The organism is Rhizorhabdus sp. GW822-FHT03C02 (assembly GCF_058801765.1).
The window spans coordinates 1077322-1134126 of the sequence record NZ_JBXANN010000001.1 but is presented as its reverse complement, the minus strand read 5'-3'; the positions used below and the strand labels follow the sequence as shown (position 1 = coordinate 1134126).

General features: G+C 68.1%; 50 protein-coding genes and 1 riboswitch (2 of these 51 cut by a window edge). Of the genes, 32 read left to right on the top strand and 18 right to left on the bottom strand.

Annotated features, from left to right (window positions below; translation table 11 throughout):
* The 4 genes from AC1RM6_RS05230 to AC1RM6_RS05215 form a co-directional block, all read right to left on the bottom strand.
* Positions 1 to 520 carry the 5' portion of a phage tail protein gene (locus tag AC1RM6_RS05230; protein WP_493098758.1) on the bottom strand. Its footprint begins 65 nt before the window's first position, so the window shows 520 of its 585 coding nt (coding positions 1–520); it begins with the start codon at positions 518 to 520; its stop codon lies beyond the left edge, outside the window.
* Between the two features lie 22 nt (positions 521 to 542).
* Positions 543 to 1079, bottom strand: coding sequence for a phage tail protein (locus tag AC1RM6_RS05225; protein ID WP_493098756.1), 537 nt, complete (start codon positions 1077 to 1079; stop codon positions 543 to 545).
* A 17-nt stretch (positions 1080 to 1096) separates the two neighbouring features.
* Entirely contained in the window at positions 1097 to 1639 is a 543-nt protein-coding gene (locus AC1RM6_RS05220) for a phage tail protein (protein ID WP_493098754.1), read from the bottom strand.
* A gap of 545 nt (positions 1640 to 2184) precedes the next feature.
* A complete protein-coding gene (locus tag AC1RM6_RS05215; protein ID WP_493098752.1) occupies positions 2185 to 2463 on the bottom strand; it encodes a hypothetical protein in 279 nt (92 codons plus the stop codon).
* A gap of 30 nt (positions 2464 to 2493) precedes the next feature.
* On the opposite strand from AC1RM6_RS05215, the gene AC1RM6_RS05210 reads away from it, so the two are divergent.
* Positions 2494 to 4218, top strand: coding sequence for an asparagine synthase-related protein (locus tag AC1RM6_RS05210; RefSeq protein WP_493098750.1), 1725 nt, complete (start codon positions 2494 to 2496; stop codon positions 4216 to 4218).
* Positions 4219 to 4322: 104 nt separating this feature from the next.
* On the opposite strand, the gene AC1RM6_RS05205 is transcribed toward AC1RM6_RS05210, so the two are convergent.
* The 5 genes from AC1RM6_RS05205 to AC1RM6_RS05185 all read right to left on the bottom strand — a co-directional run bounded on the left by AC1RM6_RS05205 (position 4323) and on the right by AC1RM6_RS05185 (position 8201).
* A complete protein-coding gene (locus AC1RM6_RS05205) occupies positions 4323 to 4604 on the bottom strand; it encodes a PqqD family protein (protein ID WP_493098748.1) in 282 nt (93 codons plus the stop codon).
* 27 nt (positions 4605 to 4631) lie between these two features.
* Entirely contained in the window at positions 4632 to 5306 is a 675-nt protein-coding gene (locus AC1RM6_RS05200; RefSeq protein WP_493098747.1) for a hypothetical protein, read from the bottom strand.
* A 10-nt stretch (positions 5307 to 5316) separates the two neighbouring features.
* Entirely contained in the window at positions 5317 to 6096 is a 780-nt protein-coding gene (locus tag AC1RM6_RS05195; protein WP_493098745.1) for a 2OG-Fe(II) oxygenase family protein, read from the bottom strand.
* Positions 6097 to 6100: 4 nt separating this feature from the next.
* Complete coding sequence (locus AC1RM6_RS05190) at positions 6101 to 7411, bottom strand: sugar transferase (RefSeq protein ID WP_493098743.1); 1311 nt, start codon at positions 7409 to 7411, stop codon at positions 6101 to 6103.
* Between the two features lie 61 nt (positions 7412 to 7472).
* The gene (locus AC1RM6_RS05185; RefSeq protein WP_493098741.1) at positions 7473 to 8201 is read right to left on the bottom strand and encodes a metallophosphoesterase; all 729 of its coding nucleotides are present in this window, start codon (positions 8199 to 8201) and stop codon (positions 7473 to 7475) included.
* 182 nt (positions 8202 to 8383) lie between these two features.
* Here AC1RM6_RS05185 and AC1RM6_RS05180 point away from each other — a divergent pair, with 182 nt between their 5' ends.
* From AC1RM6_RS05180 to AC1RM6_RS05100, 17 genes are read left to right on the top strand one after another with little or no spacing between them, the layout of a single operon-like run.
* Entirely contained in the window at positions 8384 to 9880 is a 1497-nt protein-coding gene (locus AC1RM6_RS05180; protein WP_493098739.1) for a hypothetical protein, read from the top strand.
* A complete protein-coding gene (gene asnB / locus AC1RM6_RS05175) occupies positions 9880 to 11667 on the top strand; it encodes an asparagine synthase (glutamine-hydrolyzing) (RefSeq protein ID WP_493098737.1) in 1788 nt (595 codons plus the stop codon). Before AC1RM6_RS05180 ends, asnB (AC1RM6_RS05175) begins: the two co-directional genes overlap by 1 nt.
* A gap of 14 nt (positions 11668 to 11681) precedes the next feature.
* A complete protein-coding gene (locus AC1RM6_RS05170; RefSeq protein ID WP_493098735.1) occupies positions 11682 to 12911 on the top strand; it encodes a glycosyltransferase family 4 protein in 1230 nt (409 codons plus the stop codon).
* Positions 12911 to 14593, top strand: coding sequence for a heparinase II/III domain-containing protein (locus tag AC1RM6_RS05165; protein WP_493098733.1), 1683 nt, complete (start codon positions 12911 to 12913; stop codon positions 14591 to 14593). Before AC1RM6_RS05170 ends, AC1RM6_RS05165 begins: the two co-directional genes overlap by 1 nt.
* Positions 14590 to 16680: a bi-domain-containing oxidoreductase gene (locus tag AC1RM6_RS05160; protein WP_493098731.1), complete on the top strand. Its 2091-nt coding sequence runs from the start codon at positions 14590 to 14592 to the stop codon at positions 16678 to 16680. The genes AC1RM6_RS05165 and AC1RM6_RS05160 overlap by 4 nt, the downstream gene beginning before the upstream one ends.
* Positions 16677 to 17435 carry an FkbM family methyltransferase gene (locus tag AC1RM6_RS05155; protein WP_493098729.1) on the top strand — a complete coding sequence of 253 codons (759 nt, stop codon included), beginning with the start codon at positions 16677 to 16679 and terminating at the stop codon, positions 17433 to 17435. Before AC1RM6_RS05160 ends, AC1RM6_RS05155 begins: the two co-directional genes overlap by 4 nt.
* A gap of 4 nt (positions 17436 to 17439) precedes the next feature.
* Entirely contained in the window at positions 17440 to 18378 is a 939-nt protein-coding gene (locus tag AC1RM6_RS05150; protein ID WP_493098727.1) for a glycosyltransferase family 2 protein, read from the top strand.
* Positions 18375 to 19526, top strand: a complete 1152-nt coding sequence (locus AC1RM6_RS05145; RefSeq protein WP_493098725.1) for a glycosyltransferase family 4 protein — start codon at positions 18375 to 18377, stop codon at positions 19524 to 19526. Before AC1RM6_RS05150 ends, AC1RM6_RS05145 begins: the two co-directional genes overlap by 4 nt.
* Positions 19523 to 20299, top strand: a complete 777-nt coding sequence (locus AC1RM6_RS05140) for an FkbM family methyltransferase (RefSeq protein WP_493098723.1) — start codon at positions 19523 to 19525, stop codon at positions 20297 to 20299. Before AC1RM6_RS05145 ends, AC1RM6_RS05140 begins: the two co-directional genes overlap by 4 nt.
* Positions 20296 to 21483 (top strand): glycosyltransferase family 4 protein, encoded by a 1188-nt coding sequence (locus AC1RM6_RS05135; RefSeq protein WP_493098721.1) that lies wholly within the window; start codon positions 20296 to 20298, stop codon positions 21481 to 21483. The genes AC1RM6_RS05140 and AC1RM6_RS05135 overlap by 4 nt, the downstream gene beginning before the upstream one ends.
* A complete protein-coding gene (locus tag AC1RM6_RS05130; RefSeq protein WP_493098719.1) occupies positions 21480 to 22514 on the top strand; it encodes a CgeB family protein in 1035 nt (344 codons plus the stop codon). The genes AC1RM6_RS05135 and AC1RM6_RS05130 overlap by 4 nt, the downstream gene beginning before the upstream one ends.
* A 31-nt stretch (positions 22515 to 22545) precedes the next feature.
* Positions 22546 to 23910, top strand: a complete 1365-nt coding sequence (locus AC1RM6_RS05125; protein WP_493098718.1) for an oligosaccharide flippase family protein — start codon at positions 22546 to 22548, stop codon at positions 23908 to 23910.
* 1 nt (position 23911) lies between these two features.
* Complete coding sequence (gene asnB, locus AC1RM6_RS05120) at positions 23912 to 25831, top strand: asparagine synthase (glutamine-hydrolyzing) (RefSeq protein ID WP_493098717.1); 1920 nt, start codon at positions 23912 to 23914, stop codon at positions 25829 to 25831.
* Positions 25828 to 27012, top strand: a complete 1185-nt coding sequence (locus AC1RM6_RS05115) for a glycosyltransferase (RefSeq protein WP_493098716.1) — start codon at positions 25828 to 25830, stop codon at positions 27010 to 27012. Before asnB (AC1RM6_RS05120) ends, AC1RM6_RS05115 begins: the two co-directional genes overlap by 4 nt.
* The gene (locus AC1RM6_RS05110; RefSeq protein ID WP_493098715.1) at positions 27002 to 27742 is read left to right on the top strand and encodes a class I SAM-dependent methyltransferase; all 741 of its coding nucleotides are present in this window, start codon (positions 27002 to 27004) and stop codon (positions 27740 to 27742) included. The genes AC1RM6_RS05115 and AC1RM6_RS05110 overlap by 11 nt, the downstream gene beginning before the upstream one ends.
* Entirely contained in the window at positions 27739 to 28839 is a 1101-nt protein-coding gene (locus AC1RM6_RS05105) for an acyltransferase family protein (protein WP_493098713.1), read from the top strand. Before AC1RM6_RS05110 ends, AC1RM6_RS05105 begins: the two co-directional genes overlap by 4 nt.
* Positions 28840 to 28844: 5 nt before the next feature.
* Positions 28845 to 29651: a class I SAM-dependent methyltransferase gene (locus tag AC1RM6_RS05100; protein ID WP_493098711.1), complete on the top strand. Its 807-nt coding sequence runs from the start codon at positions 28845 to 28847 to the stop codon at positions 29649 to 29651.
* Between the two features lie 117 nt (positions 29652 to 29768).
* On the opposite strand, the gene AC1RM6_RS05095 is transcribed toward AC1RM6_RS05100, so the two are convergent.
* Both AC1RM6_RS05095 and AC1RM6_RS05090 read right to left on the bottom strand, forming a co-directional pair.
* Complete coding sequence (locus AC1RM6_RS05095) at positions 29769 to 30737, bottom strand: acyltransferase family protein (RefSeq protein WP_493098709.1); 969 nt, start codon at positions 30735 to 30737, stop codon at positions 29769 to 29771.
* Positions 30734 to 31846: a glycosyltransferase family 4 protein gene (locus tag AC1RM6_RS05090; RefSeq protein WP_493098707.1), complete on the bottom strand. Its 1113-nt coding sequence runs from the start codon at positions 31844 to 31846 to the stop codon at positions 30734 to 30736. The genes AC1RM6_RS05095 and AC1RM6_RS05090 overlap by 4 nt, the downstream gene beginning before the upstream one ends.
* Positions 31847 to 31999: 153 nt before the next feature.
* Between AC1RM6_RS05090 and AC1RM6_RS05085 the strand changes: the two genes are divergently transcribed.
* The 4 genes from AC1RM6_RS05085 to AC1RM6_RS05070 all read left to right on the top strand — a co-directional run bounded on the left by AC1RM6_RS05085 (position 32000) and on the right by AC1RM6_RS05070 (position 37586).
* On the top strand, positions 32000 to 33355 hold the full coding sequence (locus AC1RM6_RS05085) for an O-antigen ligase family protein (RefSeq protein ID WP_493098705.1): 1356 nt from the start codon (positions 32000 to 32002) through the stop codon (positions 33353 to 33355).
* Positions 33356 to 33431: 76 nt separating this feature from the next.
* The gene (locus AC1RM6_RS05080; protein WP_493098703.1) at positions 33432 to 34121 is read left to right on the top strand and encodes a polysaccharide biosynthesis/export family protein; all 690 of its coding nucleotides are present in this window, start codon (positions 33432 to 33434) and stop codon (positions 34119 to 34121) included.
* Positions 34118 to 36346 carry a GumC family protein gene (locus AC1RM6_RS05075; protein ID WP_493098702.1) on the top strand — a complete coding sequence of 743 codons (2229 nt, stop codon included), beginning with the start codon at positions 34118 to 34120 and terminating at the stop codon, positions 36344 to 36346. The genes AC1RM6_RS05080 and AC1RM6_RS05075 overlap by 4 nt, the downstream gene beginning before the upstream one ends.
* 43 nt (positions 36347 to 36389) lie before the next feature.
* Positions 36390 to 37586: a tetratricopeptide repeat protein gene (locus AC1RM6_RS05070; RefSeq protein WP_493098700.1), complete on the top strand. Its 1197-nt coding sequence runs from the start codon at positions 36390 to 36392 to the stop codon at positions 37584 to 37586.
* A 72-nt stretch (positions 37587 to 37658) separates the two neighbouring features.
* On the opposite strand, the gene AC1RM6_RS05065 is transcribed toward AC1RM6_RS05070, so the two are convergent.
* Entirely contained in the window at positions 37659 to 38009 is a 351-nt protein-coding gene (locus AC1RM6_RS05065) for a hypothetical protein (RefSeq protein WP_493098698.1), read from the bottom strand.
* A gap of 127 nt (positions 38010 to 38136) precedes the next feature.
* On the opposite strand from AC1RM6_RS05065, the gene AC1RM6_RS05060 reads away from it, so the two are divergent.
* The 4 genes from AC1RM6_RS05060 to AC1RM6_RS05045 all read left to right on the top strand — a co-directional run bounded on the left by AC1RM6_RS05060 (position 38137) and on the right by AC1RM6_RS05045 (position 43174).
* Complete coding sequence (locus tag AC1RM6_RS05060) at positions 38137 to 38850, top strand: class I SAM-dependent methyltransferase (protein ID WP_493098696.1); 714 nt, start codon at positions 38137 to 38139, stop codon at positions 38848 to 38850.
* Positions 38838 to 40589, top strand: coding sequence for an ATP-binding cassette domain-containing protein (locus AC1RM6_RS05055; RefSeq protein WP_493098694.1), 1752 nt, complete (start codon positions 38838 to 38840; stop codon positions 40587 to 40589). The genes AC1RM6_RS05060 and AC1RM6_RS05055 overlap by 13 nt, the downstream gene beginning before the upstream one ends.
* Positions 40586 to 41836 carry a nucleotidyltransferase domain-containing protein gene (locus AC1RM6_RS05050; RefSeq protein WP_493098692.1) on the top strand — a complete coding sequence of 417 codons (1251 nt, stop codon included), beginning with the start codon at positions 40586 to 40588 and terminating at the stop codon, positions 41834 to 41836. The genes AC1RM6_RS05055 and AC1RM6_RS05050 overlap by 4 nt, the downstream gene beginning before the upstream one ends.
* Before the next feature lie 189 nt (positions 41837 to 42025).
* Complete coding sequence (locus tag AC1RM6_RS05045) at positions 42026 to 43174, top strand: site-specific DNA-methyltransferase (protein WP_493098690.1); 1149 nt, start codon at positions 42026 to 42028, stop codon at positions 43172 to 43174.
* A 63-nt stretch (positions 43175 to 43237) separates the two neighbouring features.
* Here the strand turns inward: AC1RM6_RS05045 and AC1RM6_RS05040 are convergent, their stop codons facing one another.
* Positions 43238 to 43873, bottom strand: coding sequence for a DJ-1/PfpI family protein (locus AC1RM6_RS05040; protein WP_493098688.1), 636 nt, complete (start codon positions 43871 to 43873; stop codon positions 43238 to 43240).
* Positions 43874 to 43886: 13 nt separating this feature from the next.
* Positions 43887 to 43967, bottom strand: a riboswitch (ZMP/ZTP riboswitch).
* Positions 43968 to 44216: 249 nt separating this feature from the next.
* On the opposite strand from AC1RM6_RS05040, the gene AC1RM6_RS05035 reads away from it, so the two are divergent.
* From AC1RM6_RS05035 to AC1RM6_RS05025, 3 genes are all read left to right on the top strand, one after another.
* Positions 44217 to 45125, top strand: a complete 909-nt coding sequence (locus tag AC1RM6_RS05035; protein WP_493098686.1) for a fatty acid desaturase — start codon at positions 44217 to 44219, stop codon at positions 45123 to 45125.
* Entirely contained in the window at positions 45122 to 45934 is an 813-nt protein-coding gene (locus AC1RM6_RS05030) for a phosphate/phosphite/phosphonate ABC transporter substrate-binding protein (protein ID WP_493098684.1), read from the top strand. The genes AC1RM6_RS05035 and AC1RM6_RS05030 overlap by 4 nt, the downstream gene beginning before the upstream one ends.
* 130 nt (positions 45935 to 46064) lie before the next feature.
* The gene (locus AC1RM6_RS05025; protein WP_493098682.1) at positions 46065 to 47117 is read left to right on the top strand and encodes an NADP(H)-dependent aldo-keto reductase; all 1053 of its coding nucleotides are present in this window, start codon (positions 46065 to 46067) and stop codon (positions 47115 to 47117) included.
* A gap of 18 nt (positions 47118 to 47135) precedes the next feature.
* On the opposite strand, the gene AC1RM6_RS05020 is transcribed toward AC1RM6_RS05025, so the two are convergent.
* The 3 genes from AC1RM6_RS05020 to AC1RM6_RS05010 all read right to left on the bottom strand — a co-directional run bounded on the left by AC1RM6_RS05020 (position 47136) and on the right by AC1RM6_RS05010 (position 50703).
* Positions 47136 to 48137: an LLM class flavin-dependent oxidoreductase gene (locus AC1RM6_RS05020; protein WP_493099546.1), complete on the bottom strand. Its 1002-nt coding sequence runs from the start codon at positions 48135 to 48137 to the stop codon at positions 47136 to 47138.
* A gap of 62 nt (positions 48138 to 48199) precedes the next feature.
* The gene (locus AC1RM6_RS05015) at positions 48200 to 49798 is read right to left on the bottom strand and encodes a carboxylesterase/lipase family protein (protein WP_493098680.1); all 1599 of its coding nucleotides are present in this window, start codon (positions 49796 to 49798) and stop codon (positions 48200 to 48202) included.
* Entirely contained in the window at positions 49795 to 50703 is a 909-nt protein-coding gene (locus AC1RM6_RS05010) for an aldo/keto reductase (protein WP_493098678.1), read from the bottom strand. The genes AC1RM6_RS05015 and AC1RM6_RS05010 overlap by 4 nt, the downstream gene beginning before the upstream one ends.
* A 27-nt stretch (positions 50704 to 50730) precedes the next feature.
* On the opposite strand from AC1RM6_RS05010, the gene AC1RM6_RS05005 reads away from it, so the two are divergent.
* The 3 genes from AC1RM6_RS05005 (at position 50731) to AC1RM6_RS04995 (ending at position 55495) form a co-directional block, all read left to right on the top strand.
* Positions 50731 to 51819, top strand: coding sequence for a Gfo/Idh/MocA family protein (locus AC1RM6_RS05005; protein ID WP_493098676.1), 1089 nt, complete (start codon positions 50731 to 50733; stop codon positions 51817 to 51819).
* 98 nt (positions 51820 to 51917) lie between these two features.
* A complete protein-coding gene (locus AC1RM6_RS05000; RefSeq protein ID WP_493098675.1) occupies positions 51918 to 54221 on the top strand; it encodes a TonB-dependent receptor in 2304 nt (767 codons plus the stop codon).
* Positions 54222 to 54340: 119 nt separating this feature from the next.
* Positions 54341 to 55495: an MFS transporter gene (locus AC1RM6_RS04995; RefSeq protein WP_493098672.1), complete on the top strand. Its 1155-nt coding sequence runs from the start codon at positions 54341 to 54343 to the stop codon at positions 55493 to 55495.
* Here the strand turns inward: AC1RM6_RS04995 and AC1RM6_RS04990 are convergent.
* Together AC1RM6_RS04990 and AC1RM6_RS04985 are read right to left on the bottom strand one after the other, a co-directional pair.
* A complete protein-coding gene (locus AC1RM6_RS04990; RefSeq protein ID WP_493098670.1) occupies positions 55446 to 56507 on the bottom strand; it encodes a LacI family DNA-binding transcriptional regulator in 1062 nt (353 codons plus the stop codon). The two genes, AC1RM6_RS04995 and AC1RM6_RS04990, sit on opposite strands and share 50 nt — an antisense overlap.
* Positions 56508 to 56557: 50 nt before the next feature.
* Positions 56558 to 56805, bottom strand: partial view of an NAD(P)H-dependent flavin oxidoreductase gene (locus AC1RM6_RS04985; protein ID WP_493098668.1) — the end only. Its footprint extends 826 nt past the window's final position; only the last 248 of its 1074 coding nucleotides appear in the window; its start codon lies beyond the right edge, outside the window; the stop codon is at positions 56558 to 56560.

Here is a 56805-nt window from a genome sequence, read left to right as displayed (position 1 = left end):
GATTTTCATGCGCGCCGCCGCCACCGGCTCCCGCCCCGCCCATCGATGCCAGGGCAAGCTCGGTATCCGGCGCGGTGCCCGATACATAAGCGTTGAGGCTGAGCGCTGTCGTCGCCCCGGTGGGCTGCAGGTAGCGCGACAGATAGGAGGTCGGGGCCTGCGCATTCGGGCTGGCCCTGAACTGCGCCGGCCCCTTCGCATAAGAGAAGAAGTCGGTGTTGATTTCGTGGGTGTGGGACGGCATCTGCGACGGCTCCAGCGTCACCGCCGGCACGCCGCCCTGCGCGGCCAATGCGCGCGGTGTGAGCCCCGGCCCCGACCCGGTGCCGACCACGACCCGTCCCCTGAGATCGGGGACGGCGAACGTATTGGGCGAAGTCCCGCCATAGATGTTGCCGATCAGACTGTAGAGCGCCTGATAATTTTGCACCTGCACCAATCTGCCGTCGCACAATATCCAGTCGACCGGTGGATAGGTGAACGATAACAGCCGGACTTCACCGATATAAGGATCGCCCATCTCAATCTCCTCTCCCGGACGTTCAGTTGAACACCGGGTAAATGCCGTTGGTGCAGATGATGTAGTTCAGCGCCGTATAGGGCATGATGTTGGGATGTGCCTGATTGCCGCCTCCGTCCTCTGTGACGCTGCTGTACGCCAGCGCCGCAGGGGTCGGCGGAGTGGTCGCGGGCGGATCGAAATAGGCGAGCTTTCCCGTCGGCACCGCCGCGAGCGCAGCGTTGGTGGGAACGTTCGTCGTCGCGGTAGCCGTCGAGGCCAGTAAGGGGTGGGTATGCGGCGGCACCTGCCCTTCGGCCAGCGTCACCGCCTCGACGCCGCCGGACTGTCCGATGACCCGTGCCGTCAGGTTCGTCCCCTGCCCCGAGCTGATCGGAACGCGCCCGCGCAGGTCCGGAAGATTGAAACTGGAGCTCGTGCCGCCATAGACGGTGCCGATCAGCGAATAGAGCGCCGGATATTCGGATATGCTCAACAACGATCCATCGCAGAGGTGAAACCCCAACGGAATCTTCGGGCTGGCCCAGAAGACGATTTGTCCCGTGAAATAATCGCTCATGATGTCCCTCCCGACGATCAGTTGCGCGGTGGCCAGACTCCCACTGTCGCGATACAATAACGATTGACCAGAAACGGCTGCATATTCTCGTGCGTGGCAGCACCACCGACCGGCGTAACCGTAGCGGGATTGAGCGGGACGAGCGACGCGGGCGGCCCGTAAAGCGGCTGGGAGATCGTCGTCGGCGTCGCCAGCACGTTACCGCCCGGCGCCAATGTGCTTGCAACGGCCGTCGATGCGCCGACGCCGTGGGTATGCGCCGCGTTCGGGATCGTCGCGACCTGGAGCTGCACCGCCTCGGCGCCCAATGACTGTCCCTGGACATAATTGCCCGATGCGGTCTGGCCGAACGTCAGCACACCCCATCCGACCGGCGCCCGACCGCGCAGATCAGGCAACTGGAACGTCGTCTTGCCATCGCCGCCATAGGTCTGGCCCAGCAGCGAAGCGAGCCCCTGATATTGCTTTATGTTCAACACCTGCCCTTCGCAGGGCAGCCAGCCTTGCGGCGCCTTTGCGAAAGCGAACAGGCGCACCTCGCCCAGAAAGGGTTCCGACATCCTATCATCTCCCAAACCCGACCGCCCCGGCAACTTCGCAAGCAGGCCTTAAGTTCGATATAACCTGCAGCAACGCCGATAATAGTTAGAAAATCGTCACTAAGCACAATTCCTTACATGGATATCCGAACGCCCGGCAACGTATCCGCACAGATCCACATGAATGCTTCTTCGCGAGGCGGCAAAATCATATCGATATGCTTGCCTATGTCGAATTCCTACTGAGCGGGACAAGATTAAGACCTGCGCGCGATTTCCATCCGCCATCCCGCCCGACGGGATCAATGCCGATTGACGGGCAGCGCCGGCACGCGGCGACCGTGCAGCACGGAGCGCTTTCGAAGCATGCGCTGTCAGCGGCATCGCATTGCTCACGCGCCAATATCGCCAATGCTTTCCAAACATCGGGAAGTGCGCTAGATGCTTGTTCCAATCCATGCCTCGCAGCCTTGGAATCATTGTCGGGAGGGGGAACCAATATGAACGATGCACAGCCCACCACGGCGCATGACAAGTTGAACATGGCTGGCGAGCGCAAACCCTGGTCAAAGCCCGTAGCGGTGGTTCTCCCCGTCGAGCAGACCGAAACCTTCGCCAACACTGGTAATGACGGCGCCGGATCGACCACGGGATCCTGAAACACGCATATCGGGCCGCACGCGCGGCCGTGACGGATGAGTGACTTCGCGCTCCTGTGGCGCCTTGATCATCGCCCCATCGACCGCGCCGATCTCAACCGCCTTGCCGTCGGGCTCGCCGGTCGAGGCAATGGCCCTGCCCGAATCAGGGCCGACGGCGCGATCGGTTTCGTCCACCGCCAGCATCATTTCACCCCGCAGGACCGGCGCGAGGCCATGCCGCTGGCCGGCCCTTCGGGCCGCATCCTGCTCGCCGACTGCCGGCTGAACGATCGCGAAGCCTTGTGCGCAACGCTCGGACTGAGCGAAACCCTGTCCGACGGCGCGCTGATCCTGGCCGCGATCGAGCGCTGGGATGCCGATGCGCCGCACCGGCTCTATGGCGATTTCGCCTTCGCCTGCTGGGATCCATCGGCGCGACGCCTGCTGCTGGCCCGTGATCCGGCCGGCTGGCGCACGCTCTACATCTATCGCGACGATCGCATCGTGGCGGTATCGAACCGCATCCGCGCACTCCTGGCACTGCCCGAGGTGCCACAGGACATGGATGAGGCGCGCCTCGCCGACCTGCTGATCCTCAACCTGCCGCCGCCGACGCGCACCCCCTATCGCGCGATCGACCGCATTCCGATGGGCCATGTCGCGATCGTCGGGCCGGGCGGAGTCGATCTGCGCCGCTCCTGGTCGCTGCCCGAGCCCGGATCGCTGCGCCGCCGCGACGATCGCGAATATCTGGAGGAAGGCCGCGCGATCATCGACCGCGCCGTCGGCGACGCGTTGCGCACGGCGGAACCGCCGGCGCTGCTGCTGTCGGCCGGCATCGACAGCGCCGCGATCGCCGAGAGCGCGGTCCGGCAGCGCGCGCCCGATCCGCTGATGGCGATCACCCGCGTCCCCGACGGCGCGACCGCTCCGGCTTCGACCGACCGCCACCATGACGAGAGCCCGTCGGCGCGGATGCTGGCAGGCGGGATGACGGGGCTCGATCTCCATCTGGTCGGCGACGATGGCGGCGACTGGGGCGAGCATGATCCGCACCGCTTCTTCCTCGAGACCGCCCTGCCCTCACGCGCGCCGCAGAATATCGCCTGGTTCTTCCCCGCCTATCGGCTGCTCGCGGGGCGCGGCGGATCGGTGACGCTGGGTGGGGAGATGGGCAATCTCTTCTTCAGCGCGTCCGGGCTCGAACATCTGCCGTCGCTGCTCACCGCCGGCCAATGGGCCGGCCTGTGGCGCGAGCTGCGCATGCTGGCGCGCGCCGAGGCGGCATCCCCCTGGGCGATGTTCAGACAGCATGTGCTCAAGCCGTTCGAGCCGCTCGACCGGCGGCTGCGCCGGGTGGGCGCCGACGAGGCGCCCTGGGCAGGCCATGCCGCGCTGGCGCCGGCGGCCGCGGCCGGCCTCGACCTCGATCCCGATCGCTATCGCATGCGGATCGGCGGCGGCCATCGATCGGCCCTGGCGACGCGCGAATGGGTCTGGGCCGACGAAACCGCCCGCGACGCACGCACCGGCATCCGCGCGATGACGGGGATCGATCATCGCATGCCGCTGTCCGATCGCCGTGTCGTCGAATTTTTCGGCGCCTTGCCGATGGCGCAGCATCTGCGTGGCGGGACGACACGGTCGATCGCCCGCCGCCTGCTCGCCGACCGGATCCCGCCGATACTGGCCGATCGCCGCGGCCGCGGCATCCAGAATGGCGACTGGTTCGGGCGCGTTTCGGCCCAGCGGCCGGCGATGATCGCCGATCTCGCGCGCCTGCGGCAACGGCCGGAGGTGGCCCGCCTCGTCGACGTCGACCGTCTCGCGACGCTGCTCGACGACTGGCCGCGCGACGCCGAGACCGCCGAACCCCGGCGCCGGCTCTATCTGCAGATGCTGACGCGCGGGATTGAAATGGCGCGCTTCATCGGCTGGCGCGAAGGCGGCAATGGCTAGAGTATTTTCAAGTCAGGTGGAATCACCTGACGGCTCGGAAAATACGGAAAACAAAGATAATTTAGAGCATGTCCCGATCAATACGATCAGGACATGCTCTAAGCTTATTCGTTGACGGTCAGCGTCCCGGCGTCGGACAGGGTCGTCAGGAACGCCAGCACGTCAGCCTCGATCGTGGCACGCGGCGCGGCATAGCCGCCTTCGAGATCGGCGCACAGCGCATCGACGCGGCACGGGCTGGCGATGCGGGTCCAGATATCCTTGCCGATCGCATCGAGCGCGACATATTGGCCGCTCTCGACCGACATCAGCACCACCTCGTCCTGGACGTCGGCCGCCAGGCAATCGGGCGCCTGCGCGACCACGGAATGTAGCGATATCGGCATGCCCCTCCCCTTCATTATCCCGGATGGCTAGCACCGGCCGACTGACCCGACCAGCCCCGCTTCGCGGGCGCGATAATGCGCGAGCAGCCGCGGGCACAGCCCGTCCAGCAGCGTCTCGGCCTGTGGATCCCGTGGCTGGTCGCGCCATTTCGTGCCGATTTCCCGGCCCTGGGCATTGCCGAAGACGACCTCCATCTCGTCCTGCAGCGCTGGTTCGGCGGCCCAGAGCGAGCCCAGAAGTTCGTCATAGCCGCGGGTGAAAGCATGGCCGGAGTCGGGAAGCGGCCAGCCGAGATCGGCCAGGACGCGCGCCACCGCGGGATCGCGGGCGATGAAATCCTCATAATGGATCACGGCGTCGAACCGCCCGGCCTCGGCGAACAGCTGGTCGAGCAGGGCGAATTTCTCGGCAATCAGCCCCGAATAGTTGCGATAATTCTTGGTTCGCAGGCTCGCATGATTGTCGCGCGGGTCGCGCAGGAACAGGATCGTCCGGTCGGGCCGGAAACGATCGATATGGACCGCGATCGGATAAGCGGTGGTCACCACCACCTTGGCAACGAAATCGCGGGTCGTCGAAACGCGCGGCGCCGCGAAATTATTGGGAATGTCGACCAGCGCGATGCAGCCCGGCCGCTCGGCGAGCAGGCGGGTGAAGGCGGTGGCGCCGCTCGATTGCATGCCATGGACGAGCAGCCGCATCGCCTTCGCCTCAGCATACAGCCGGCGAGACCAGCCATGGCGCGGCCAGCTCGGCGGTGAGGAACACATAGCGCCGGTCGTGCGGGGTCGGATGGCGCAGACCGACCCCGTGCAGCGCATCGATCGACTGCGGAAAGATGACGAGCCGGTTGGCGGCATAGGGAATGACGGCCACCGGCTCGACCGCGTCTTCGGGCAGGTCATAGCTGCCGATCCGTGCGATCGGCCCGTCTTTCCAGCGGTACAGGATCAGTTCGCCGCCGGCCGAGTCGTCGTCGGGCGCGCGCATGTAGAACAGGCCCGAGAACAGCCGCTCGGGCGTGTCGAGATGGGGGCCGCGCGATATCGACGGCCGATCGCGCACCGGCGAATTGATCTCGATCCGCGCATCCTGGTGGATGCTGAACGGTCCGGGCGCCGAGAGCGAGAGCCGGCCGCAATCATGCCCGTCGAAGCTGCCACCGAGCGCGGTCAGCATCACTTCGGGCCAATATCCGTTGAACAGCGCCGCGACCTCGGCAAGGAAATCGGGTCCGCTGTGCCGCGCGGCGAACGCTTTCCAGCACGGCGGCAGATCGGGTGCCTCGATGATGATCTGGGCGGCCATCGCGAAACGGCGGTTGCTGGGCATATGCTCGGGCGCGCAGGCGAAGGCGATCCGCGCGAAGGCGGGAAAGCTTTCGGACAATGCCGCATAGAGATCGGGGTCGAGGACCTGGTCGGCGACGATGTGCGGAAAGGGGTCGGTGCGGATGTCCGATCGACCGAGCCCCGCGAGGATCGACCGCATCGCGCTATTTCGATCCGAAGCCGGTGATCACCGTCTGGATGGTGCGGATCAGGATCAGCACGTCGAGCCAGAAGGAGAAATAGCGGATATAGTAGAAGTCATATTTGAGCTTGCGGTGGACGTCGGGCAATTGCGCGACATGACCCTGGTTGACCTGCGCCCAGCCCGAAATGCCGGGACGCACGATATGGCGATAGCGATAGAAAGGCAGTTCGGCCTCGTACCAGCCGGCCAGCGCCTCGGCCTCGGGCCGGGGGCCGATCCAGCTCATCTCGCCGCGCACGATGTTGAAGATCTGCGGCAGTTCGTCGATCCTCGTGCGGCGCAGGAAGCGCCCCACCCGCGTTACCCGCCGGTCATGATCTTCGGTGATCGCCGCCTGCCGCAGGCCGCCGGCGAGGACCCCGTCGGCCGCATGCTGCATCGTCCGGAACTTGAAGACCCTGAAGACGGTGCCGCGATAACCGATCCGGGTCTGGCGGAAGAAGACCGGCCCGGGTGAGTCTAGCCTGATCGCGATCGCCGCCAGCACGAACAGCGGCAGCAGCACCGGCAGAACGATCAGCGCCGTCGCGACGTCGATGAACAGCTTGATCTTGAAATAACCGAGATTGGGGATCAGCGAACCGAAGTTATTCTCCGAAACATGCTCGATATCGACCTGTCCGGTCAGCGATTCCTGCAGCTGCTTGACATGATAGACCGGCGTTCCGGCCAGCGAGGCATCGGCGATCAGCCGGCCCCATTCGTCGCTGATCTCGGCATTGAGGTCGACGACGAGGCCCGATACCGCCAGGGTCGGCAGGACCGGCTCGTACAGTTTCACCCAGACGATATCGGGAATGTCGGCGAGTCGGTCGGTCTTTCCGAACGGCGCGACGAAATAGGCATGGCCGCGCCCCTTCGCCAGCCGCATCGCGATCGGCAGGAACAGGATGATCGCCGCGGCAAAGCTCAGCCCATATTGGAGGCGGCTGTAATTGATCCGGGCGAAGAAGAAGATCATCACCGTGAGCGCATAGGATGTGGTGAAGGCCGGGAAGACATATTCGATGTTCCTGGCGCCCGGGAAGATCGTCAACCGCCGGAACAGCATGAGCCCGAAGACCAGCGCGCATGCGGTGCCGATCACCGTCGGATTGGTCGGGATATCGCCGAGCGGGATACGTCCGACCGGGACCAGCGCCGGCATCAGCACCGCGAGCGCGAATCCGAGCAGCAACTGGTAGCGCAGCCGGCCGACCCCGAACGGCCGCGCCGCGACGGTCGCACGGCTTTCCGCGAGATTCGACCCGGCGCCCACGATCTTCAGCATCGCGCGCGCATCGCCAACGGGCGCCGGCCCGATCCGCACAGGCGACCCGGGCGGTCGATCGTCAGGTCGTCAGGAACCAGCGTTCCTCCCCTTCCAGCCCCAGCGCGGTGAGCCTGCCCGTAGCATAGGCCCCCGTGTCTATACCGATGCGGTTCGGCAGGACCTCCGGCGCGGCCACGATATGATGGCCGTGCACGACGATCCCGCCATGGTCGCCTTCATAGGCAAGAAACTCGCCGCGAATCCATCGCATATCGGATGATTTCTGACGATCGGACGCGACCCCCGGCCGGAAGCCGGCATGGACGAACCGATAATCGCCGATCGCGATCCGATCGGGCAACCGGTGGAGGAAGGCGAGATGGCCGCGCGGCACGCAGCCGGCCAGCGCCGCCGCGACCGCCTCATAGCCACCGTTGTCGATCAGATCCCCGGGCACGCCATAGCTGAGCAGCGTCTCGCGGCCGCCATGCGCGAGCCATTCGCGCAGCATCGCCCATTCCCCGCCCATCACCCGCAGGAACATTTCCTCATGGTTGCCGCACAGGCATATCAGCTGCGGCCGGTCGACCAGTCGATCGATCACCTGTCGCGATTCGGGACCGCGATCGATCATGTCGCCGAGCAGGATGATCGATATCTCGGCATCGCGCCGCGCCTCATGGTCGGCGACGATGCGATCGAGCATCTGGTCGAGCAGGTCGCGCCGGCCATGGACGTCGCCGATCGCATAGACGCGACGCCCCGCCGGCACCGACGGGCGCCGGGCGGCGCCTGCGCGTCCGAACATGCGAAAGAACGACCTCGCCATCATCCGCTGATAGGCGTCGCTCCCGAGCGCGACAATGCCGCCGCGCACGCGAAACTGCGGCCTGAAATCGGCGATGGCTCCGCCTGCGGCGATCCGCTACCAGTCGCCTTTCGTTTCCGGGGGCAGGCAGAACAGTTTCGGCGATGGCGACGGCTTCTTCCTTGCGCATAGTCCCGTCCGGCCATGCGGAGGCGGTCGACCGCCATGGGCCGGCGGCCATCGTCAGCCCCTATTGGCCCGAACCGCTGATCCTCGGCCTGACGTTGGTGCTCTACGTCATCGCGGCGGCCGATGGCGGTGCGCTGGTGGACTTCGCCAATCATGTCGGGCCGATATTGCTGAGCGGCGCTCTGACGATCGGCTGCGCGCGCATGGTGCGCGCCAACATCGCCTCGATCTGGACGACGCTGCTGTGGATGCGATTGGCGCTGATCATCTATTTCGGCGCAGGCACGCTGATCATCTTCTATATCAACACCGAGACGCGACAGCTGGTCGAGCGCTTCTTCCTGTTCTTCTCGGGCGACGTGCTCAAATATAACATGGTCTGCTGCCTGTTCGCGCTCGTGCTGGTGCTGACGCCGCTGCCGATCGTCGCGCTAGCGCGCAGGACCGGCGCCGGAGCGCGTGCCTTCTGGCGCCCGCAACCCTCGGCACTGCCGCTCAAGACGATGGCCTTCCTGTTCCTGGGGGTCGGCATCCTCGTCAACGACACGATCGCGCTGCCGTTCCGGCTCGGCCTGTTCCAGGGCACCTTCCCGGTCGCCATCTCGGAAATCGGCGCCGCGTCCGAAATCGGTTACTTCCTCGTGACCCTGTGGGCGCTGCGAACCGGATCGAACTGGCGCTATGTCGCGATCGCGCTCGCCGGGTTCGATTCGATTATCGGCGTGCTCAGCCTCGCCAAGGGCGAGGCGATCTTCCCGCTGCTGATCCTGACGATCGCCTATATCTACCACCGCCCGACGGTGCTGCGCATCGCGCTGCTCGGCGGTGCGCTGACCGCCTTCTTCGTGACGCTGGCGCCCGCGATCGCCTATGCCCGCGAAGTGTCGCTGAAGCAGAACGAGGATCTGTCGGTGACGACGCTCGGCAATCGCGTCACCGTGCTCGCCGATTATTTCACCGGCAACATCAGCTCGCTGCCGGACAGCGATATCCAGACCGGGTGGGCGCGGCTCAGCTACGTCAATGCGGGAACCTTCGCGATCAACCGCTACGACAATGGCCAGCCCGGCGATTCGCTCGCCAACATCTTCGTCGTCTGGATCCCGCGCGCCATCTACCGGGACAAGCCGATCATCACCAATGTCGGCATCGCCTTCAGCCTCGAGGCGACCGGCAGCGATACGACATCGTCGTCGCCGACGATCCCGGCCGAAGGCTATTGGGCACTCGGCTGGCCGGGGGTGCTTCTGCTCGCCACGCTGTCGGGCATCGTCGCCACCCTCTGGTCACTCTACTCGCTGCAGGTGATCATGCACGAGGCCTGGTATCTGTTCTCGGTGGTGCTGATCGGCATGCGCGTGGGCGGGCGGCTCGACGGCTTCTTCGTCGCCGATATCGTCGGCCCGATCGCGATGGCCGTCGCCGCACATGTCTTTCTGAGCTTCCTCAACCGCCTCGTCCTGCCGAAACGCCAGCCTGCGGCGCGCTGATGTGCGGAATCGCGGGCATATTCGGCTATCGCGAACGGCTGGTCTCACCGGAAACGCTGGTGGCGATGCGCGACCATATGATCCGCCGCGGACCCGATGGCGCAGGACTGTGGCATTCGCACGACGGGCGGATCGGTCTTGCCCACCGGCGGCTCGCGATCATCGACACCGACGACCGCGCGGCCCAGCCGATGGCCAGCGCCGACGGCAGGCTGCGGCTGATCTTCAACGGCGAGATCTATAATTACCGGGCATTGCGCGCCGAACTCGAAACCGCCGGCCATGTCTTCGCGACCCGGTCCGACACCGAGGTGCTGCTCCATCTCTATGCCGAACATGGCGAGGCGATGTTCGCGCATCTGCGCGGGATGTATGCGCTGGCGCTGTGGGACGATCGCCGGCAGGCGATGCTGCTGGCGCGCGACCCCTATGGCATCAAGCCGCTATATTATGCCGACGATGGTCGCTGCGCCCGTTTCGCCTCGCAGGTGAAGGCGCTGCTGGTCGATCCGGCGCTCGACCGGACGATAGACCCCGCCGGCCTCGCCGGCTTCCACCTGTTCGGGGCGGTACCCGAACCCTTCACATTGTACAGGGCGATCCGCGCCTGCCCGGCCGGATCATATCTGTGGATCGACGATCGCGGCGCCGGGTCGCCGCGCCTGCACACCGACCTCGCCGCCTGTCACCGCGCGACGCCGGCCGCCGATCCCCGCGAAGCGCTGCTCGACAGCGTCCGCCACCACCTCGTCGCCGATGTCGAGGTCGGCGCCTTCCTGTCTGGCGGGGTCGATTCGGGGGCGCTGGTCGGGCTGATGCGCGATGTGGGACAGCAGCGCATCCGCACGGTCACGCTGGGTTTCGACGAATTTCGCGGCCGGCAGCATGACGAGGTGCCGCTCGCCGCCGAGATCGCCCGGCTCTATGGCGTCGACCATCATGTCCGCCGGGTCGACGCGCGCGAGTTCGATGATGATCTGCCGGCGATCTTCGCGGCAATGGACCAGCCGAGCATCGATGGCATCAACAGCTGGTTCGTCAGCAAGGCGACGAACGAGCTGGGCCTCAAGGTCGCGCTGTCGGGAATCGGCGGCGACGAACTGCTCGGCGGCTATTCGACCTTCCGGACGGTGCCCCGCACCCACCGCTTCGGCCGGCCGTTCGCGGCGATGCGCTTCCCCGGCGCCGCCGCGCGACGGCTGATCCGTCGCTTCGCGCCGGCGCTCGTCCACCGCAACCCGAAGCTGGCCGGGCTATTCGAATATGCGGGCAGCTGGGCCGGCAGCTATTTGCTGCGGCGCGCGGTGCTGCTGCCGTTCGAACTCGACGAGGCGATGGACGAGGATCTGATCGCCGAGGGGCTCGAACGGCTCGATCCGATCGGGCTGATCGCCGCGGCCGGCAACGGTCCGGTCGACGATTTCGGCCGGACCGCGATGTTCGAAAGCGCGCTCTATCTGCGCAACCAATTGCTGCGCGACGCCGACTGGGCCGGCATGGCGCACTCGCTCGAAATCCGGGTTCCGCTCGTCGATCATGTCCTGCTCGGCCGGATCGCCCCGTTGATGGCCACACAGCCACGCGGTGCGGGCAAGCGGCTGCTGGCAAACGCCCCCGCCATCCCGCTGCCGTCGTCGGTCGTCGATCGGCCGAAGACCGGCTTCGCCATTCCGGTCGCTGCCTGGTCGCATGGCCGGACCGACCATGTGCCCGATCGCCGGGATTCGCGGAGCTGGGCACGCGATGTCGCGCGCCGGCTGATCGCCGATCCGATCGGCACGGCATGACGCGGCGGCCGCCGATGCGCATCCTGGTCCTCAGCCATTATTATCCGCCCGAGGTGAATGCCCCCGCCTCGCGCATCTCCGAACATGCCCGCGCCTGGGCGACCGCCGGCCACCGGGTGACGGTGGTGACCTGCGCCCCGAACCATCCGGTGGGGCGGGTCTATCCCGGCTACCGCAACCGGCTCTTCCAGCGCGAGACGATCGACGGTGTCGAGGTGATCCGGCTGTGGACCTGGCTCGCCGCCAATGAGGGTTTCCTGCCGCGGATCGCCAACTATGTCAGTTTCGCGCTGTCGGTGCTGGTCTGGATGGGACGGCTGCCGCGCGCCGATGTGGTGATATCGACCTCGCCGCAATTCTTCTGCGGGCTGGCAGGGCTGCTGCTGCGCCGCCGCCATCGCCCCTGGGTGCTCGAGATTCGCGATCTCTGGCCGGAGAGCATCGTCGCGGTCGGCGCGATGCGACGGGGCCTCGCGATCCGCATGCTCGAACGGCTCGAGGCTTTCGCTTATGCCCGCGCCGATCTCGTCGTCGCGGTCAGCGACGGCTTTGTCGGCCATATCCGCGCCCGACGCCCTGACCGCCCGATCGCGGTGATCAAGAATGGCGTCGATCTCGGCCTGTTCGATCCCGCCGACGACGGGGCCGCGCGCGCTTTCCGTATCGCGCACGGTCTCGAAGGCAAGTTCGTCGCCGCCTATGTCGGCACCCATGGCATGGCGCATGGCCTCGACACCATGCTCGATGCCGCCGAACGGCTCGCCGACCGCCATGACATCGCCCTGCTGCTGGTCGGCGGCGGTGCCGAACGCGCGCGGCTCCTGGCCGAACGCGACCGGCGCGGGCTCGCCAATGTCGTGATGCTCGATCAGCAGCCCAAGGCGACGATGCCGGCGATCTGGGGCGCGACCGACGCCAGCCTGGTGCTGCTCCGCCGGCTGGACACCTTCCGCGGGGTGCTGCCGTCGAAGATGTTCGAGGCGATGGCGATGCGCTGCCCGATCGTCCTGGGGGTCGAGGGCGAGGCGCAGGCGCTGCTCGAGGCCGCCGGAGCCGGCATCGCGATCACCCCCGAATCCGCCGCCGAGCTCGCCGCCGCGATAACCGCCCTGGCCGACAACCGGGCCGCCGCTGCCGCTTATGGGAAGAGCGGGCGGGCATATGTCGAGGCGCATTTCGATCGCACGAGGCTGGCTCGCGACTATGCGGCGCTCCTCGAAACCGCCGTCGGCGCGCGATCCTGATGCGCAATCTCGCTCGCCAGATCGCCTTTGCGCGGCATATGCCCGTCGCGAAACTGCTCGCCCGCGCCCGGCTGGCGCTAATCCGGCGGCTCAACCAGCGGCGGCAGCCCGGCATCGTCCGTCCGCCCTTTCCCGATCTGCAGATGGCGAGCGCCCCGCCCTTGCCACTGTTCGCCCCGCGATCGGGGATGATCGACCCGACCGCGGCGGGCTGGACGTTCCACTTCCTCCATCGGGCCCGGGCGATGGATGCCGCGATCGACTGGCACGGCCCGGACGACCAGCTCTGGCGGATGAACCTCCATTATATGGAATATCTGGAGGAACTCGGCCCCGCCGACGGGCTTGCGCTGATCGGGCAATGGATCGCCGCCAACCCGCCCTTCGCCCGCGGCTATTGGCACGACAGCTGGAATGGCTATGCGCTCTCGATCCGCGCCGTCGCCTGGATGCAATGGCTGGCCCGCCACGGCGCCGCGCTCGCACCGCGGCCGGCACGCGAGGCGATCGACAGCCTCGCCGGGCAGCTGCTGTTCCTCGAAACCAATCTCGAACGCGATCTCGGCGGCAATCACCTGATCAAGAACATCAAGGCGCTGCTGTGGGCTTCCGCCTTCTTCGCAGGGCCGACCGCCCGGCGCTGGGGTGCGAAAGCGGTGCGGCTGCTCGACCGCGAACTGCGCCGCCAGATCCTCGACGATGGCATGCATGCCGAACGATCGCCCTCCTATCATGCGCAGGTGCTCGCCGACCTGATCGAAATGCGTCACGCGCTGCGCACCGATCCGCTCGGCGGCCGGATCGATACGACGATCGAAGCGATGCTGCAGGTCGCGGTCGACCTCGCCCATCCCGACGCCGGCCCGGCCCTGTTCAACGATGCCGGTCTGACCATGGCCTATTCTCCGGCCGCCTGCGCTGCGGCCTGGGAAAGCGTTTCGGGCCGGGCACCGCCTGTGCCCTCGCCGCTTTTCGCCTATCGGACCGCGGGCTATTTCGGCCTGCGCGACGATGCCTGGACGCTGATCGCCGACATGGGCGCGATCGGTCCAGACGACCTGCCCGCGCATGCCCATGGCGATGTCGGCAGCTTCGAACTGTCGGTCGGCGGCCGGCGGATGATCGTCGACCAGGGCGTGTTCGAATATGTCGCCGGGCCGAAACGTACCGCATCGCGCGCGACCGCGAGTCACAACAGCCTCGCGGTCGAAGGCATCGACCAGGCCGATTTCTTCGGTGCGTTCCGCTGCGGCCGCCGCCCGCGCGTCGATGTGCTGCGCTGGATCGCGAACGACACCGGCTTCCTGCTCGAGGGACGCCATGACGGCTTCCGCCACCTGGCCGGCCGGCCGATTGCGATCCGCCGGTTCGAGGCCGAACCCGGCCGCCTCCATATCGTCGACCGGCTGGTCGGCGATCGCCCCTACGCGGCATCGATCGGCCTGCTGCTCCATCCCGGCTGCACCGTTCGATGCGATGGCGATGGCGTGATCATCGCCAATGGCGACGCGCGGCTGCACATCGCCGCGACCTGCCCGATCGCGATCGAGGAGGCGGTCTGGTGGCCCGACATGGGGGTCGAGATCGCCACCCGCCGGCTTCGGTTGACACTGCCGTCCGGGTTCAGGGACAATGTCGTCGTCATCCAGCCCTTTGCCTCCAACGACATGAGCACCGCGTGAAGCAGGTCGAGCAGAATTATCGCACCGGTGCGCTCCGGGTGGTGGAGGCGCCGGCGCCGCGCGCCGCACATGGCCATGTTCTGGTCGCCAGCCGGGTTTCGCTGATCAGCGCGGGAACCGAGAAGCAGATCGTCGACCTTGCCCGCGCGTCGCTCGCGGGCAAGGCGATGGCGCGCCCCGACCTCGTCCGCAAGACGATCGCCAAGGCCCGGACCGAAGGGCTGGTCGCCACCGCGCGCAAGGTCTTCGCCCGCCTCGATACGCCGATCCCGCTCGGTTACAGCCTGGCGGGGGCGGTGGTCGAGGCAGGCGCCGACGCCGGTGGCCATGTCGCGGGCGACCGCGTCGCCTGCGCCGGGGCCGGCATCGCCAACCATGCCGATTATAATGCGGTCCCGAAGAATCTGACGGTGCGCATTCCCGACGGGGTCAGCGACGAGCAGGCCAGTTTCGTGACGCTCGGCGCGATCGCCTTGCAGGGCGTCCGCATCGCCCAGCCGACGCTGGGCGAGCGGATCGCAGTGATCGGGCTCGGGCTTATCGGCCAGCTTACCGTGCAATTGCTGCGCGCCAATGGCTGCAAGGTGATCGGCTATGATCCCGATCCCGCCCGCGCCGCGCTCGCGATCGAGATGGGGGCGGACCGCGCCGTGGCCACCGGCATGGCGGAGGCCGCACAGGACTTTACCGCCGGCGTCGGCGTCGACGCGGTGATCGTCACCGCCTCGTCGAAATCGTCCGATCCGATCAACCTCGCCGCCGAACTCTGCCGGATGAAGGGCCGGGTCGTGGTGGTCGGCATGGTCGGCATGCAGATCGACCGCGACCCCTTCTACCGGCGCGAGCTCGACCTGCGGCTGTCGATGTCCTACGGGCCCGGTCGCTACGATCCGGCCTATGAGCAGGAGGGCCATGACTATCCGCTGGCCTATGTCCGCTGGACCGAACAGCGCAATATGCAGGCCTTCCTCGAACTGGTCGCCGACGGCCGGATCACCCCCGAGCGGCTGGTCACCCACCGTTTCCCGATCGCCGAGGCCGAGGCCGCCTATCGACTGATGGAGGGCAGCGAACCCTATCTGGCGATCCTGCTGACCTATGCCGAGCCATCCGAACCGATCGCACGCACCATCGCGGTCCGCCCTGCCCCCACCCCTGCCCGCGGTATCGGCTTCATCGGCTTCGGCAATTATGCGCGCGGGGTGCTGATGCCTGCGCTGAAGGCGGCGGGCGAAACCGGCTTCACCACCGTGGTGACGTCGACCGGCCTGTCGGCGCGGGGGGCCGCCGAACGCTTCGGCTTCGCGCAGGCGGGGACCGATCCGGCCGCGCTGTTCGCCGACCCCGGCACCGATTGCATCTTCGTCGCCACCCGCCACGACAGCCATGCCGCGCTCGCCATCGCCGCGCTCGCGGCCGGCAAACACGTCTTCGTCGAAAAGCCGCTCGCGCTGACCCATGCCGACCTCGCCGCCGTCGCCGACAGCGCCTGGGCGGCGGGGACCATCCTCACCGTCGGCTTCAACCGCCGCTTCGCACCGATGATGGTCGCCGCGCGCGCCGCGATCGCCGACCGCGGCGGGCCGGTCATGGCGCATTACCGGATCAACGCCGGCCATATCCCGCACGACAGCTGGCTGCACGGTGCGCAAGGCGGCGGCCGGATCGCGGGCGAGGTCTGCCATTTCGTCGATGCGCTGAGCTTCCTGATCGGCGCACCGCCGGTCTCGGCCGAGGTGGTGGGCCCACGCGGCATCGGCGACAGCGTCTCGGCGATCATCCGCTTCGCCGACGGATCGACCGGATCGATCCTCTACAGCTCGCAGGGCGATACGGCGGTGCCCAAGGAGCGGCTCGAGCTCTTTGCCCCGAACATGGTGATCCAGCTCGACGATTTCCGGCGGCTGACCATCACCCGAAACGGCAAGAGTCGCACAATCAAGGCGAGCGTGCAGGACAAGGGGCAGGCCGGCCTGGTCCGCGCCTTTCTCGCCGCCGCCCGCGATCGCCGGCCCGCGCCGATCGCACTCGACGATCTCATTGCGGTCAGCGCCGTCACCCTGACGATCGCCGGAATCGACGAATGAGCCTGCGGCGGATGGCCGAGCTGTTCGCGCGCGATCGGCGCCTGCGGCGACGGCTGCCTGCGCGGTTCGGCCGGCGGCCGATCATCGCCTCGCCCGATGCCGCGCTGCGCTGGCTGCGTCCCGGCGAAGAGGCTTTCGAGCCCGGACTGCTCGCGCTCGCCGACCATCTGCTGCAGCCCGGCAAACCGGTCTGGGACATCGGCGCCAATGTCGGCGCGTTCGCGCTGCCCGCCGCTCACCGCAGCGGCGCGACGGTGCTCGCGGTCGAAGCGGATCCGTTCCTGGCCGGGCTGCTCCGCGACACCGCGGCGCTGCCCGAGAATCGCGACCTCGACATCCATGTCCTGTGCGGTGCGATCAGCGACCGCAACGGCACCGCGCGGTTCCGCATTGCCGGCCGCGGCCGCGCCAGCAACGGGCTGGAAGCCGGCGATGTCAGCAGCCAGCATGGCACCAGCCGGCAGGTGATGACGGTCCCGACGCTGCGCCTCGACACGCTGCTCGACGATTTCGCGGCGCCGGCCTTCGTCAAGATCGACGTCGAGGGCGCCGAACTGATGGTGCTGCGCGGCGCCCCCCGCCTGCTCGCCGGGATTCGCCCGACCATCTATATCGAGGTCAACGACGCCACCCGCCCCGAAGCCATGGCGATCTTCGAACGCGCACGCTACCGCCTGCACGACGGCGACGGCGACCTTGCGGCGCCGCCACCCGCCGGCCACGACGTCACCAACCTGCTGGCGATCCCGGACTGATCCGATGCCGCCCGCCGCGCCCCTTTCGATCACCGCGATCATCCTGACCCGCAACGAAGCGCTCCACATCGCCCGCTGTATCGATCGGCTGCAAGGATGGGTCGCGCGGATCGTCGTAATCGACAGTTTCTCGACCGACGAAACCGTCGACCTCGCCCGGGCGCGCGGCGCCGAGGTCTACCAGCGCGCCTTCGTCACCCAAGCCGACCAGTATCAGTGGGCAATCGACACGATCGCGATCGACAGCGACTGGACGATGCGGGTCGATGCCGACGAATATTTCGAGCCCGCCGCCCTCGCCGAGATCGCCGAACGGATCGCCGGGATCGATGCCGACGTCGCCGGCATCGCCTTCCGCCGCAAGATGATCTTCCGCGGCCGCTGGATCCGCCACGGGGCCTATTATCCGGTCGTGCTGCTGCGGCTGTGGCGCACCGGCGCCGGCCGGATCGAACAGCGCTGGATGGACGAACATGTCCGCCTGACCCGCGGCCGCGAACTGCTGTTCGGCCGCGGCGATCTCGTCGACGAAAATCTCGCCGAAATCGGCGGCTGGATCGACAAGCATAGCCGCTATGCGACACGCCACATGATCGATTTCGTCGGCCGCCGCATCCGGCTGTTGCCGACCGAACCGAGCCCCGCCGGCACCCGACGGCGGCTCAAGCGCTGGCTGCGCGACCATATGTTCGGCAGCGCCCCGCTCTACCTGCGCAGCCTGCTCTATTTCCTCTATCGCTATGTCTTCCGGCTCGGCTTCCTCGACGGGCGACAGGGTTTTCTGTTCCATTTCATGCACGGCTTCTGGTTCTTCATGCTGATCGACGCGAAGATCGACGAAGCCGAGGCCTATCTTGCGAAGCACGGCGAAGCCGCCTTCGCGCGCTATCTCGCCGAACGTCACGGCATCGACCATATCCTGCCGGTCACCCCGCAGGGATGAGCGACGATCGCCCGACGATCCTGGCGCTGCTCGGCGCCTATTGGCCCGGCCATGACGCGGCGGGACCGAATGTCAGCTTCCGGCTGCTGTGCGAGAGCCTGGCCGACCATTTCGATTTCCGCGTCGTCGCACGCGACCGGCCGTTCGGCGCGACCGGGCCACTGGCCGAAAGCGGGCGCTGGCACGATCTCGGCCCACTGCGCGCCTGCTATCTGCCGGTCGGGATCGGCGGCGCGCACGGGCTCGGCAGGTTGCTGCGCGACACCCCGCATGCGATGCGGATGATGAACGGCTTCTTCGACAAGGAGTTCACCATCCCCGCACTCGTCCTCGCCCGCACCGGCGCGATCCCGCCGCGGCCGACCCTGCTCGCCCCACGCGGCGAGTTCGCGGGCGGCGCGCTGGCGTTGAAGGGCATGCGCAAGCAGATCTATCGCCGCGTCGCGCGCCTGGCGGGGCTGCTGCGCGGCGTCACTCTCCATGCGACCGGCGAGGCCGAGCGTGCCGATATCGCCGCCGCCCTGCCCGGCCGGCCGGTCGAGACGATCGCCAATATCCGCCCGCTGCCGCCGCTGCCGGCGGCGGTCGCCCGTCCCTATGGCGCTCCGCTGCGCCTCGCCTTTGTCGGCCGCATCTCGCCGGTGAAGGGGCTCGACGTCGCGCTCGCGGCGCTCGCGCTCGTGCGCCACCCGGTCCGCTACACCATCTATGGCCCGGTCAGCGACGCGGGCTATTGGCAGAGCTGCGAAGCGGCGATCCGGGCGCTGCCGCCGCACGTCGAGGTCGTCCATGCCGGCCCGATCGCCCATGCCGACATCGTCGACGCGCTCGCCGGACACGACCTGCTGTTCCTGCCGTCCCGCAGCGAGAATTTCGGCCATGCCATCTTCGAAAGCCTCGCCACCGGCACCCCGGTGCTGATCGGCGACCGGACGCCGTGGCGCGATCTGGCCGCGCACCACGCCGGCTATGATCTGCCGTCGGCGGATCCGGCCGGCTTCGCTCACGCCATCGACCATGTCGCCGCCCTGCCAGCCGACCGGATCGGCATGTTGCGGCAAGGCGCGCGATCGATGGCGGCGCGCCATGTCGCAGACAGCCCGGCGCGTGGCGACATGCTCCGGCTGCTTATGGCGATGACGCGATGACGCTGCCGGGCCTGCTCAAGCGGATCGCGGCGCCGATCCTCATCAGCGCGGCGGTCGGCCGGCTCGCCGCGCGCTTCACCGGCGACCGCATTCCGCATCGCGGACTCGTCATCGACACCAGCGACCCGCTGGTCCGCCCGGAGATCAAGGCCGCCCTGCTGATGCGCGCCTATGAATCGGCCGAATGGCGCTTCGTCCAGCGCCATCTGCCCATCGACGGCGATGTGCTCGAACTCGGTGGCAGCCTCGGCATCGTCAGCTGCGCGATCCGGCGGCGGCTCGCGGCGGGGCGAAGGCTGGTCACCGTCGAAGCCGATCCTCGGCTGGTGCCGGTATTGCGCCGCAACCTCGAGCTCAACCGGTGCACGGACGATGTCGTGATCGAGTCCGCCGCAGTCGCCTATGACGGTGCGCCGACCATCGCCTTCGCCCCGGGCGAAACCTCGGCCAGCGGGCGGATCGACGATGCCGGACCGACCGCGCTCGAGCGGATCGAGGTTCGCGCTTATACCATGTCCGACCTGGTCGAACGGCATGGCTTACGCGATTTCAGCCTGGTCTGCGACATCGAGGGGGTCGAATGGCAGATATGGCGGCAGGATCGCGATGCCCTGGCGCGCGCGCGGATCATCGTCATGGAGACACATGACGCGGTCGGCTTCGGGCCGTGGCGGGATCTCGTCGCCGAACTGACCGGCAGCGGACTGTTTCGGCTCGTCGACCGGCAGGGCCCGGTCGTCGTCCTGTCCCGCGCGGGGGCCGCCGGCCGATGACCACCGGCCAGAGTCCGCGGCTGGCGATCGTCGCCACCCATCCGATCCAGCATTTCGTCGCCTTCTATCGCGCCTTGGCGGCGACGCCGACGATCGATATCCGGGTGCTGTTCGGATCGCGGATGGGCGTCTCGCCCTATTTCGACGCCGAGATGCAGTCGCAGATCGCGTGGCGGATGGACATGCTGGGTGGCTATCCGCACCAATTCCTGTCGGAGGGGGCCGATCCGCACAGTTCGTTCTGGCGGCCCAACAGCCCGAAACTCGGCCAGGCACTGGCCGCCTTCCGGCCCGATGCGGTGCTGGTCTATGGCTATGCGCAGATCAACGCGCTGCGCGCGCTCGGCTGGTGCCTACGGCGCCGCGTGCCCGCGCTGATCGTCAGCGACAGCGAGCGGCTCAGCCATCGCAGCGGCTGGCGGAACGCCGTCAAAGGCGCGATCGTCCCGGCGGTGCTCGGGCGGTTCGCCGCCGCGCTCTCGGTCGGCGACCGCAACGATGCCTATTATCGCAGCTACGGCGTCGATCCCGCCCGCATCTTTCGCTGCCCCTTCACCATCGACGAAGACGCCTATCGCACGGCGCGCGCCGATCGTGCCGCGCTGCGCGCGACGACGCGGGCGGCGCACGGCATCGCCTCCGATGCGGTGGTCGCGCTGTTCGTCGGCAAGTTGTCGCCCCGCAAGCGTCCGCACGACCTGATCGAGGCGATCGCCCGGCTGCCCGGCCGGACGGTCCACGCGCTGTTCGCCGGCCATGGCGAACTGCTCGAACCGCTGCGACAGGCCGCACGCGACCGCGGGATCGCCGCCCATTTCCCCGGTTTCGTCAATGTCGACGCCCTGCCCGCCGTCTATGCCGCCGCCGACATGCTGGTCCATCCGTCCGAGGCCGACCCGCATCCTTTGGCCTGCTCGGAGGCGGCATGCATCGGCCTGCCGATGGTCCTGAGCGACCGGGTCGGCTGCATGGGACCGAGCGACGTCGCGCGCGAGGGCGATAATGCGATCGGCTATCGCTGCGGCGACATCGACGGCCTTGCCCGCGCGATCGACGCGCTGGCGGGGGCCACCGACCGGCGCGAGGAGATGGGCCGCCGCTCGCTGGCCATCTTCGACGAACAGGACGTGCGCAGCAGCATCGCCGGGCTCGAACGCGCCGTGCAGCGGGTGACCGGCCGATGAGCGATCCGCGCAGCATGCTCGCGGCCGGTGAATATTGGACCGGCTCGACCGGCTTCGGGCTCGCGGCCGGCTTTCGCGATCTCGGCTGGGACGTCGGCGAGGTCGAACTGGCCGATCATATATTGAAGCGCGGCACCGTCCCGATGCGGATCGCCGCGCGTCTGCTGGCGCCGACCGCGGCGCGGGCGTTCAACGCCGCGGTCCTCACGGCCGCCGACCGGCTCGATCCGGCCTGCCTGCTGACGGTGAAGGGCAATTATCTGGCCGCGGAGACGCTCCGCACACTCGGGCGCAAGGGCGTGTTCCGCGTCAATTTCTACCCCGACGTCCACTTCCGCCATCGCGGTTTCGACGAGGCGACGCTCGATGCCTATGACCTGATCGCCACGACCAAGAGTTTCCAGCTCGATCACCTGCGGCAGCGCCTCGGCACCGATCGGGTCGCCTTCATCCATCATGGCTATGTCCAGCAGGTCCACCGCCCGCGCGGGCTGATCCGCGGCGATGCCGACTATCGCTGGGACCTCTCGTTCATCGGCAATGCCTCGCCATCGAAGCTCGCCTGGCTGGTGGAGGTCGCGCGCGCCTTTCCCGACCGGTCGATGATCGTCGTCGGCAATGGCTGGCGCGACCTCGCGCGCGGCACTCCACTCGAACGCGCGATACTGGGCCATGAGCTGATCGGCGATCATTTCGCACGGGTGATCGAACGCAGCCGGATCAACATCGCGGTCCACCACGGCGCCGCCGATCATTCAGCCTGGCAGGACCGGGTCTCGACCCGGACCTTCGAGATACCGGCCTGCCGCGGCTTCATGCTCCATATCGACAATGACGAGGTGCGCGGCCTGTTCGACATGCCGGCCGAGATCGACGGTTTCTCGACTCCCGCCGAACTCGTCGACAAGATCGCTTTCTACCTGCCGCGCGCCGATCTGCGCGCGGCGATGATCGAACGCGCCTTCGCCCGCTGTGTGCCCGCCTATAGCCTCGCCAGCCGCGCCGCGGAGATCGCCGCGCGGCTGGCATGACCGGCGCTTGCACTCTGCCTCGATCTGGCGGATGTCGGCGCCTGGGCAGAGGGCAATGGGTGCGAGGCGGACCATAGCAAATCTTCGGCTATCCGCGTCGCGGCTGATCGGCGAGTTGCGTTCGCCCGGATCCGCGATCGCAACATGGATCCGCGGAGCCGGCTGGGTGCTGTCGGCCTCGCTGGTCGAGCGCGCCGCCGCCCTCGTTCAGACGATCGCGATCGCGCGCGCGATCGGCATCGACGATTATGGCCGCTATGCCCTGCTGTTCAGCACGATCGGCTTGCTGACCCCGATCGTCAGCCTGCAATTGCCTTATGCGATCATCGTCCACCTCTCCCGCCTGCGCGACCGGCGCGAAGCCGGCGCCGTGCTGCTGCTCGCCGAGATGCTGACGACCGCCACGCTTGCGCTGTTCGTGCTGGTCGCGCTCGCCGCACCCGGCCGGCTCTCCGCCTGGCTGTTCGCCGCCGATGGCTATCGCCTTGCCGCGCTGCTCGGCACCGGTCTGCTGCTGCTGACCGTCAAGGCCGGGGTCTATGATGCGATCCTCCAGGCCAGCGATCGTTTCCGGACATTGTCGCTCGCACGGTCGATCTCGGCGCTCGCAACCCTCGCGCTGGTCGGCGCCGCCGCGGCAATGCGCCAGGGCCTCGACGGCATGCTGGCCGCGCTCCTGCTTGGCAGCCTGATCCGCACCGCCGCGGTCGCGATTCCCGCTTGGCCGATCGGCCGTGCATTGAAACAAGGGCTCGGCCTTCGCCGGGCCTGGCACCAGCTGCCGATATTGCTGCGTTTCTCGCTGCCCAGCGGGCTGCTCTCGCTCGGGCTCGGCTATTCGGCGTGGATCGGCAATTATTATCTCGCGCGCCAACCCGCGGCGCTGCGCGATCTCGCCGTGCTCAACACCGCCGTACAGTGGCGCTCGCCGATCCTGATGGTCACCACCGCACTCGCCACCGCGCTGCTGCCCGCGCTCGGCCGGGCGCTCGCGCAGGACGACGCGACCGGCGCGGCACGGCTTATGAAATATAACCTGGTGGTGTCGCTGGCACTGGCGATCGGCCTGTGCCTCGCCGCCGGGCTGCTCGCTGGCCCGCTGCTGTCGCTCTACGGCCCGAGCTTCGCCGATCGCCGCGCCATCTTCCTGCTGTTCCTGCTGCCGTTGATCTTCACCGTCTATTGCACCGCCCATCAGCAATATCTGGTCGCCGACGGCCGGCTGTGGACCCAGCTCGCGGTCTATATCCCGCTGTTCGCGATCCAGATCGGCGGAACCTTCTGGTTCGGCGCCGATCTCGACGGCGGCACTCTGGCGCTCGTCCAGCTCGCCGGCTGGGCCGCAACCGCTCTGCTGATCGGTTTCGCGGTGCCGCGCCCGAAAGCGGTGCGCTGAAATGTGCGGGATCGCCGGCTTCGTCGGGCCACGCGCCGACCGCCCGGGCGTCAACCGCCGCGCGCTCGGCCTGATTGCGCATCGCGGGCCCGACGCCGAAGGCGGCTGGCTGTCGCCCGAACGCAATGTCTGGCTCGGCCATCGCCGGCTGTCGATCATCGACCTGTCCGACAAGGGCGCGCAGCCGATGGCGGATGCCGCCGGCGATCTGGTCCTCGTCTATAATGGCGAGATCTACAATTATGTCGAACTCCGCCACGAACTGCGCGCGGCGGGCGCCAGCTTCCGCTCGGACAGCGACAGCGAGGTGATCGTCGAGGGTTATCGGCTGTGGGGCGATCGCGTCCTCGACCGGCTCAACGGCATGTTCGCCTTCGCGCTGCTCGACCGCCGCCACGGCACGATGTTCTGCGCGCGCGACCGCTATGGCGAAAAACCGTTCCTGTTCGCCGAGGGACCGGACCATTTCGCGTTCGCGTCCGAATATAAGAGCCTGTTCGCCTTTCCCGAAATCGGCCTCGCGCATGATCCGGCACGCCTCGTCGCCGAGGCGCTGCAGCCCGGCACCGGCGCCGATTGCGACCGCGCCACCCTCTTCGACGATATCCGCCAGTTGCTGCCCGGCGAGGCGCTGCGGCTCGACCTGGCCAGCGGCCGGTCGACGATCTGGTCCTATTACCGGCCGACTTTCGGCGCCGAGCGCAGCTTCGCCGATCCGCGCGACGCAATGGCCGAGTTTCGCGACCTCTTCGTCGACTCGGTGCGGATCCGCATGCGCTCCGACGTGCCCGTCGGATCCTGCCTGTCGGGCGGCCTCGATTCGAGCGCGATCGTCGGCGCCGCGCGCCACCTGCTCGGCCCCGACATACCCTATCACAGCTTCACCGGCCGCTTCCCCGGCACCCCGGCCGACGAATGGGACTATGCGCGCGACGCGATCGCGATGAGCGACACGACCGCCCATGTCGTCGAGCCCACCGTCGACCGCTTCATCGCCGACCTGCCCGCGTTCATCTGGCACAACGAGCTGCCGGTCGGCTCGTCGAGCCAGTTCGCCCAATGGTGCGTGTTCGCGCTGGCGCGCGACCATGGCATCACGGTCCTGCTCGACGGCCAGGGCGCCGACGAACTGCTCGGCGGCTACGAGCAATATTTCGGCTTCTACGTCCAAAGCCTCGAGCGGCGCGGCGATCATGCCCGGCTCGCCGAGGAGTTGCCGGCGATCCGCGCCCGCTATCCGATGGCGCTGACCCGACCCGGGTCGCGCTGGAAGGAACGGCTGCCGGTGGCGATCCGGCATCGGCTCGCCCGCGCGACCCATCGCGGCGGCGACGCGCTGTTCGGCATCCGTGCCGGTCTCGCCACGCGCTTCGCCGCACGGCGCGAACGGCGCGATGGACCGAGTGGCGATCCGCTGCGCGACGCGCTGATCGAGGACAGCTTCAACCGCGGACTGACCACCCTGCTGCGCTATGGCGACCGCAATTCGATGGCGGCCTCGCGCGAGGTCCGGCTGCCCTTCTGCGATCACCGCCTCGCCGAATTCGCCTTCTCGCTGCCGCCCGAACTGCTGATGGGCGGGGTCCAGACCAAGCGGCTGATCCGCGAGGCGTTGGCCGATTTCCTGCCCATGAGCATCTCGACCCGCTGGAACAAACAGGGTTTCCGGCCGCCGCAGGAACTATGGTTCGAATCGAAGCCGTTCCTCGCGCTGGTCCGCGACACGCTGTCGTCGGAGGCCTTCCGCCACGATCCGATCTGGGATTCGCGCTGGTGGCTCAACGCGCTCGATCGGATCGAGGCGGGCGAGACCGGGCTTGCCTGGACCGTCTGGCAGCCCTTCATCTGCGAGATGTGGAAGGCGCATTTCGTCGCGCCGATCGCGGCGATGAAGGCGGCGGCCGGGGCGGACGCGCCATGAACCTGCTGCTGATCAACGGGTCGCATCCCGGCATCGCCCATGTCTCGGCGGTGCGCGCCTGGCAGTTCGCGCGGGGGCTGGCCGCACTGGGCCACCGCACCACCTATCTGTGCCCCGCCCGCGACGCGACCGACGAGATCGCCGATCCCGCTGCGGCACTGGCGCGTCACGACTGGAGCCGGCCGTTTCTGCTTCCCACCGGTGGCCTCGATGCACCGCCTGCATCGCGATCGTCGGCGATCGGCCGATTGCGGACGGCCGCGGCGATCCTGCGCGCGGGCGGCCATCGCGGGCCGTGGGCGCGGCGGGCGGCGGCGACGATCGGCGGGCTCGGCTTCCGCCCCGACGCAATCTGGGCGACCTTCGGCAATCTCGAAAATCTGCTGCTTGCGCAGCGCCTGGCCCGGCATTTCGACACCCCCTGGATCGCCGACATCAAGGATGATGCCCGTCTCTACCTGCCCACGCCGCTCCGCCGGATCGTCGGCTGGCGGCTTCAGGGCTTTGCCGGCCTCCACTGCAACGCCCAGGGCCGGGTCGACATCGTGCGGCGCTGGCTCGGCGCCGATCCCGAGGTGATCTACAGCGGGGTCGACGACGCCTTCTTCGGCGAAGCCGGGCCACCGCTCCCGCCGCCGCTGCGTCGTCTCGTCCTGGCCGGCAGCCTCTATGGACGCGATCGTCTTGCCGCCTTCCTGCAGGGCGTCGCCGATCATAATCGCCATAGCCCTGCAGCCGCGTTCGACCTGCTCTATCTCGGCCATGATGGTGAGGCGCTGCGTACCTCGGCGGCGGCGCAGGGCGATGCGATACGGATCGCGACGCCTGGCTATGTCGATGCGGCCGAAATGGCGCGTTGCTGCCGCGCCAGCAGCGCGACGGTGTCGCTGACGCTCGACGAAAATTTCCACCACAAGCTGCTCGAATATTTCGCCTGCAACCGGCCGGTGATCGCGTTCGGCGGCGAGCATCCCGAATCGATCGCACTTGCCCGGCGCTGTGGCGCGCGCTTGCATCTTCCGGAGACGGCCGCCGAACTCGCGGCGCTACTCGGCACGATCGCCGCCGCCCCGGCCGATCCCGACGGCGTGCCGTCCGTCGGGTCGCGCTTCTTCACATGGGCCGAGCAGAGCGCGCAGTTCGAACGCAGCATCAGGAGGATGACCGGGCATGACCGATGAACCGGCGACCGTCCACGATCGCGTCGTCCGCGATTATTTCGAAACGACCTCGGGCGCCACGGTGGCGATCGACCCGCGCGCCTTCGATCGCGGGGTCGACGGCGTCGAACGGCTGCTCGGCCCATGGGCGCCGCAGGCCGGCGAGCAGGTCGTCGACCTCGGCTCGGGCCTCGGCGAGACCTGCCGGCTTGCGCTTCGCCGCGGCGCCGCCGGCGCCACCGGAATCAACCTCAGCGCCGGCGAGAACGGCTTTGCCCGCCGGCAGGTGCCCGAGGCCCGGTTCGTCGATGCCGACCTGCTGACCGGCCTTGCCGCGATCGCGACCGCCAGCATCGATCGGGTGACCGCGCTCAACATCCTCGAACATCTCGATCGCGACATGCTCGGCCGCGTTCTCGAAGAGGTCGCGCGCATCCTGCGCCCCTCGGGCTGCCTGATCGCGATGACGCCCAACGCGACCTCGCCGTTCGGCGCGATGACGCGCTATTGGGACATCACCCATCAGCTCGCCTTCACCCCCTCCAGCATCCGCCAGATCGGTCGCCTGACCGGTTTCTCGACCTTCGCCTTCCGCGAATGCGGCCCGCGCCCGCATGGGCTGGTGAGCGCGATACGCTTCCTGCTCTGGCAGGCGATCCGGCTGACGATCAAGTTCCGGCTGCTGGTCGAACTCGCCTCGACCAAGGAGGGCATCTACACCGCGGACATGCTCGCGATGCTGCGCAAGTGACGCCGCCGCATGGCGAACGCGCCCGCCTCGACGGGCTGCAGCAATTGCGTGCAGTCGCGGCGATGCTCGTCGTGCTCTACCATGCCGCCGCCGCCTTCGCGCAGACCGGCTATGTCCGCGGCGTGGCGGCATGGGAACAGATCTTCGTCTTCGGCCATGCCGGGGTCGAGATTTTCTTCGTGCTGAGCGGCTTCATCATCTGCCATGTCCATCTCGCCGATCCGGCCGGGCTGCGTCCTGCGTGGCGCTATCTGCGCAAGCGACTCTTGCGCATCTATCCGCCTGTCGTGCTGGTCGTGCTGGTCACGATCGCCGCCAAGGCGATTGGCGGCCTGCCGCAGTCGGCCGACCAGGTCATCGTGTCGCTGACCCTGGTCCCCTATCGTTTCGCCTATTCGCCCCCGGCGCTGTGGACGCTATCGCACGAGATGCTGTTCTACCTCGTCTTCCTGGCCGTCTTCGTCTCGCGGCGCCTGGGCCTCGCTTTGATCGCCGGCTGGGCGCTGCTGGTGCTCGCGCTGTTTGCGGGCGGTTTCCTCGCGTCGCCGCCGCTCGCCGGGTTGGTGCTGTCGCCCTATAATCTGTTGTTCGCGCTGGGCATCGCCGCCTTTCTGGCCCGGAAGCATCGCTGGCCCGCGCCGGTGATCCTCGCCGGCGGAATCATGGCCTTCGCCGCCGTAGCAGCGCTGGATATCGCCTGGAATTTCGACGGCACGCCGGCGCCGGACCGCCCGATGCGGGTGCTGACCCTCGCTTATGGCGCCGCATCGACCGCCCTTGTGCTGGGGGCCGCCGGCTGTGCCGTCCGCAGCCGTGCGATCACCCTGCTCGGCGAGGCATCCTATTCGATCTATCTGTGGCACGAGCCGGCGCAGCGCGCGCTGGTGCGGCTGCTGGTCCGGTTCGGGCTGATGGATCCGGCGTGGCGGGTCATCGCCATGACGGCGATGACCCTGGCCGGCGTCGGCGCCGGCCTCGTCGCCTGGCGCTTCATCGAGCGGCCGCTGCTCGCGCGGTTGCGCCGCCGCTTCGCGCCGTCCGGCTTGCCGGGTTCGCCGACCACCGATACGGTCTCGACATCCACCCCATCCGGATGACGCGCTTGTTCGCTCGACTCGCCTATGAAGCCAAGGGATTGAACGGCGTCTTCGATCTGTCGACGCGATGCGCCTTCGCGGGCGCGATCCTGCGCAACCTTCCGTCGATCCTGCGGACCCGCAAGCTCACCGCGGCCGATTCGGGCGTCGAACACACGGTCTCGATCCGCTACCGCGGTACGCGCTTCACCTTCCCGCTCGCCGAGATCAATCGACAGACCCGCGCCCACGAACCGACGTCGGCCTTCGGCGCGCTGCGCGAAATGTACGGCCATGACGTCTATCTGCGCCACTTCATGCGCACGCCGGCCGCGCGCACGGTGCTCGATCTCGGCGCCAATCGCGGCTTCTTCGCGCCGATCGCGGCGAAGACGCTCGGCGCCGCCACGGTGATCGCGATCGATCCCGTCACCTATTATCCACCGGTGGCTCTCGGTCTTCTCACCGCCAACGGCATCGATCCGGCGACGGTCCATCGCCACGTCGCCTTTTGCGGCCCGGACGATGCCCCGGGAGTCATCTCGATCGGCGAGGCGATGCGGCAGGCCCGGATCGATCATATCGATTTCTGCAAGATGGATATCGAGGGCGGTGAATTCGCGCTGTTCGCCGCCGATGCGCTGCTGCCGCATATCGACGTGCTGGCCGCCGAACTCCATCCCGGTGAAGGCGATCTCGACATCATCGAGCAGGGCCTTGCCCATCATGGCTTCACCCGGCGATACAGCAACCAGTTCGGCGAACGGGTCGCCCATGTCCGCGCAGACTATGTCTGCGCCGCGCGCGATCCGAGCCTGATACGCGACGATTAGGGCTGCGACTCTCTTATACGCGATCTCGAAGATGCTGACGCATCTTCGATCGATTTGCTCGAGCGCCGCACGGGCTGATACCAGGTCTCGGTGAGTCAGGCGCACCGAGACCTGGTATTATCCGCCGACCAACATACCCAAACCGAGCCGTCGAAATGCGGCATTCAATAAGAGACCACCGCCAACTGCTCCGGCCACGGTCGCCACGCTGACGAGATGATGTTCCGGCACCGAACCGACGGCAATCTCGAGCCTTCCAAGCAGTTGAAGAAACAGCGGATTGCTCAGGAAAATCGGCATGCTGTTGCGTCCGACATAACGCATGCCGTCGGCGGCCCAGGATTTCCTGGGAGCACGCAGCGCCTGGCGAGGACCGGCCGATGCAAGCAACCACGCCGCTCCAAGCGTGACGCTCGCCAGCAGATAAGGCGATCCCGATCCATTCGCTTCGATCAGATGCGCCATTTCCCAGGGCGCGGCCAAAAGAGCGGGCGCGAGAAACAATAGCCAGGATTTGACGGCAAAGCCGCGCGCCAATGCGATGCCGATCGCCATATAGGGAAGCCAATAGATGAACGGCCGATCGCCCAGTCGGGCCATGATGGAATTTTCGAAAATCACATAATCGGCGAATATGTTGAACAAGAGCCCCAGGATGACGATCGGAACGAACGCCGATCCCGTTACCCAACGCCGCGCCACCGGCAAAACCCAGATCAATTGGAACAGGATGATGAAAAAATACTGCCCCGCCCAACCATAGCCGCCCAACCAGCCGCCCAAAAATGTATGAATGGGCGTCGACGCCCATCGATCGGCGGGCAGATTCAAACCTATATAGATGGCGGTCCAGAATAGATAAGGCGGCAAGAGGCGAAGAGAACGCATCCTTGCATAGCGCCAGCCATCGGTCCGCTGCCGCAGACCAAGTTCGTAGTGAAATGCCCAGATGCCTATGAACAGGGGCACGCCAAATCGAAAAATATCGGCATATGGCAATTCGGCATGAATGCAGACGACACCGATGATCGCGACGGCCTTGAGCTCATCCGATCGACCGTTGCGTTCCCGATGATCGGCACTCATCGCGACGCCAAGTGCGTCCAGCCTTCGGCCGTCGCCGCCCGAATCCGCGTCTTGAACCGGTCCACCGCGAAAAATTCGAGTCCATCCGGCACCGCCTTCGGCGTCGCCAGCGCGGTCTCGATCGCCGCCTGCAAGGCCATGGGATCGTCGGGATCGACGATCTGCCCCAGGGCGCCGTCGCGAACCGCCTCGCGCCCGCCGTCGAGGCTGCTTGCGATCACCGGCACGCCCGAGGCCATCGCCTCGAGCAGGACGATGCCGAAACCCTCGCCGCGGCTCGGCATCGCATAGACGTCGGCCAGCCGGTAGAGGTCGGCCTTCTCGCCCTCGGCGACCATCCCGGTGAACATGACCCGGTCGGCGACACCGAGCTGCTGCGCTTTGGCGCGCAGCCGGGCCATGTCGTCGCCGTCACCGGCGATCATATAGACCAGGTCGGGATGCCGCGCCGCGAGCGCGGGCATCGCCTGCAATATCTGGTCGAAGCCCTTGTAGCGCTCGGACGGCGCCAGCCGCCCCAGGGTCAGGATCACCCGCCGCCCCTCGACGCCGAAACGGCGCGCAAGCGCGGGGTTGCGTGGGCCGGGCGCGAAGGCGTTGAGATCGATCGCGTTCGGCACCACCCGGCATCGCGCGGGATCGACCCGCGCCCAGCCGAGGAAGCGGTCGATCGTCAGCCGGCTCACCGCCAGCACCCGGTCGGCCCGTCTCGCCGCGAAACCGACCGCCGCCCGGCCACCCGGCGTCCAGGCTTCGACCCCGTGCAACCCGAGCAGCCAGGGCCTGCGCGTCAGTCGCGCCACCAGCCATGCGAGCGGCGCGAGGTTGATGTGCGCGCAATAGATGAGATCGAACCGGCCGCCCGCGATCGCGTGGCGCAGGCAGGTGCGCACATAGGCCGCCGGTCCGGCGAGCCCGCGGACATCGAAATCGATCTTCGGCGGCAGGCCCTCGATCGGCAGCCGCGCGAGCCGCGGCACCGCCACGATCTCTTCGACGGTCGGGTCTTCGGCGAGCGCCGCCAGCATTTCCCGGTTATAGGCGGCGATGCCGCCATGGCCGCCATAAGCGTCGGTCAGCAGCACCAATATGCGACGCCTGCGCTGCACCTTCGCGCTCCCCGATGAGCCCGGCCCGATCGCCGGACCGCTTCTGGCGGCATAAGCGGACGCGAACGCGCCGTGCAACGGCCAAACCGCGCGACTTGGCACCACGACCCCCGATCGGTAGAGCGCATGCGCAATCCAGCGAGGTTCCGCAGCATGCGCCCAAGGCTCGCCATCCCGCCCGGCGGGGCGATATTCGCCGCCGCGGCGACGCTGACCGCGTCGGCGATGCTGTTCGGCGGCGCCTCGCGCGGCGACGTCGCAGCGCCGCTCGTGCCGGCCGCGATCGGGCTGATCGCGCTGGTCTGGCTGGTCTGGACCGCACCTGACGGAACGCTGCGCTACGATCGCATGGCGATGATCCTCTGGATCATCCTGTTCGCGCTGCCGATCGCCCAGCTGATCCCCCTGCCCTGGTCGATATGGACCGCGCTTCCGGCGCGCGAGCGCATCGTCGCGGTCGATCGGCTGCTCGGCCAGACGCCATGGCGCCCGATCAGCCTGGCGCCGGACCGCACGATGGCCGGGCTGCTCGCACTCGTCCCCGCCTTTTCCGCCTTCCTGCTCGCCGGCCGGCTCGACGGCGCCGGCCGGTCGCGCCTGCTCCGGCTGATCCTGGTCATCGCAATCGCGTCCGCGCTGCTCGGGCTCGCCCAGATGTCGGGCCGCTTCTATCTCTACGACGTCACCAACCGCGATGCCGGGGTCGGCCTGTTCGCCAACGCCAACCATCAGGGCCTGTTGCTCGCGATCGGCTGCGCGATCGCGCTCGGACAGTTCGGTGAGGCGCTGCGCCGACCGGGACGGCGGCGAGGAGCTTGGGCGCCATGGATAGCGGCAACGGCGCTTCTCGTCGCCGGCGGGATCGCCGCCGGATCGCGGGCCGGCTATGCGCTGATCGCGATCGCCCTGGCCGGCGGTGCCTTCCTCTGCCTGCCCGATCAACGCCGCCATCGCGGGCCATGGGTGCTCGCCGGCTGCGGGCTGGCGGCCGGCGCCGTCCTCGTCGGCTTGCGGCTGGCCGGGCGGCTGCCGATCGGCGCCGCGCAGGAGGAAAGGCTGTTGCTGCTGCCGCTCTATGGCCGGATGATCGCCGATCAATGGCCGTTCGGCTCGGGGGGCGGGACGTTCGACCCGCTGTTCCGATCCTATGAAACGCTCGACATGCTGCGCTTCGCCTATCTCAACCATGCGCACAACGACTATGCCGAGATCGCGATCGACGCCGGGCTTCCGGGCGTCGCCGTGATCGCCGCCTTCCTCATATGGTGGTTCCGCCGTGCCCGGACCGCATGGCGCGGGACCGGGGCCACGGCCCGGCACGGGCAACTGGCCGCGCTGCTCTGCGCGCTGTGCCTGCTGCATTCGCTGGTCGATTATCCGCTGCGGACCACGGCGATATCGGTGCTCTTCGCGATCGGCTGTGCCTTTCTCGCCGCCGCCGCATCGCCCGGCGCCAAGGTGGATCGCAGCGAGGCTTTTCAAAGGCCGGACGCCAGCCCTATAGAATGAAGCCTCGGCCAGCCGCCCTTTGCCGGGACGGTGTCAGGCTCCTGGGGAGGGTGAGATTCGGACGCGTCTTCTGATATTGCTGGCGGTCGCGACGGCGCTGCCGGGCTGCGCCGGGAATAGCGGCCTCGATCCGCGCCGCGCGAGCGCGGTGACGGTCGCGAGCCAGTTGCCCGCGCCCGGGCTGCAGGACCTGCTCGCCACCCAGTCCGAATATCGAATCGGTCCGTTCGACAAGGTCGAGGTGTCGGTGTTCGGCGTTCCCGAACTCGCCCGCGCCGCCCAGATCGATTCGGCCGGCGGGTTCAGCATGCCGCTGATCGGCACGATTTCCGCCGCAGGCCTGACCACCGGCGAACTCGCCCGCCAGATCGCCGCCGCGCTGGAAAAACGCTATATCCGCGACCCGCAGGTCAGCGTCGACCTGGTCGAAGCCGCCAGCCAGCAGGTGACGGTCGACGGGTCGGTGAAGAATCCCGGCAAATATCCGATCCCCGGCGGCAGCACCCTGATGCAGGCGATCGCCATTTCAGGCGGTGCGAGCGAATTCGCCCGGCTGAACGACATCGTCGTGTTCCGGACGGTCGCGAACAAGAAGATGGCGGCGCTGTTCAGCCTTCGCGACATACGCGCCGGCCGTGCGGCCGACCCCGAAATCTATGGCAACGACATCGTCGTCGTCGGCGACAATGGCGGCAAGCGGCTGTTGCGCGACCTGATCCAGGTAACCCCGCTCGTCGGCGTCTTCTACCAGGTGTTCCGGCGATGAACGCTGAAATCCCGGCCATGGCCGAACCGTCGCCCCCCGCCCAGCCGCACGACCCGATGGCGCCGCTGCATCATCCTGCGCCCGATGGCGACAGCCCGCTTACGACCTATGTGCAGATCGTCATCCGCCGTCGCTGGATCATCCTGGCCTGCATCGCGATCGGCCTGGCCGGCGGTATCGCCACGACGCTGATGACCAAGCGGCTCTATCGTGCCGGCACCACGCTTGAGATCGCGCGCGAATCGGCGCGCGTGCTGGGCACCGAAACCGTCGAGCCGCGCTCGGCCGCGCTCAACCAGGAATTCTACCAGACCCAATATGGGCTGCTGAAAAGCCGCTCGCTCGCGACGATGGTGGTCAAGCGGCTCCGCCTCGCCGAGAATCCGACCTTTCTCTACGGCTACGGCGGCGGCACCCCGCCACAGGAGACGCTGCCGCTCACCCCCGCCCGCCGCGAGCAGCTCGAACGGAGCGCCGCAGGCACCCTGCTCGCTTATCTGACGATCGCTCCGGTGCGCGCATCGAGCCTGGTCGAGGTCAGCTTCGCGAGCCCCGATCCGAAATTGTCGGCCGACGTCGTCAACGCGCTCGCCGAAAGTTTCATCACCTCGAACCTGTCGCGACGCTTCGCCGCCTCGGCCTATGCCCGCAAATTCCTCGAGGACCGGCTGACCCAGGTCCGTGCCCATCTCGAGGAATCCGAACGTGCGCTGGTCGACTATGCCGGCAAGCAGCGGATCATCAATCTCGACGCGCCGGGTTCGCGGAACGGCAATAATGGCGAGGCCGCCGGCCAGTCGCTGACCACTGCCGATCTGAGCGCGCTCAATGCCGCGCTGGCCACCGCGACCGCCGATCGGATCGCCGCCGAGGCACGCTACACCGCGACGTCGCAAGCCGCGAACGGCCCCTCGCCACAGGCCATGCAGGATGTGACCAGCACGTCGCTGCGCAGCGCGCGGGCCGAACTTTCCGCGCAATATTCGAAGCTGCTCCAGCAGTTCAAACCCGATTATCCGACGATGGTGGCACTCCGCCAGCAGATCGGCGAACTCGATCGCCAGATCAATTCGGGCCAGGCCAATGTGCTGGGGTCGATCAAGAACGACTATGTCGTCGCCCGCAAGCGCGAGGGCGAACTGCAGACGAAGGTCGACCGGCTGAAGGACGACGTCGTCGACCTGCGCCGCCGCACCATCCAGTACAACATCTTCCAGCGTGACGCCGACACCAACCGCACCCTCTATGAAGGCCTCCTCCAGCGCTACAAGGAGGTCGGCATCTCCGGCGGCATCGGCACCAACAATATCTCGGTCGTCGATCCCGCGCTGGTGCCCGGCGGGCCGTTCACGCCGAAGCCCATGCTGAACCTGATGATCGGGCTGCTCGCCGGCCTGCTGGTCGGCGCAGGGATCGCTTTCGTTCTCGAACAGCTCGACGAATCGATCATCGCCCCCGACGACCTTGAGCGCAAGCTGGCGATACCGCTGCTCGGCAACGTCCCGCGGATGCCGGCGGGCAGCGACACCTATGCGATGCTCTACGACGGCAAGTCGGTGCTGTCGGAGGCCTATCTGTCGGTGCAGACCGCGCTGCGCTTCTCGACGCGCAACGGCGCGCCGCGGGCGCTGCTGGTCACCAGCGGCCGCCCGGCGGAGGGCAAGTCGACCACCGCGATCGCGATCGCGCGCAATTTCGCGAGCCTCGGCCGCAAGGTCGTGCTGATCGACGGCGACCTGCGCAACCCGTCGGTCCACCGTGTGGTCAGCCTGCCCAACCTGCGCGGTCTCAGCGATCTGCTGGCCGGCGGCGGCGATCCCGCCACGATCGTGCAGACCGGCGATATCGACAATCTCGAGATCATCACCTCGGGTCCGCTGCCGCCCAACCCGGCCGAATTGCTAGCGGGCCCGCGGCTCGAGCAGTTGATCGCAAGACTTCTCGAACGGGTCGATCATGTCGTGATCGACGGGCCGCCGGTCGTCGGCCTTGCCGACGCGCCGCTGATGGCGGCGCATGTCGAGGCGACGGTGTTCGTGATCGCCGCCAGCGAAACCCGCACCCGCGCCGCACGGATCGCACTGCGCCGGCTGGCCGACGTCCGCGCCCATATCGTCGGCGCGATCCTGACCAAGTTCGACATCCGGGTCGCCGGCTATGGTTATGGCTATGGGTACGGCTATGATTACGACTATGGCCGCAAGCGTGGCAAAGGGTCGGACTGATCCACACCCCGGCGGGCTGACGATCCCCAGCGGGAACCGCGCGGTGCGGCTGGGCATGATCGCGCTCGCCGCACTGGTCGTCGCGACGCTGTTTCGGTCGGGTGTCGCCGATATGCTGGCCGATCGCCGGCCCGACCTCGCCTGGCGGATCGCCCCCGGCCACGCCCATGCGCTCGCCCGCCATGACGACAGCCTGATGACCGTCGCCCGCAGCGAGGCCGATGCCGCGCGCGTCGAGGCGATCGCACGTGCGGCGCTCGCGCGATCGCCGATCGAGGTCGGCGCGCTGCGCAATCTCGGGCTGGTGGCAGCCGCGCGGCACGGGGACGCGCAGGCAGCGCGGCCCTGGCTCGATCTCGCCGCGCACCTGTCGCTGCGCGACCTGCCGTCGCATCTCTGGCTGTTCGAACAATATCGCCAGGCGGGCGACGCCGCCGGCGCGATCGCCGAAGCCGATCTCCTATTGCGGCAGAACGGCGCGATCTGGACCGACGTCCTGCCGAAGCTCGCCGGCATCGCGCTGCGGCCGGACGCGGTCGCGCCGATGGCGCGAACGCTGGCCCGCAACCCCGACTGGCGCGGGACCTTCCTGATCGTCGCCAGCCAGCAGCCTGGCAGCCGCGAACCGATATTCGGGCTGTTCCGGCGGATGGCCCGCCTCGGGGCGCCGCCGACCATCGACGAGATCGCAGGCTATTTCGCCAGCCCGGTGTCCTGGGACGATCCGGCGATGGTCCTCGCCTATTGGCGGCAACTGGTCGGCGGGCCGCTGGCCGATCCGAACCTGCTGATCCGCGACGGCGGTTTCGCCGGCAGCCCCGCGCCGCCGCCGTTCAACTGGCGCTTCTTCGATCGCGACGGCGGGGCGGCCCATATCGCACCAGCCGCCGACGGTCGCGACCATGTCCTCGCTGTGTCGCTCGACGGCAACCGCGACGTCGTCCTCGCCGAACAGATGCTCGCGCTGCGGCCGGGTCGATATCGCCTCGATACGATGCTCGTCGACTCCGACCGGCTGGCCGCCGGCCAGCTGGCCTGGTCGATCGCGTGCGTCGGACGACCATCCCGGGTCGACATCACCCCGGTCGCGCGCGCCGCGACGATCCTCGGCGGGCAGATCGTCGCGGTGCCTGCGGACTGTCCGCTGCAACGGCTCTCGCTGGAAGGGCGGTCGGTGTTCGATCCCGTTCCGGCGACCGCGGCGCTGGGATCGGTCGACATCAGCCCCACCGGGGCCTGAAAACGACAAAGGCCGCCGAAACCGGCGGCCTCTGTTCATCCCCGAGGGGACATTCGTCGGAAAAGGCCCGAATTACGGGCTGCTCGATCCGCCGCTCGTCGCCACCAAGGTTCCAGCCGCGATCGCAGCGGCACCGGCAACGAGCCCGGTGGTTAGCGAGATCCCGCCGGCGGCACCAGCCGCGCCCGTCGCACCAGTCGTCCCGGCGGTCGCCGTGCCGCTCGCCCCCGAACCCGACGAGCTTCCGACCTTGCCGGCCTTCTTGGCGCCGCGGGGGATCTTGCCCTTCTTCACGCCCGGCGTATCAGCCGAAGTCGGGTTCGCATCGGGCGCGGGAACCGCGTCCTGCGCCGCTGCCAGCGTCGCCGAGGTCATCATGCCGAAAGCGACCATCGCACCGATCAATCGAACCGATCTGCGCATCTTCTTCTCCTAGGAAGCCGTTGCGGCCTCAATCCCACAATATGATGATAAAAACAACTCCGCTCGCCTTTCGGATCCCATCCCTTTGATATTAACGGCCGGCCGCAGCATGTTTATAAGGCGGGCCGTGCCAGACGCGATTTCCTTTCACGACGCCGTCGCAACCCGCTTCGATGCCGCCTATGCGCGCTCGCCGGCGTTCCGCGAACGCCACGACCTGTGGACGCGCACGATTGCGGAACTGGTCCGGCCCGGCATGGCGGTGCTCGATGCCGGATGCGGCAGCGGTGTCTTCGCCTTCGCGGCGGCCGCAGCCGGCGCCGATGTGACCGCGATCGACGGCAGCGCCGAGATGATCGCGCTTTGCCGCGGCAAAGCGACCGGCACGATCGGACGGACCGATTTCTCGGTCGCCAGGATCGAAGACATGGTCGATTGGGCGCCCGCCCGTTTCGATGCGATCCTCTGTTCGAGCGTCCTCGAATATGTCGACGACCTCGCGGCGGCGCTCGCACGATTCGCGCGCCTGCTCGCACCCCGCGGCGTGCTGGTCCTGTCGATGCCGAACGCCGATTCGCTCTATCGCCGGGCCGAACGCATCGTCTTTCGGCTGACCGGCCGACCGGCTTATTACGCCTTCGTCCGGCATGTCGTCACCGCCGGGGCGATGACCGCGCGGCTCGAAGACGCTGGCTTCGCCGTCGACCGGACCATCTATTATGCCGATCCGCCGATCCCGATCGGGCTGGCCGCGCCGATGGGCAACGATCGGCGGCGCAAGTCGCTGTTCATGACGGTCGCCCGGCGGCGCCGCGACGACGAGCCGCCATGTCCCCGCTGATCGCGCTGCTGCCGCGGCGCCGGCTCGCCCGACTGGTCGCGCTCGAGATCCTGACCGGGCTGAGCGAGGGGCTGAGCCTGGCGATGCTGCCGCTGCTGCTCGCGCTCGTGCTGGGCGGCCAGGGCCGGCTGATCGGGGCCGCGATCGCAACGCTCGGGCGCGACGTCACCCTGATCGCGGCGCTGGCGACATTCGGGGCCGCGGTCGCGGTCCGCTCCTGGCTGGCGCTGTGCCGCGATCGCGACATCGCCCGCGCCAACCGCGACATCGTCGAAGGGCTGCATGCGCAGGTCGTCCGGGCGATCGCCCACGGACCGTGGCCGTTGATCGCGGCCCAACCCAAAGGCAGCCTGTTGTCGCTGCTCAGCACCGAACTGGCGAACGCCGGCGCCTGCATCCAGTCGCTGTTGCGGCTGCCGGCGAGCACGATCCTGGTGCTCGCCCAATTGACCGCCGCGCTGTGGATCAGCCCCGCGCTGACCGCGATCGCGTTGGGCCTGGTCGTACCGGCGGCGATCCTCCTGCGCTGGCGTACCCAGCGGGTCTATCGCACCGCGCTGCGGCTCGTCGCGGGCAATGCCGCCTTCGCCGCCACCGCCAATGTCCTCCTCGACGGGCTGCGCCTCGCCCGCGTCCATGGCAACACCGCCGGCCTCGAAGCGCGCACCCGCGCGGCGTTCGGCGTCGTTGCAGGGGCACAGGCGCAGTTCCAGATCGACTTCGCGACGGCACGGATGCGGTTCGAGATCGTCGCGCTGGCGGCGCTGACCATGCTGATCCTGGTCGGCATGCTCGTGCTGCACCGGCCCGCCGCCGAATTGCTGCTGATCGCGGCGCTGGCGACGCGGCTCACCCCGATCGCGCGCGGCACCGTCGCCTCCTATCAGCAATATCTGCGGCTCAAGCCTTCGCTCGATGCGCTGCTGGCGATGGCCCACCTGTTCGCCGCGCCCGACACCGCGCGGCCCGCGCGAACCGCCCCGCCGCTGAACGACGCGCTCACTTTGTCCGATGTCGGCTTCGGCCATGACGACCGCCCCTTGTTTGCCGGCCTGTCGCTGTCGTTTCCGGCCCGCCGCATCACCGCGCTGGCCGGCGCGAGCGGCAGCGGCAAGACCAGCCTGATCGAACTGATCTCCGGCCTGCTGATACCCCAGGCCGGACGGATCGAGGTGGACGGGGTCGATCTCGCCACGATCGATCCGGCAAGCTGGCACCGGGCGATCGCCTGGGTGCCGCAGGACAGCTTCGTCGCCGAGGGGACGATCCGCGACAATCTTCTGTGGGCGAAGCCCGACGCCGGGCCGGCCGAGATCGCCGAAGCACTCGATCGGGCCGGCCTCGCGGACCTCGTCGCCGGTCTCGAACAGGGCATCGACACCGCGCTCGGCGATCGCGGGCTCGGCTGGTCGAACGGCGAGCGGCAGCGGCTGGCGATCGCGTGCGCGTTGGTCCGCAAGCCGGCATTGCTGCTGCTCGACGAACCGACCAGCGCGCTCGATCCGGCGAACGAGGCCCGCTTCGTGGCGATGCTCGCCGGCCTGCGCGAAAGCATGACGATCGTCATCGCCACCCACCTGCCCGCGCCGCTCGCGATCGCCGACCGGATCGTCCGGCTCGACGGCCGGGTGCGCCCCAAGACGGTGATCGTCGAAGATGTGCCCGCGCGCCCGTCGGACGACATCCCGATCGGCGGTGCCGGACGCCAGGGGATGACGGCGATGGGTTCGCTCGGGTGACCGCCTCCGGTCTCACCACCCCCGCTTTCCGCCTGATCGCCCGCGCCACGTCCGAAGCCACGGGCATCGCGATCGCGGGGGATCCTGTGCCCGCTTCTGCCGCCGATGTGATCGCCCTCGCTCGTCGGCACCGCCTGCCCGCCCCGGTCCTCGCCGCGCTGGCGTGCGCGCCGATGCTCGCCCAGGCCGATCAGCGACAGCTCGCGGCGATGGCGACCGAGGCCCGCCATGCCGCGCTCGGCCTCGCCGCGGCGCTGGTCCGCATCGCCCGCGCGCTCGATGAGGCGGGTGTCCGCCATCTGATCCTCAAGGGGCCGGCACTTGCCGAGCGGCTCTATGGCGACGTCACCGCGCGGCACGGCAAGGATCTCGACATCGTGATCGAACCCTCGGCGATCGCGGCGGCGCATGCGGTGCTGGCCGGCCTCGGCTTCACGCGCAGCCGCAAGACCGGTCCCGCGCCGGCCGACAGCGCCGCGCTGCGCCGTGTCGAGAAGGAGGATGGCTATCGCAGCGCCGACGGGCGGATCGAGGTCGAGCTCCATTGGCGCCTGTTCAGCCTGGCGGCGCTACTGCCGCTGAGCTTCGACCGGCTGTGGCGGGAACATGCGACAACCCATCTCGCCGGCCAACCCATTGCGACGCTCTCGCCGCCCCACGAATTTCTCTATCTCTGCTGCCATGGCGCGCTGCACGGCTGGTTCCGGCTGAAATGGCTGCAGGATATCGCGCGCATCATCGCCGGCTCATCCGCCGCCGATCTCGGCGTGGCCGCCGATCTCACCCGCACGCTGCGGCTCGAACCCGCGGTCGGCAGCAGTCTTCGCCTTGCCAACGAGATCCTGTCGGTCGCGATACCCGAAGCGCTTGCGGCGATTGCCGCGCGATCGCCCGCAAGCGATGCGCTGCTCGATTTCTACCGCGCGTCGCTGGCAGCCCCCGTCGCAGCACCTTCGTCGCGCGGAACGGTGGCGATGATCCGTCTGTTCCTGCTGCGCGCGCGTCTCAGCCGGTCGCTCGATTTCAAGCGGTCGGTCATCGCGAGCACATTCGTCACGGGAAGCGACGTGCTGTCGCTCCCGCTGCCGCAATGGGCTTTTGCGCTCTATTATCCGCTCCGTCCCTTGCTGCTGCTGATGCGCCGGATACGGGGCCAGCGTCCGAAACCTGCGGAATCCGCCATTCTCCATCGCCCCGTCGCCGGGACGGCGCCACCCCCGCCATCCGAAAAAAAGATTTCGCAGTGAGTCTTTCGAGTCACACCACAAGCGGTTGAGTCGCTGCATGGGTGCGGGACTCAACCGCTTGTGCCAGACTCCTTATGTTCTCCCCGGCCATGGACGCTATCCCGCCTCCGGCATCGTCCCACCCCGGTTGACCGGCGAGTCGCGACGACTCATGACGCCTGTCAACAGCGAAAAGGGGAACCGACCAACATGGGTGTGCTTCAGAAGATTCAGCCGGCGAGCCGATCGAACACGGCTCGCCGGAACGGAACCGAGCGTGAAGTGCACCTGCCGCTCAACGAGATATTGCGCGGCGACTGCATCGCGCGGATGGCGGCACTGCCCGACAAATGCGTCGACATGATCTTCGCCGATCCGCCCTATAATCTGCAGCTGGGCGGCGACCTGTTCCGGCCCGACGGCAGCCAGGTCGACGCGGTCGACGACGATTGGGACAAGTTCGACACCTTCGCCGCCTATGACCGCTTCACCAAGGCCTGGCTCAAGGAGGCGCACCGCATCCTCAAGGACGACGGCACGATCTGGGTGATCGGCAGCTATCACAACATCTTCCGCGTCGGCACCGCGCTGCAGGACCAGGGCTTCTGGATCCTCAACGACATCGTCTGGCGCAAGTCGAACCCGATGCCCAATTTCAAGGGCACCCGCTTCACCAACGCGCATGAAACGATGATCTGGTGCTCTAAGGCCGAGAAGGCGAAATATACCTTCAACTATCGCACGATGAAGGCGCTCAACGACGACATCCAGATGCGCTCCGACTGGTCGTTGCCGATCTGTTCGGGCGGCGAAAGGCTCAAGGACGATGACGGCCACAAGGCGCACCCGACCCAGAAGCCCGAGGCTTTGCTCTACCGGGTGATGCTCGCCTGCACCGAGCCGGGCGACCTCGTCCTCGATCCCTTCTTCGGCACCGGTACCACCGGGGCGGTGGCCCGCCGCCTGCGCCGCCGCTGGATCGGGATCGAGCGCGAGGAAAGCTATATCAAGGTCGCCACCCAGCGGATCGCCGCGGCGCTGCCGCTCGACGAGAGCGCGATGCTGTCGATCCCCGAGAAGCGCTCGACCCCGCGGGTCGCCTTCGGCCTGCTGGTCGAGACCGGACTGATCGCGCCCGGCACCGTGCTCACCGATGCCAAGCGCCGCTTCCACGCCGAGGTCCGCGCCGACGGCATGCTCGCGATCGACGGCAAGAGCGGATCGATCCACGGCATGGGGGCGCAGTTGCAGGGCGCGCCGTCCTGCAATGGCTGGAGCTTCTGGCATCTCGACACGCCCGAGGGGCATATGCCGATCGACGCGATCCGCCAGCGCCACCTCACCGGCCTGGGCGCCTGATCCGCCGCGCATAGCCCGCGCCTCCCGCCCCGCGTCGGCCGGAAGCGCCGGGCTGCCGGCCCGTCATTGGCGCAGGACGGTCTCGATCAGCGCGACCCGCGCCGGGGTCGCGGCCTGCGCCGGATCGCCGGTGCCGAACGGCGGCTGCGGATCATAATGCATGCTGAGTTCGACCGCCTCGGCGATCTCGCGACCGGCGATCATCCCGCACAGGATCAGCCCCATGTCGATCCCGGCCGAGACCCCGGCGCTGGTGACATATTTGCCGTCGACGGTCACCCGCTCGGGCGAATAGCCGACATCGTACCGCCCCAGCATCGCCTTCGCCCGCCAATGGGTCGACGCGGTCCGACCCGACAATGAACCGGCCGCCGCCAGGATCAGCGAACCGGTGCACACCGAGGCGGTCCAACGGCTGTTCGCGTCGATCCTGCGGATCCAGGCGGCCAGTTCGGTATCGGCGATCAGCGGCCCCAGCGCCCGGCGGTGGCCGCCGGGAATGATCAGCAGGTCGGCGGCGTCGACCGAAGCGATATCGCGATCGGCGTGGAGCGCGAGAAAGCCGTCGCCGGTCCGCACCGGCCCCGCTTGCTTGCCGACGAAGGTCACCGTGGCATCGGCCAGCCGCGAAAGCGACTCATAGGGGCCGACCGCGTCGAGCGCGGTGATCCCGTCGAACAGGAAGATTATGATCTGCATCGCCGTTCCTTTCATGAACGGCCCAGGCGAGCGGCCTTTTTGCTGCACGCTTCCCGATGGTGCTCCATCCGACTCGCCAGTCACGCGCGGCGACATTGTGCGGACCGCGCGTCCGCCGCGCAATATGCGGGACGATCGACGCCTGCCCCGGCGCCCCTCTCCTACCGCAAAGCCTTTCTTGCAGGCGGCCAAGCAAAGCCAGATCGCACATCACTATCAATTTAGTAGAGATATTGCCGTAGTACGATTCCGAGACGATGTGCGGCAAAAGAGGATGTGCATGGAGGCTTTCTCCAAGAAAGGCGGTTCATTCCCGACAGCGACGCTTCGGGCCGGTCCCGGCATGCGCCCGAACGACATCATCCGCTCCATCGACTGGCCGACGCTCGCACTCGCCGCGTTGATCCATGGCGGGTGGCTCGCGCTGACCTGGTGGCACGCGCTGCTGCCCTGGTGGGCGCTGACCGCGCTCGGTGGCTGGTTCGTCGCCTGGCATGGCTCGCTCCAGCATGAGATCATCCATGGCCACCCGACCGGCCACCGCCGCTTCGACGACCTGATCGCCTCGATCCCGCTGTCGCTCTGGCTGCCCTACCCGATCTATCGCCGCAGCCATCTCGACCATCATGCCGCCGAGGTGGTCACCGACCCGCTCGAAGACCCCGAATCGCGCTACCGGACCGCGGCGACCGGCGCCGGCGCACATTTCGCGCTGTGGCTCGACCGCTGCCAGGCCACCCTCGCCGGCCGGCTGCTGCTCGGTCCGGCGATCTGCGTCGGCCGGTTCGCCGTTGACGAGGCGATCCGCGCGGTGCGCACGCCACAGGCGTGGTTCGCCGACTGGTGGGGGCATCTGATCGGGGTGGCGGCGCTGCTGCTGTGGTTGCACATCTGCGGCTTGCCGCTGGCGCACTATGTCGCGATGTTCGTCTATCCGGGCCTCGCGCTGACGCTGCTGCGATCCTTCGCCGAGCATCGCGCCGGCCCCACCGCCGCGCGCCGGGTCGCGGTCGTCGAAAGCCGGGGGCTGCTCGCCTTGCTGTTCCTCAACAACAATCTCCACGCCGCGCATCACTGGGCCGCTTCCGTCGCCTGGTACCGCCTGCCGGCGCTCTACCGCAGCCGCCGCGCGGTGTTCCTCGCCGCCAATGGCGGGCTGGTCTATCATGGCTATCGCGACGTCGTCCGCCGCTACGCGCTGCGGCCGCATGACGATCTCGTCCATCCCGACCACCGGGCGACGGCCTCATGAGCGAACGGATCGCCTCGCTCGGCATGTATGACCGCCCCGAGCTCCAGCCGGCGAACGACCGGCTGTGGGAGGCGATCGCCGGCCATTTGCGGCAGTCGGGGGTGATCGGCGTGCCCGACCGGCTCGACCGCTCGCGTCCGCTCGATACGATCTGGGCCGATCCTGCGCTGCTACTTGCGCAATGCTGCGGCTATCCGATGACGACGCGCTATGACGGCCGGCTGCGCTATCTCGCGACCCCGATCTATCGCGCGACCGGCTGCGACGGCCCCCGCCACCGCAGCCGGCTGATCGCACGCCATGACGACGAACGCGACGCACTGTCGGCGTTTCGCGGCGCGCGCGCGGCGCTGAACGGCTGGGATTCGAACACCGGCATGAACCTGCTGCGCGTCGCGGTCGCGCGGCTGGCGCCGGGTCCGGGCTTCTTCGCCGAGGTGATCGAAACCGGCTCGCATGCCGAAAGCGCACGGCGGATCGCCGATGGCGATGCCGATGTCGCGGCGGTCGACACCGTGACCTATGCCCATCTCGAACGCTACGAGCCCGATATCGCCGCCCAGTTGCGGACGATCGGCTGGACCGACCTGACCCCGGGCCTGCCGCTGGTCACCTCGACCACGACCTCGCAGGCCGACCAGGCGGCGCTGATGCGCGCGATCCGCGCCGCGGTGCGCGATCCGGCGCTCGCCGGCGCCTGCGACCTGCTGCTGCTCGACGATGTCCGCCCGATCGGATCGGGCCGCTATGCGCCGATCCGCGCCGCCGAACATGAGGCGATACGGTCGGGCTATCCGGTTCTCGCCTGACCCGATCGTTGAGGTCTGCGAATAGATTCATTCGATCATATGATAGGACAGCCGCCCGCCACGCTTTATGGGAGCGGCGGCCCACCATCCGCCATTCTCGACCTGCCGGTCCATCCTTCGAGGGACGTTCATGAAATTCCGCAAGCTCGGCCGTACCGATATCGACGTGAGCCTGATCTGCCTCGGGACGATGACCTGGGGATCGCAGAACAGCGAGGCCGAAGCCCATGCCCAGCTCGACTATGCGCTCGAGCAGGGGATCAACTTCATCGACACCGCCGAGGCCTATCCGGTCACCCCGACCAGCCGCGAGACCCAGGGCCGCACCGAGCAATATATCGGCAGCTGGTTCGCGGCGCGCGGCAACCGCGACCGGGTGATCCTGGCGACCAAGGTCGCGGGCCCCGCGCGCGCCGGCGACGTCCGCCAGTTCCGCGGCGGCGGCAACCGGCTCGATCGCGCCAATATCGAACAGGCGATCGACGACAGCCTGCGCCGGCTGCAGACCGACTATGTCGATCTCTATCAGCTGCACTGGCCCGACCGGCCGGTCGCGAGCTTCGGCAAGCGCGGAATCGGCGCGCTGAGCGACGACGCCGCCGTCGTCCCGATCGCCGAGACGCTGACGGTGCTCGCCGATCTGGTGAAGGCCGGCAAGATCCGCCATGTCGGCCTGTCGAACGAGACCCCCTGGGGCGTACTCGAATATCTGCGCCTCGCCCGCGAGGCCGGGCTGCCGCGGGTGGTCTCGATCCAGAACGCCTATAATCTGCTCAACCGCACCTTCGAGATCGGCCTGTCCGAGGTCGCGCTGCGCGAGCAGGTCGGGCTGCTCGCTTATTCGCCGCTCGCGGCGGGCAACCTCACGGGCAAATATCTCGGCGGCGCCGTCCCGCCGGGGTCGCGCCGCGATGTCGCCAAGCAGTTCGTCCGCTACGACACCCCCGGACAGCCCGAGGCGACCGCGCGCTATGTCGACCTTGCCCGGTCGCACGGGCTCGATCCGGCGCAGATGGCGCTCGCCTTCGTCAACGCCCAGCCGTTCGTCACCGCGACGATCATCGGCGCGACCTCGCTCGATCAGCTGCGCACCGACATCGCCAGCGTCGACCTGACCTTGGGCGCCGACATCCTTGCCGGCATCGAAACTATCCAGCGCGCGCTGCCCGACCCCTGCCCCTGACCGAGCCGACCTTCAGGCTCAGTCCCGCGAACCGAGCGCGCGATGGTCGATCCGCGGCAGGACATGCCGCGCGAACAGGTCGGCCTCGGCCGCGTGCGGATAGCCCGACAGGATGAACGCCTCGATCCCCATGTCGCGGTACATGTCGAGCTTGGCGAGCACTTGGTCGGGGTCGCCGACGATCGCCGCCCCGCATCCCGAACGCGCGCGGCCGATCCCGGTCCACAGATTGGCCTCGGCATAGCCGTCGACCGCGCCCTCGCGCAGCGCCGCCTGGGCGCGGACGCCGACCGACTGCGAATCGAGCGACTTCTGCCGGATCGCGTCGCCCTGCGCGGCATCGAGCCGCGACAGCAGCCGGTCGGCGTAGAGGCGCGCCTCCTCCTCGGTCTCGCGGACGATGACATGCGCGCGGTAGCCGAAACGCAGGGTCCGGCCATGGCGCGCGGCGCGTGCGGTCATGTCGGCGACGATCGCGGCGATCGTCTCCTTCGTGTCGGGCCACATCAGATAGACGTCGCACGCCTTGGCCGCAGCCTCGCGGGCGTCGGGCGAGAGCCCGCCGAAATAGAAGAGCGGCGCCTTGCCCGAGACGGTACCGATCCGCGGCGGATCGAGCTTCAGCTTCCAATGGTCGCCATCATGGTCGAGCGGCTCGCCATCGAGCAGCGTCCGCAGGATCTGCATCGCCTCGACCGTGCGCGCATAGCGCGGGGCCGATGCCAGCGTCTCGCCCGGCATCTCCGACGAGATGATGTTGACGTTGAGTCTGCCTCCGAGCATGCGGTCGATCGTCGCGATCTGGCGCGCGAGCTGCGGCGGCCAGCTCTCACCGACCCGCACCGCCATCAGCAGCGCGATCCGGCGCAGCATCGGTGCGATTGCCGCGGCGAAAGCGGTGGTATCGATCCCCAGCGCATAGCCCGACGGCAGCAGGATATTGTCGAAGCCGCCGCTTTCGGCCTGGAGGACGATGTCGCGGCAATGCTCCCAGCTCGATTGCAGCGCCGGATCGGGCATGCCGAGAAACTCATAATCATCGTCGCACAGCGCCGAAAACCAGCTGATCTCGCAGGGCGGCTTCACTTTATCGGTTCCTTCGCAGTTCGGGATTCGGGAATGCCGATCGCGGCCAGTGCGTCCATCCGGTCGCGGTCGGGCCAGGCAAGCGGGCGCACGCTGTCGCCGAAGCCGATCATCGCTTCGCCTGCCGGATCGTAGCGTGGCCAGTTCAGCCCGAGCGCAAGCCCGTTCGGATTGCCGGTCGCGGCGAAGGCGACCAGCGCGGCCTGCATCCGGTCGGACAGCGCGCGGTCCTGCGCGGTCCAGTCGCGGGTGCGGCGCGGCCCGTTGAAGCTGTCGAAGGTGCCGAGCCAATAGGCAACGTCGTCGGTGTGGTTGACCCCGGTCGTCGCCGGATCGAGATCCGAAAAGGCGACGCCTGGGCTATAGGGGTGGCGGCGGTCGAACCAGGCGGCATAGACCGGCGCGGTGCCGTTGGCGGCCTGCATCTGCGCCCAGTTGCGCATCATCGACGAGAAGCCGATATCATGGGTGAGCGCGCGCACCGCTGTGCGCACCTCGGCGTCATTGGCCGCCGGATAGAGCGCGAACACCCGATCGGCCTTATCGCCGAACCCCTTGGCGAGCCCGGCGCGATAGCCGTCGAGCGTCGCCACCGCGGCCAGCGGGGTCAGCGCCTCGTCGCGTACCGTCGCCATCAGCATCGGCACGTCGATCTGGCGGTGCGCCGCATAGACCGCCGCCGGCGCCTCGGGCAGCGCGAGCCCGTCGACCGTCGGCAGCACCAGCGGTCCCTGCACCGCGACGAAGCGGTCGGCCGGCATCCGCCGCAGCGCCGCGAGATCCTCGGCATGGAGCGTCGCCTGCAGCGCCTTGCCCTGGGCCTCGGCCGCCGCGCGGGTCGGAACCCGATCGGTCGCGGCCGACGTGTAGACCGATCCGCTCAGCGCGACGATCCGGTCGAACAGCCCTTTGGCGAGTGGGCTCGCCTGGAGCATCGCGATCGCCATCGCGCCCGCCGACTGGCCCATCACCGTCACCCGCGCCGGATCGCCGCCGAAGCCGGCGATATTGGCCTTCACCCACTGGAGCGCGGCGATCTGGTCGAGCAGCCCGTAATTGCCCGAGACATGATCGGGGGATTCGGCGCTGAGATCGGGATGCGACAGGAAGCCGAGCGCGCCGAGCCGATAGTTGATCCCGACCACGATCGCGCCCTTGGCGGCGAGCCTGTCGCCGACATAGAGCGGCTTGCGCGCCGATCCGGCGACGAACGATCCGCCATGGATGAAGACGATCACCGGCAGCTTCGCGTCGCGCCTCGCCTTGGCCGGCGCCCAGATGTTCAGATAGAGACAGTCCTCGGCGATCGGATCGTCGCCGACATAATATGCGATGCCATGGTCGCGCAGCGGCTGCATGCACGACGGCGCGAACTGGGTCGCCGGATAGACGCCGTGGCGGACCGCGGCCGGCTGCGGCGGCTTCCAGCGCAGCGGCCCAACCGGGGGGGCGGCGAAGGGAATGCCGAGCCACGCCTGCACGCCGGTGTCGAGGACGGTGCCGGCGACCGCGCCCTGCGCGGTCGCCACATTCGCCGCCTGCGCCGGAACCGCGCAAGCCAGCGCCAGCGCCATAGCGCCCTTGAAGCGTCTCATGGCAGGCGCTCGCCGCGCGCGGCGACCAGCACCGCATACCAGTCCTCGCGGGTCCAGCCGACCTTGTGGGCGTCGGCCAGTTCGGCGATCCGCGCCGGATTCTGGGTGCCGACGATCGGGATCGCCCGCACCGGATGTGCCATGATCCAGCTATAGACGACCGCCGCTCGCCCGACCCCGGCTTCTGCGGCCTTGCGGTCGAGCGCGATGGCGACCGCGCGGGCGCGGTCGTCGGCCGGTTCGCCGAGCCGGCCGCCGCCGAGCGGCGACCAGGCGAGCACCGCCATGTCGCGTTCGAGCGCCTGGTCGAACACCCCGTCGACCAGCGGATCGAGGTGGAGCGGCGAAAATTCGGGCTGGTGGGTCGCCAGCGGCATGTCGAGCCAGGCGGCAAGCGCGCGAACCTGCGCCGCGCTATGGTTCGACACCCCGATCGCGCGGATCTTGCCGGCGCGCACCGCATCCTCGAGGGTGCGGGCGACCTCCTGCGGATGGGTCAGGATATCCGGACGGTGGATCTGGTAGAGATCGACCTGCTCCACCCCGAGCCGGCGCAGCGAGGCATCGAGCGCCGCGCCCAGATAGGCCGGACTCGAATCATAGGGCAAAGGCGGCAGGATGCCGCCCTTGGTGGCGAGGACCATGCGCTGCCGCAATTCGGGCGCCTCGGCGAACACCCGTCCCAGCAACGCCTCGGCATCGCCGAAACCGCCGGTCCCGTCGAAGCCGTAAATGTCCGCGGTGTCGAACAAGGTCACCCCGGCTTCGAACGCGGTTTCGATCAGGATGCGCGCCTCGGCGACGCCGCTCGCGCCGAACCGCCACATCCCCCAGGCGATCGGACCCACCGATATTCCGGACTTGCCGAGCGGCACGCATTCGGCTGTAGACATGAGCTGCGACATCGTTGTCATTCCTTAGGATTTGAATCGTTGGCTGAGCAAGTACGTTATGGGCTGGTCGGGACCGGCATGATGGGGGTCGAGCATCTCCGCAATCTCGCGATCACCCCGGGCGCGGTGGTGACCGCGATCGCCGATCCGGTATCGACCTCGCTCGGCTGGGCGCGCACCGAACTGGGCGACCGCGCCGAGGGCGTGACCGCGTTCGAAAGCGCCGCCGATCTCGCGCGCAGCGGGCTCGTCGACGCGGTGATCGTCGCCAGCCCGAACTACACCCATCGCGCGGTGCTCGAACCGCTGTTCGACGCCGGCCTCGCGATCCTCTGCGAGAAGCCGCTGGCGACCACGCTCGACGATGCGCGCTGGATCGTCGAGCGCGCCGAGCGGTCCGACCGCCCGTTCTGGACCGCGATGGAATATCGCTACATGCCGCCCGCCGCCGAATTCATCGCCGAGGTCCATGGCGGCCGGATCGGACAGCTCAAGATGCTGTCGATCCGCGAGCACCGCTTCCCCTTCCTGGTCAAGGTCGGCGACTGGAACCGCTTCGCGCGCAACACCGGCGGCACGATGGTCGAGAAATGCTGCCACTTCTTCGATCTGATGCGGCTGATCGTCGGGGCCGAGGCGGTGCGCGTCTATTGTTCGGGCGCGATGGACGTCAACCATATCGACGAGCGCTATGACGGGCAGACCCCCGATATCATCGACAACAGCTTCACCACCGTCGATTTCGCCAATGGCGTGCGCGCGATGCTCGATCTGTCGATGTTCGCCGAGGGCGCCGAGAATCAGGAGGAGATCGTCGCGGTCGGCGACGAGGCGCGGCTCGACGTGCTGATCCCCGAAGGCGCGCTGGTCTTCAGCCCGCGCACCGGCTTCGGCAACCCCAAGCAGGTCGAACGCCGCGTGGTCGAGGTCGATCCGGCGGCGCTCGCCGCGGGCAGCCATCATGGCTCGACCTTCTATCAGCATCAGCGCTTCATCGCCGCGGTGCGCGGCGATGGTCCGGTCGAGGTCAGCGCCCGCGACGGGCTGATGGCGGTCGCGATCGGCACGGCAGCCGAGCTCAGCGCGCGCGAGAAACGGGTGGTGAACATGGTCGAACTCGGGTTCTGACAAGCATCTTCTCCATCCCCTAAACAAAATCTAGCGGGTGACAACGTTAGACATCGATATAGTCTATCGAAATGGTAGGGATATCAAGGGGAGCCCATATGCAGCATCGAAACCTTCTCGCCGCCGGCGTCGCGCTGGCCGCCATGGCATGCGCGCCGGCCTTCGCCGCCGATGCCGTGGCGGCGCCGCAGAGCGCGCCCGAAGCGGTCTCCGATGCCGATGTCGCCCCCGGCGAGATCGTCGTCACCGCGCAGAAGCGGGTCGAGCGGCTCCAGGAGGTTCCGGTCGCGGTGACCGTGATCGGCGGCGACCTGATCGCCGCCCAGGCCGGGGTCAATATCGAGAATGCGCAATATCTCGTGCCCACGCTCAACTTTCGCAAATCGGGCACCACCCTCAACCAGTCGCTGTTCCTGCGCGGGGTCGGCACCTCGACCTTCTCGATCGCCGGCGAGCCGTCGATCTCGACCGTGGTCGACGGCGTCGTCTACAGCCGCGCCGGCGAGGCGTTCAGCGACCTGATCGACATCGACCGGATCGAGGTGCTGCCCGGGCCGCAGGGCACCCTGTTCGGCAAGAACAGCTCGGCCGGCGTGATCAACATCGTCACCAAGCGCCCGGGCAAGGACTTCGGTGGCTTCGCCGAGGCGAGCTATTTCACCGGCGGCGACGAATATCGGCTGCGCGGCGCGGTCGACGTGCCGCTCGCCGAGAATGTGAAGAGCCGCTTCACCGGCTTCTACGGCAATTATGACGGCAATATCCGCAACATCGCCCATGGCGGCACGCGGGTGAACGGCTATGAGCATTGGGGCGTGCGCGGCATCGTCGTCGCCGATCCGACCCCCGATCTCAGCCTGACCCTGATCGGCGACTATCGCGAAAGCCATGATGATTGCTGCGCCGAGGTGATCGGCAGCACCCCGACCAGCGGCGCGTCCGCCCCCCTGCTGCCCGACATCAACGGCAACAAGTCGCGCACCGTCAACCAGGACCTGATCACCTCGACCAACGAGAAGGCCTGGGGCCTGTCGCTGCAGGCCGACTGGACCGTCGGCACCCATGTGCTGACCTCGATCACCGCCTATCGCAAATGGGACAATGAGGAAATCCGCGACGGCGACTGGCTGCCCCAGGCCTATGTCGGCCTCGGCCAGCTCCACGACAGCGGCCCGCAGACCGGCAACACCTTCAGCCAGGAATTCCGGCTGACCTCGCCGAACGACCAGTTCCTCGAATATGTGCTCGGCGCTTATTATTCGCGCGCGCGCTCGGAGCGTATCTTCACCCGCGACGACGTCGTCTGCACCGTCACCCCGACCCCGGCCGCGACCGCGCTGGTGCCCTGCACGACCGCAGGGGCTACCGTCACCCGGCCGAGCGGCACCGCCGATTTCGGTTCGACCTTCAAGAATTACGCGCTGTTCGGCCAGGCGACGCTCAACTTCTCGCAGCGCTTCCGCGGCATCGCCGGGCTGCGCTACACGATCGACGATCTCAGCGTGTTCCACAGCCGGGTGACGACGCTCGCCGGCCCCGGCATCAACCCCAGCTTCGGTCCGTTCGCGTCGAGCACCAACCACAAGAATCTGTCGGGCAAGGCCGGGCTGCAGTTCGACATCGTCCCCGAATCGATGGTCTATGCGACCTATGCCCGCGGCTATAAGGGGCCGGCCTACAACGTCTTCTTCAACCTGACCGCGACCGGCACCAACGTCATCGAGCCGGAGACCGCCGACAGCTACGAGGTCGGCCTGAAGAATTCGCTGTTCGACGGCAAGCTCGTGCTCAACTTGGCCGCCTGGTACGCCAAATATCACAATTATCAGGCGAACAATCCCGATCTGGTCGCGGGCGTCCTCGTCACCCGCTTCACCAATGCCGGCAGCGTCTCGACCCGCGGCGCGCAGCTCGACATACTGGTGCGGCCGATCCGCGACCTGTCGCTCTCGGGCGGGCTCGCTTATACCGATGCGCATGTCGACCATTTCAAGCTGCCGACCAACGGCGTCGTCACCGGCGTGATCCCCGACGGCACCCGGCTCGGCGCGGCGATCCCGTGGAAGGGCTCGTTCGCGGCAGACTACCGGATCCGCACCGGCGGCCGGATAGACGTCGGCCTCGGCGCGCAGATCAGCACCCAGTCGAAGCAGGCCGGCCAGTTCGACGCCAATGCGACGATCCGCGCGCTGACCGAGATCCCGGCCTATACGCTGGTCAATCTCTCGGCCTCGATCATCGACGTCAACGACCGCTTCCAGCTCACCGCGCAGGTCAAGAACCTGCTCGACAAGAGCTTCCCGGCGTCGATCGTCAGCAGCGGCCCCGGCGGCGCCTATCGCTACATCATCCCGCGCGAGGCCGACCGCTATGGCGGCGTCACCGCCCGCCTGAACTTCTGACCCTGAACTTCTGACCCTGAACTTCTGACAAGGCCGAATCTCTGAGCGAGCACCAGGATATCGACGGCAGCGCCGGCAGGGGGCGCTGGGCGATCGTCGCGCTGATCTTCGGCGCGATCATGCTCAACTATGTCGATCGCCAGATCCTGGCGCTGCTCAAGCCCACGCTCGAGCAGCACTTCGGCTGGTCCGACCAGGACTATGGCAATATGGCGTCGGCGTTCCAGTTCGCCGCCGCCATCGCCTTTCTCGGCACCGGCTGGTTCATCGACCGGGTCGGGTTGCGGCTCGGCTTCGCGCTCGGGGTCGGCATCTGGAGCCTCGCCGGCATGGCGCATGCCTTTGCCGGCAGCGTCGCCGGCTTCGTCGGCGCGCGCATCGTGCTGGGCGCGGCGGAATCGGTCGGCACCCCGGCGGCGGTCAAGACCGCGGCGACCTATTTCGGGCCGAAACAGCGGTCGATCGTGCTCGGGATCGGCAACACCGCCCCCAATATCGGCGCGATCGTCACCCCGCTCGCGATCCCCGCGCTCGCGGTCGCGTTCGGATGGCAGGCCGCCTTCCTGCTCGCGGGCGGCCTCGGGCTGCTGTGGGTGGTCGCCTGGTTTCTGGTGAAGCCCCCCGCCCCGCTCGCCTCATCCACCGACACGCCCGCGATACGGTGGGTCGATCTGCTGCGCGACCGGCGGACCGTGGCGATCGCGCTCGCCAAGATCCTCTCGGACCAGGTCTGGTTCTTCATGCTGTCCTGGCTGCCCGACCTCTTCCACCGGCTGTTCGGCCTGTCGCAGGGAAGCGTCGGCCTGCCGGTCGCGATCGTCTATGTCTTCGCCGCCTGCGGGGCATTGAGCGGCGGCTATCTGCCGACCCGGCTGATCGCGCGCGGCTGGACGCTCGACCGCGCCCGCAAGGGCACTTTGCTGCTCTACGCGCTGCTGATCCTGCCGATCCCGCTGGTGCTGTGGCTGCACGATCCCTGGTCGGCGGCGATCCTGCTCGGCCTCGGGCTGTTCGCGCATCAGGGCTTCTCGACCAATGTCTTCGCGCTGACCACCGACGTCGTGCCGGCGCATTCGGTCGGCTCGACGATCGGCATCGCCGCCTTTTGCGGCAATTTCGGATCGATCGGGATGATCCAGCTGTCGGCCTGGTCGCTCGGCCATGGCCTGGGCTATGCACCGATGCTGGCGATCTGCGCGGTCAGCTATCTCGCCGCGCTCGGCATCATCCAGCTGCTGATCCCGCGGATCGGCTTCGCGGCACGCCCCCGGTAGATTCGCGCCGCACCAGCTCGAACGGCACCTCGCGCCGTTCGATCCGTGGGGTCGCCGCCAGCAGCAGGTCGGCGGCCTCGTAACCGAGCACCCGCGTCGCCTGGCGGATCGTCGTCAGCGGCGGCCACACGAAGCTCGCCAGCGCATCGTCGCCGAACCCCGCCACCGACAGCGCCCCCGGCACCGCGAGGCCGCGGCGATGCGCGACGCTCAACACCCCCGCCGCCATGTCGTCGTTCGAGGCGAAGATCGCGGTCGGCGGTTCGGCGAGCGCGAGCAGCCCTTCGGCGGCGTCGGCACCCGAGGCGAAATCATAGTCGCCATGGCGGACGAGCAGCGGATCGGCCGCCACCCCCGCCTCGGCCAGCGCCATGCTGTAGCCCTGCAGCCGCTGGGCGCTGGTGGCATAGCTCGGATGGCCGGCGACGAAGCCGATCCGGCGATGGCCGAGCGCCAGCAGATGCCGGGTCATCGCCGCCGCCGCGCGTTCATTGTCGATGAACACCGATGCCGACAGTTCGAGCTCGGACCCCGGCGACACCCGCACGAACGGCACCCCGCGGCCGGTCAGATAGGCCAGCACCTCGGGATAGTCGGTCGCCGGCGGGGTCAGGATCAGCCCGTCGACCCCGGTCGCGTCGATCAGGCTGGCGATGTCGTCGGTCAGCCGGTCCGACCCATGGTCGTAAGGCTGGGCGATCATCCGCACCCCGTCCTTCTGGCAGCGGTCGCGGATGCCCGACTGCATCTCGTAGACATAATAAGGGCTGGGATTGTCGCAGGCGAGCGCGATCTGGAAGCTGCGATGCCCGGCCAGGCTGCGCGCCGCCGAACTCGGCCGGAAATTGAGCGCATCGACCGCCGCCAGCACCCGCGCACGCGTCGTCTCGGACACGCGCGGTTCCTTGTTGAGCACCCGCGACACCGTCTTGATCGACACCCCCGCCTCGCGCGAGACGTCGTGGATCGTCGTGCGCGCCGACATGTTTTCGAGGGACCGTGGAGCTTTCATCGTCGCCGCCATAAAGCATCCGCGGGGCGCCGCGGCCAGCGGATTTCACCTCATCTTTCTGCCGCCCGTATCTCCGCGGCGAGCGTCTCGACCAGCCGCGCCGCCGGCATGGTCCGCGCGAGCGGCGCCCCCTGCCCGGCCCATTGCGCGCCATAGCCATATTCGCCCCGCGCCTTGCCGGCGGCGTGGAGCGCCTTGCCGAGGTCGTAGGCGATCGGATAGGCCGGCACCGCCTCATCGGGGATGTCGCGGCCGAGCGCGGTGAAGCGGTTGGCGAGGCAGCGTGCCGGGCGGCCCG

Excerpts from the sequence above, each read along its gene's own strand:
- AC1RM6_RS05225 (WP_493098756.1), bottom strand. The coding sequence starts at position 1,079 with ATGAGCGATTATTTCACGGGACAAATCGTCTTCTGGGCCAGCCCGAAG.
- AC1RM6_RS05220 (WP_493098754.1), bottom strand. The coding sequence starts at position 1,639 with ATGTCGGAACCCTTTCTGGGCGAGGTGCGCCTGTTCGCTTTCGCAAAG.
- AC1RM6_RS05215 (WP_493098752.1), bottom strand. The coding sequence starts at position 2,463 with ATGCTGGCGGTGGACGAAACCGATCGCGCCGTCGGCCCTGATTCGGGC.
- AC1RM6_RS05210 (WP_493098750.1), top strand. The coding sequence starts at position 2,494 with ATGCCGCTGGCCGGCCCTTCGGGCCGCATCCTGCTCGCCGACTGCCGG.
- AC1RM6_RS05205 (WP_493098748.1), bottom strand. The coding sequence starts at position 4,604 with ATGCCGATATCGCTACATTCCGTGGTCGCGCAGGCGCCCGATTGCCTG.
- AC1RM6_RS05200 (WP_493098747.1), bottom strand. The coding sequence starts at position 5,306 with ATGCGGCTGCTCGTCCATGGCATGCAATCGAGCGGCGCCACCGCCTTC.
- AC1RM6_RS05195 (WP_493098745.1), bottom strand. The coding sequence starts at position 6,096 with ATGCGGTCGATCCTCGCGGGGCTCGGTCGATCGGACATCCGCACCGAC.
- AC1RM6_RS05190 (WP_493098743.1), bottom strand. The coding sequence starts at position 7,411 with ATGCTGAAGATCGTGGGCGCCGGGTCGAATCTCGCGGAAAGCCGTGCG.
- AC1RM6_RS05185 (WP_493098741.1), bottom strand. The coding sequence starts at position 8,201 with ATGTTCGGACGCGCAGGCGCCGCCCGGCGCCCGTCGGTGCCGGCGGGG.
- asnB (WP_493098737.1), top strand. The coding sequence starts at position 9,880 with ATGTGCGGAATCGCGGGCATATTCGGCTATCGCGAACGGCTGGTCTCA.
- AC1RM6_RS05170 (WP_493098735.1), top strand. The coding sequence starts at position 11,682 with ATGCGCATCCTGGTCCTCAGCCATTATTATCCGCCCGAGGTGAATGCC.
- AC1RM6_RS05165 (WP_493098733.1), top strand. The coding sequence starts at position 12,911 with ATGCGCAATCTCGCTCGCCAGATCGCCTTTGCGCGGCATATGCCCGTC.
- AC1RM6_RS05155 (WP_493098729.1), top strand. The coding sequence starts at position 16,677 with ATGAGCCTGCGGCGGATGGCCGAGCTGTTCGCGCGCGATCGGCGCCTG.
- AC1RM6_RS05150 (WP_493098727.1), top strand. The coding sequence starts at position 17,440 with ATGCCGCCCGCCGCGCCCCTTTCGATCACCGCGATCATCCTGACCCGC.
- AC1RM6_RS05145 (WP_493098725.1), top strand. The coding sequence starts at position 18,375 with ATGAGCGACGATCGCCCGACGATCCTGGCGCTGCTCGGCGCCTATTGG.
- AC1RM6_RS05140 (WP_493098723.1), top strand. The coding sequence starts at position 19,523 with ATGACGCTGCCGGGCCTGCTCAAGCGGATCGCGGCGCCGATCCTCATC.
- AC1RM6_RS05135 (WP_493098721.1), top strand. The coding sequence starts at position 20,296 with ATGACCACCGGCCAGAGTCCGCGGCTGGCGATCGTCGCCACCCATCCG.
- AC1RM6_RS05130 (WP_493098719.1), top strand. The coding sequence starts at position 21,480 with ATGAGCGATCCGCGCAGCATGCTCGCGGCCGGTGAATATTGGACCGGC.
- AC1RM6_RS05125 (WP_493098718.1), top strand. The coding sequence starts at position 22,546 with ATGTCGGCGCCTGGGCAGAGGGCAATGGGTGCGAGGCGGACCATAGCA.
- asnB (WP_493098717.1), top strand. The coding sequence starts at position 23,912 with ATGTGCGGGATCGCCGGCTTCGTCGGGCCACGCGCCGACCGCCCGGGC.
- AC1RM6_RS05115 (WP_493098716.1), top strand. The coding sequence starts at position 25,828 with ATGAACCTGCTGCTGATCAACGGGTCGCATCCCGGCATCGCCCATGTC.
- AC1RM6_RS05110 (WP_493098715.1), top strand. The coding sequence starts at position 27,002 with ATGACCGATGAACCGGCGACCGTCCACGATCGCGTCGTCCGCGATTAT.
- AC1RM6_RS05095 (WP_493098709.1), bottom strand. The coding sequence starts at position 30,737 with ATGAGTGCCGATCATCGGGAACGCAACGGTCGATCGGATGAGCTCAAG.
- AC1RM6_RS05085 (WP_493098705.1), top strand. The coding sequence starts at position 32,000 with ATGCGCCCAAGGCTCGCCATCCCGCCCGGCGGGGCGATATTCGCCGCC.
- AC1RM6_RS05075 (WP_493098702.1), top strand. The coding sequence starts at position 34,118 with ATGAACGCTGAAATCCCGGCCATGGCCGAACCGTCGCCCCCCGCCCAG.
- AC1RM6_RS05065 (WP_493098698.1), bottom strand. The coding sequence starts at position 38,009 with ATGCGCAGATCGGTTCGATTGATCGGTGCGATGGTCGCTTTCGGCATG.
- AC1RM6_RS05055 (WP_493098694.1), top strand. The coding sequence starts at position 38,838 with ATGTCCCCGCTGATCGCGCTGCTGCCGCGGCGCCGGCTCGCCCGACTG.
- AC1RM6_RS05045 (WP_493098690.1), top strand. The coding sequence starts at position 42,026 with ATGGGTGTGCTTCAGAAGATTCAGCCGGCGAGCCGATCGAACACGGCT.
- AC1RM6_RS05040 (WP_493098688.1), bottom strand. The coding sequence starts at position 43,873 with ATGCAGATCATAATCTTCCTGTTCGACGGGATCACCGCGCTCGACGCG.
- AC1RM6_RS05035 (WP_493098686.1), top strand. The coding sequence starts at position 44,217 with ATGCGCCCGAACGACATCATCCGCTCCATCGACTGGCCGACGCTCGCA.
- AC1RM6_RS05030 (WP_493098684.1), top strand. The coding sequence starts at position 45,122 with ATGAGCGAACGGATCGCCTCGCTCGGCATGTATGACCGCCCCGAGCTC.
- AC1RM6_RS05025 (WP_493098682.1), top strand. The coding sequence starts at position 46,065 with ATGAAATTCCGCAAGCTCGGCCGTACCGATATCGACGTGAGCCTGATC.
- AC1RM6_RS05020 (WP_493099546.1), bottom strand. The coding sequence starts at position 48,137 with ATGCCCGATCCGGCGCTGCAATCGAGCTGGGAGCATTGCCGCGACATC.
- AC1RM6_RS05015 (WP_493098680.1), bottom strand. The coding sequence starts at position 49,798 with ATGAGACGCTTCAAGGGCGCTATGGCGCTGGCGCTGGCTTGCGCGGTT.
- AC1RM6_RS05010 (WP_493098678.1), bottom strand. The coding sequence starts at position 50,703 with ATGTCGCAGCTCATGTCTACAGCCGAATGCGTGCCGCTCGGCAAGTCC.
- AC1RM6_RS05000 (WP_493098675.1), top strand. The coding sequence starts at position 51,918 with ATGCAGCATCGAAACCTTCTCGCCGCCGGCGTCGCGCTGGCCGCCATG.
- AC1RM6_RS04995 (WP_493098672.1), top strand. The coding sequence starts at position 54,341 with ATGCTCAACTATGTCGATCGCCAGATCCTGGCGCTGCTCAAGCCCACG.
- AC1RM6_RS04990 (WP_493098670.1), bottom strand. The coding sequence starts at position 56,507 with ATGAAAGCTCCACGGTCCCTCGAAAACATGTCGGCGCGCACGACGATC.